Annotated in this window: 63 protein-coding genes (2 of these 63 running past the window's edge); 35 read left to right on the top strand and 28 right to left on the bottom strand. The window is 69.6% G+C overall.

The genetic code is table 11. The features are described 5' to 3' along the window. Positions 1 to 27, bottom strand: partial view of a GTP-binding protein EngB gene (gene engB / locus NKG96_RS04210; RefSeq protein WP_254537217.1) — the 5' portion only. The gene continues 591 nt to the left of window position 1, outside the view; only the first 27 of its 618 coding nucleotides appear in the window; its start codon is at positions 25 to 27; its stop codon lies beyond the left edge, outside the window. A 130-nt stretch (positions 28 to 157) separates the two neighbouring features. Between engB and NKG96_RS04205 the strand changes: the two genes are divergently transcribed. The 5 genes from NKG96_RS04205 (at position 158) to NKG96_RS04185 (ending at position 4,571) form a co-directional block, all read left to right on the top strand. Beyond that, positions 158 to 562 carry a DUF5518 domain-containing protein gene (locus NKG96_RS04205; protein ID WP_254537216.1) on the top strand — a complete coding sequence of 135 codons (405 nt, stop codon included), beginning with the start codon at positions 158 to 160 and terminating at the stop codon, positions 560 to 562. A gap of 59 nt (positions 563 to 621) precedes the next feature. Next, positions 622 to 1,323, top strand: a complete 702-nt coding sequence (locus NKG96_RS04200) for a 5-formyltetrahydrofolate cyclo-ligase (protein ID WP_254537215.1) — start codon at positions 622 to 624, stop codon at positions 1,321 to 1,323. A gap of 189 nt (positions 1,324 to 1,512) precedes the next feature. Then, positions 1,513 to 2,889, top strand: coding sequence for a TIGR00341 family protein (locus NKG96_RS04195; RefSeq protein WP_254537214.1), 1,377 nt, complete (start codon positions 1,513 to 1,515; stop codon positions 2,887 to 2,889). Between the two features lie 117 nt (positions 2,890 to 3,006). Next, positions 3,007 to 3,753, top strand: a complete 747-nt coding sequence (locus NKG96_RS04190; RefSeq protein WP_254537213.1) for an SIMPL domain-containing protein — start codon at positions 3,007 to 3,009, stop codon at positions 3,751 to 3,753. An 86-nt stretch (positions 3,754 to 3,839) separates the two neighbouring features. After that, a complete protein-coding gene (locus NKG96_RS04185; RefSeq protein ID WP_254537212.1) occupies positions 3,840 to 4,571 on the top strand; it encodes an SIMPL domain-containing protein in 732 nt (243 codons plus the stop codon). Between the two features lie 88 nt (positions 4,572 to 4,659). On the opposite strand, the gene NKG96_RS04180 is transcribed toward NKG96_RS04185, so the two are convergent. After that, complete coding sequence (locus NKG96_RS04180; protein WP_254537211.1) at positions 4,660 to 5,646, bottom strand: NOG1 family protein; 987 nt, start codon at positions 5,644 to 5,646, stop codon at positions 4,660 to 4,662. Positions 5,647 to 5,735: 89 nt separating this feature from the next. On the opposite strand from NKG96_RS04180, the gene NKG96_RS04175 reads away from it, so the two are divergent. From NKG96_RS04175 to NKG96_RS04165, 3 genes are all read left to right on the top strand, one after another. Next, positions 5,736 to 6,095, top strand: a complete 360-nt coding sequence (locus NKG96_RS04175) for a DUF5518 domain-containing protein (protein WP_254537209.1) — start codon at positions 5,736 to 5,738, stop codon at positions 6,093 to 6,095. A gap of 80 nt (positions 6,096 to 6,175) precedes the next feature. Further along, the gene (locus tag NKG96_RS04170; RefSeq protein ID WP_254537208.1) at positions 6,176 to 6,535 is read left to right on the top strand and encodes a DUF5518 domain-containing protein; all 360 of its coding nucleotides are present in this window, start codon (positions 6,176 to 6,178) and stop codon (positions 6,533 to 6,535) included. A 66-nt stretch (positions 6,536 to 6,601) separates the two neighbouring features. Then, entirely contained in the window at positions 6,602 to 6,919 is a 318-nt protein-coding gene (locus NKG96_RS04165) for an ASCH domain-containing protein (RefSeq protein WP_254537207.1), read from the top strand. Between the two features lie 11 nt (positions 6,920 to 6,930). On the opposite strand, the gene hisE is transcribed toward NKG96_RS04165, so the two are convergent. The 3 genes from hisE to pdxT form a co-directional block, all read right to left on the bottom strand. Next, a complete protein-coding gene (gene hisE, locus NKG96_RS04160) occupies positions 6,931 to 7,263 on the bottom strand; it encodes a phosphoribosyl-ATP diphosphatase (RefSeq protein ID WP_254537205.1) in 333 nt (110 codons plus the stop codon). Further along, positions 7,256 to 7,735 carry a bifunctional nuclease family protein gene (locus tag NKG96_RS04155; RefSeq protein WP_254537204.1) on the bottom strand — a complete coding sequence of 160 codons (480 nt, stop codon included), beginning with the start codon at positions 7,733 to 7,735 and terminating at the stop codon, positions 7,256 to 7,258. The genes hisE and NKG96_RS04155 overlap by 8 nt, the downstream gene beginning before the upstream one ends. 84 nt (positions 7,736 to 7,819) lie before the next feature. Further along, positions 7,820 to 8,467, bottom strand: a complete 648-nt coding sequence (gene pdxT, locus NKG96_RS04150; protein ID WP_254537203.1) for a pyridoxal 5'-phosphate synthase glutaminase subunit PdxT — start codon at positions 8,465 to 8,467, stop codon at positions 7,820 to 7,822. A gap of 278 nt (positions 8,468 to 8,745) precedes the next feature. Here pdxT and NKG96_RS04145 point away from each other — a divergent pair, with 278 nt between their 5' ends. Further along, positions 8,746 to 9,588, top strand: a complete 843-nt coding sequence (locus NKG96_RS04145) for a mechanosensitive ion channel family protein (protein ID WP_254537202.1) — start codon at positions 8,746 to 8,748, stop codon at positions 9,586 to 9,588. Positions 9,589 to 9,702: 114 nt separating this feature from the next. On the opposite strand, the gene NKG96_RS04140 is transcribed toward NKG96_RS04145, so the two are convergent. Continuing rightward, positions 9,703 to 9,864 carry a preprotein translocase subunit Sec61beta gene (locus tag NKG96_RS04140; RefSeq protein WP_254537200.1) on the bottom strand — a complete coding sequence of 54 codons (162 nt, stop codon included), beginning with the start codon at positions 9,862 to 9,864 and terminating at the stop codon, positions 9,703 to 9,705. A 145-nt stretch (positions 9,865 to 10,009) separates the two neighbouring features. Here NKG96_RS04140 and NKG96_RS04135 point away from each other — a divergent pair, with 145 nt between their 5' ends. Then, positions 10,010 to 10,279, top strand: a complete 270-nt coding sequence (locus tag NKG96_RS04135) for a thioredoxin family protein (RefSeq protein ID WP_254537198.1) — start codon at positions 10,010 to 10,012, stop codon at positions 10,277 to 10,279. Positions 10,280 to 10,468: 189 nt separating this feature from the next. On the opposite strand, the gene npdG is transcribed toward NKG96_RS04135, so the two are convergent. From npdG to NKG96_RS04115, 4 genes are all read right to left on the bottom strand, one after another. Further along, positions 10,469 to 11,137: an NADPH-dependent F420 reductase gene (gene npdG / locus NKG96_RS04130; protein ID WP_254537197.1), complete on the bottom strand. Its 669-nt coding sequence runs from the start codon at positions 11,135 to 11,137 to the stop codon at positions 10,469 to 10,471. Between the two features lie 47 nt (positions 11,138 to 11,184). Then, positions 11,185 to 11,394 carry a hypothetical protein gene (locus tag NKG96_RS04125; protein WP_254537196.1) on the bottom strand — a complete coding sequence of 70 codons (210 nt, stop codon included), beginning with the start codon at positions 11,392 to 11,394 and terminating at the stop codon, positions 11,185 to 11,187. A gap of 191 nt (positions 11,395 to 11,585) precedes the next feature. Next, the gene (locus tag NKG96_RS04120; protein WP_254537195.1) at positions 11,586 to 12,494 is read right to left on the bottom strand and encodes a TIGR01548 family HAD-type hydrolase; all 909 of its coding nucleotides are present in this window, start codon (positions 12,492 to 12,494) and stop codon (positions 11,586 to 11,588) included. Beyond that, positions 12,491 to 12,931, bottom strand: coding sequence for a UPF0146 family protein (locus NKG96_RS04115; protein ID WP_254537194.1), 441 nt, complete (start codon positions 12,929 to 12,931; stop codon positions 12,491 to 12,493). Before NKG96_RS04115 ends, NKG96_RS04120 begins: the two co-directional genes overlap by 4 nt. A 131-nt stretch (positions 12,932 to 13,062) precedes the next feature. On the opposite strand from NKG96_RS04115, the gene NKG96_RS04110 reads away from it, so the two are divergent. After that, entirely contained in the window at positions 13,063 to 13,584 is a 522-nt protein-coding gene (locus NKG96_RS04110) for an archaemetzincin family Zn-dependent metalloprotease (RefSeq protein ID WP_254537193.1), read from the top strand. A gap of 287 nt (positions 13,585 to 13,871) precedes the next feature. On the opposite strand, the gene NKG96_RS04105 is transcribed toward NKG96_RS04110, so the two are convergent. The 4 genes from NKG96_RS04105 to NKG96_RS04090 form a co-directional block, all read right to left on the bottom strand. Next, entirely contained in the window at positions 13,872 to 14,354 is a 483-nt protein-coding gene (locus tag NKG96_RS04105; protein ID WP_254537192.1) for a histidine kinase, read from the bottom strand. A 105-nt stretch (positions 14,355 to 14,459) separates the two neighbouring features. Continuing rightward, entirely contained in the window at positions 14,460 to 15,236 is a 777-nt protein-coding gene (locus NKG96_RS04100; protein ID WP_254537191.1) for a PHP domain-containing protein, read from the bottom strand. A 216-nt stretch (positions 15,237 to 15,452) separates the two neighbouring features. Beyond that, positions 15,453 to 17,285 (bottom strand): ribosome biogenesis/translation initiation ATPase RLI, encoded by a 1,833-nt coding sequence (locus NKG96_RS04095; RefSeq protein WP_254537190.1) that lies wholly within the window; start codon positions 17,283 to 17,285, stop codon positions 15,453 to 15,455. Next, on the bottom strand, positions 17,285 to 17,584 hold the full coding sequence (locus NKG96_RS04090; protein WP_254537189.1) for an EMC6-like membrane protein: 300 nt from the start codon (positions 17,582 to 17,584) through the stop codon (positions 17,285 to 17,287). Before NKG96_RS04090 ends, NKG96_RS04095 begins: the two co-directional genes overlap by 1 nt. Positions 17,585 to 17,699: 115 nt before the next feature. On the opposite strand from NKG96_RS04090, the gene NKG96_RS04085 reads away from it, so the two are divergent. Further along, the gene (locus NKG96_RS04085; protein ID WP_254537188.1) at positions 17,700 to 17,990 is read left to right on the top strand and encodes a MarR family transcriptional regulator; all 291 of its coding nucleotides are present in this window, start codon (positions 17,700 to 17,702) and stop codon (positions 17,988 to 17,990) included. Positions 17,991 to 18,051: 61 nt separating this feature from the next. Here the strand turns inward: NKG96_RS04085 and NKG96_RS04080 are convergent, their stop codons facing one another. Continuing rightward, positions 18,052 to 19,530: a 2-isopropylmalate synthase gene (locus NKG96_RS04080; protein ID WP_254537186.1), complete on the bottom strand. Its 1,479-nt coding sequence runs from the start codon at positions 19,528 to 19,530 to the stop codon at positions 18,052 to 18,054. A gap of 253 nt (positions 19,531 to 19,783) precedes the next feature. Further along, positions 19,784 to 20,122, bottom strand: coding sequence for a DUF192 domain-containing protein (locus tag NKG96_RS04075; RefSeq protein WP_254537185.1), 339 nt, complete (start codon positions 20,120 to 20,122; stop codon positions 19,784 to 19,786). A gap of 105 nt (positions 20,123 to 20,227) precedes the next feature. Between NKG96_RS04075 and NKG96_RS04070 the strand changes: the two genes are divergently transcribed. Further along, positions 20,228 to 20,755 (top strand): DUF7097 family protein, encoded by a 528-nt coding sequence (locus tag NKG96_RS04070; RefSeq protein WP_254537184.1) that lies wholly within the window; start codon positions 20,228 to 20,230, stop codon positions 20,753 to 20,755. A 147-nt stretch (positions 20,756 to 20,902) separates the two neighbouring features. Here the strand turns inward: NKG96_RS04070 and NKG96_RS04065 are convergent, their stop codons facing one another. Then, positions 20,903 to 21,739: a TrmB family transcriptional regulator gene (locus NKG96_RS04065; RefSeq protein WP_254537183.1), complete on the bottom strand. Its 837-nt coding sequence runs from the start codon at positions 21,737 to 21,739 to the stop codon at positions 20,903 to 20,905. A gap of 246 nt (positions 21,740 to 21,985) precedes the next feature. On the opposite strand from NKG96_RS04065, the gene NKG96_RS04060 reads away from it, so the two are divergent. The 4 genes from NKG96_RS04060 (at position 21,986) to NKG96_RS04050 (ending at position 26,702) form a co-directional block, all read left to right on the top strand. Next, positions 21,986 to 22,534, top strand: coding sequence for a GMP synthase subunit A (locus NKG96_RS04060; protein WP_254537182.1), 549 nt, complete (start codon positions 21,986 to 21,988; stop codon positions 22,532 to 22,534). A 6-nt stretch (positions 22,535 to 22,540) separates the two neighbouring features. After that, positions 22,541 to 24,403, top strand: a complete 1,863-nt coding sequence (locus NKG96_RS04055; RefSeq protein ID WP_254537181.1) for a DUF2070 family protein — start codon at positions 22,541 to 22,543, stop codon at positions 24,401 to 24,403. A gap of 181 nt (positions 24,404 to 24,584) precedes the next feature. Continuing rightward, positions 24,585 to 24,749: an HVO_0416 family zinc finger protein gene (locus NKG96_RS20965; protein WP_303651787.1), complete on the top strand. Its 165-nt coding sequence runs from the start codon at positions 24,585 to 24,587 to the stop codon at positions 24,747 to 24,749. Positions 24,750 to 24,839: 90 nt separating this feature from the next. After that, positions 24,840 to 26,702: a UvrD-helicase domain-containing protein gene (locus tag NKG96_RS04050; protein ID WP_254537180.1), complete on the top strand. Its 1,863-nt coding sequence runs from the start codon at positions 24,840 to 24,842 to the stop codon at positions 26,700 to 26,702. A gap of 8 nt (positions 26,703 to 26,710) precedes the next feature. Here the strand turns inward: NKG96_RS04050 and NKG96_RS04045 are convergent, their stop codons facing one another. Beyond that, the gene (locus tag NKG96_RS04045; protein ID WP_254537179.1) at positions 26,711 to 26,968 is read right to left on the bottom strand and encodes a DUF7533 family protein; all 258 of its coding nucleotides are present in this window, start codon (positions 26,966 to 26,968) and stop codon (positions 26,711 to 26,713) included. An 83-nt stretch (positions 26,969 to 27,051) separates the two neighbouring features. On the opposite strand from NKG96_RS04045, the gene NKG96_RS04040 reads away from it, so the two are divergent. Next, the gene (locus NKG96_RS04040; protein WP_254537178.1) at positions 27,052 to 27,729 is read left to right on the top strand and encodes a riboflavin synthase; all 678 of its coding nucleotides are present in this window, start codon (positions 27,052 to 27,054) and stop codon (positions 27,727 to 27,729) included. Here NKG96_RS04040 and NKG96_RS04035 read toward each other — a convergent pair whose 3' ends face one another. Then, positions 27,730 to 28,743, bottom strand: coding sequence for a PrsW family intramembrane metalloprotease (locus tag NKG96_RS04035; RefSeq protein WP_254537177.1), 1,014 nt, complete (start codon positions 28,741 to 28,743; stop codon positions 27,730 to 27,732). Positions 28,744 to 28,868: 125 nt separating this feature from the next. On the opposite strand from NKG96_RS04035, the gene NKG96_RS04030 reads away from it, so the two are divergent. The 3 genes from NKG96_RS04030 to NKG96_RS04020 all read left to right on the top strand — a co-directional run bounded on the left by NKG96_RS04030 (position 28,869) and on the right by NKG96_RS04020 (position 32,134). Then, positions 28,869 to 30,305 carry an amidase gene (locus NKG96_RS04030; RefSeq protein WP_254537176.1) on the top strand — a complete coding sequence of 479 codons (1,437 nt, stop codon included), beginning with the start codon at positions 28,869 to 28,871 and terminating at the stop codon, positions 30,303 to 30,305. Positions 30,306 to 30,380: 75 nt separating this feature from the next. After that, a complete protein-coding gene (locus NKG96_RS04025; protein ID WP_254537175.1) occupies positions 30,381 to 30,755 on the top strand; it encodes a DUF7532 family protein in 375 nt (124 codons plus the stop codon). Further along, positions 30,752 to 32,134 (top strand): ribonuclease FAU-1 family protein, encoded by a 1,383-nt coding sequence (locus NKG96_RS04020; protein WP_254537173.1) that lies wholly within the window; start codon positions 30,752 to 30,754, stop codon positions 32,132 to 32,134. Before NKG96_RS04025 ends, NKG96_RS04020 begins: the two co-directional genes overlap by 4 nt. Before the next feature lie 6 nt (positions 32,135 to 32,140). Here the strand turns inward: NKG96_RS04020 and NKG96_RS04015 are convergent, their stop codons facing one another. Both NKG96_RS04015 and NKG96_RS04010 read right to left on the bottom strand, forming a co-directional pair. Beyond that, entirely contained in the window at positions 32,141 to 33,619 is a 1,479-nt protein-coding gene (locus NKG96_RS04015; protein ID WP_254537172.1) for a hypothetical protein, read from the bottom strand. A gap of 65 nt (positions 33,620 to 33,684) precedes the next feature. Further along, complete coding sequence (locus NKG96_RS04010) at positions 33,685 to 34,653, bottom strand: ROK family protein (RefSeq protein ID WP_254537171.1); 969 nt, start codon at positions 34,651 to 34,653, stop codon at positions 33,685 to 33,687. 114 nt (positions 34,654 to 34,767) lie between these two features. On the opposite strand from NKG96_RS04010, the gene NKG96_RS04005 reads away from it, so the two are divergent. From NKG96_RS04005 to NKG96_RS03990, 4 genes are all read left to right on the top strand, one after another. Continuing rightward, positions 34,768 to 35,175, top strand: a complete 408-nt coding sequence (locus tag NKG96_RS04005) for a hypothetical protein (RefSeq protein ID WP_254537170.1) — start codon at positions 34,768 to 34,770, stop codon at positions 35,173 to 35,175. Positions 35,176 to 35,212: 37 nt separating this feature from the next. Continuing rightward, positions 35,213 to 35,950, top strand: coding sequence for an SDR family NAD(P)-dependent oxidoreductase (locus NKG96_RS04000; protein WP_254537169.1), 738 nt, complete (start codon positions 35,213 to 35,215; stop codon positions 35,948 to 35,950). Positions 35,951 to 36,054: 104 nt separating this feature from the next. Next, positions 36,055 to 36,708: a helix-turn-helix domain-containing protein gene (locus NKG96_RS03995; protein WP_254537168.1), complete on the top strand. Its 654-nt coding sequence runs from the start codon at positions 36,055 to 36,057 to the stop codon at positions 36,706 to 36,708. A 52-nt stretch (positions 36,709 to 36,760) separates the two neighbouring features. Beyond that, complete coding sequence (locus NKG96_RS03990; RefSeq protein ID WP_254537167.1) at positions 36,761 to 37,219, top strand: winged helix-turn-helix transcriptional regulator; 459 nt, start codon at positions 36,761 to 36,763, stop codon at positions 37,217 to 37,219. 64 nt (positions 37,220 to 37,283) lie between these two features. Here the strand turns inward: NKG96_RS03990 and NKG96_RS03985 are convergent, their stop codons facing one another. From NKG96_RS03985 to NKG96_RS03970, 4 genes are all read right to left on the bottom strand, one after another. Continuing rightward, complete coding sequence (locus NKG96_RS03985) at positions 37,284 to 38,339, bottom strand: lysylphosphatidylglycerol synthase transmembrane domain-containing protein (RefSeq protein ID WP_254537166.1); 1,056 nt, start codon at positions 38,337 to 38,339, stop codon at positions 37,284 to 37,286. Between the two features lie 79 nt (positions 38,340 to 38,418). After that, a complete protein-coding gene (locus NKG96_RS03980; protein WP_254537165.1) occupies positions 38,419 to 38,982 on the bottom strand; it encodes a metal-dependent hydrolase in 564 nt (187 codons plus the stop codon). 37 nt (positions 38,983 to 39,019) lie between these two features. Beyond that, complete coding sequence (locus NKG96_RS03975) at positions 39,020 to 39,280, bottom strand: glycine zipper domain-containing protein (RefSeq protein ID WP_254537164.1); 261 nt, start codon at positions 39,278 to 39,280, stop codon at positions 39,020 to 39,022. A 51-nt stretch (positions 39,281 to 39,331) separates the two neighbouring features. Then, entirely contained in the window at positions 39,332 to 39,907 is a 576-nt protein-coding gene (locus NKG96_RS03970; protein ID WP_254537163.1) for an LURP-one-related/scramblase family protein, read from the bottom strand. A gap of 172 nt (positions 39,908 to 40,079) precedes the next feature. Here NKG96_RS03970 and uvrA point away from each other — a divergent pair, with 172 nt between their 5' ends. From uvrA to NKG96_RS03945, 5 genes are all read left to right on the top strand, one after another. After that, positions 40,080 to 43,022, top strand: a complete 2,943-nt coding sequence (gene uvrA, locus NKG96_RS03965) for an excinuclease ABC subunit UvrA (RefSeq protein WP_254537162.1) — start codon at positions 40,080 to 40,082, stop codon at positions 43,020 to 43,022. Between the two features lie 51 nt (positions 43,023 to 43,073). Further along, complete coding sequence (locus NKG96_RS03960) at positions 43,074 to 44,096, top strand: NAD(P)-dependent alcohol dehydrogenase (protein WP_254537161.1); 1,023 nt, start codon at positions 43,074 to 43,076, stop codon at positions 44,094 to 44,096. Positions 44,097 to 44,176: 80 nt separating this feature from the next. Beyond that, entirely contained in the window at positions 44,177 to 44,524 is a 348-nt protein-coding gene (locus tag NKG96_RS03955) for a hypothetical protein (protein ID WP_254537160.1), read from the top strand. A 48-nt stretch (positions 44,525 to 44,572) separates the two neighbouring features. Beyond that, positions 44,573 to 45,565 (top strand): WD40/YVTN/BNR-like repeat-containing protein, encoded by a 993-nt coding sequence (locus NKG96_RS03950; RefSeq protein WP_254537159.1) that lies wholly within the window; start codon positions 44,573 to 44,575, stop codon positions 45,563 to 45,565. 78 nt (positions 45,566 to 45,643) lie between these two features. Continuing rightward, positions 45,644 to 46,726: a geranylgeranyl reductase family protein gene (locus NKG96_RS03945; RefSeq protein ID WP_254537158.1), complete on the top strand. Its 1,083-nt coding sequence runs from the start codon at positions 45,644 to 45,646 to the stop codon at positions 46,724 to 46,726. A 40-nt stretch (positions 46,727 to 46,766) separates the two neighbouring features. Here NKG96_RS03945 and NKG96_RS03940 read toward each other — a convergent pair whose 3' ends face one another. Then, the gene (locus NKG96_RS03940) at positions 46,767 to 47,975 is read right to left on the bottom strand and encodes a S8 family peptidase (RefSeq protein ID WP_254537156.1); all 1,209 of its coding nucleotides are present in this window, start codon (positions 47,973 to 47,975) and stop codon (positions 46,767 to 46,769) included. A gap of 129 nt (positions 47,976 to 48,104) precedes the next feature. On the opposite strand from NKG96_RS03940, the gene NKG96_RS03935 reads away from it, so the two are divergent. From NKG96_RS03935 to NKG96_RS03925, 3 genes are read left to right on the top strand one after another with little or no spacing between them, the layout of a single operon-like run. After that, positions 48,105 to 48,464 carry a cell division protein SepF gene (locus NKG96_RS03935; protein ID WP_254537155.1) on the top strand — a complete coding sequence of 120 codons (360 nt, stop codon included), beginning with the start codon at positions 48,105 to 48,107 and terminating at the stop codon, positions 48,462 to 48,464. Between the two features lie 52 nt (positions 48,465 to 48,516). Further along, positions 48,517 to 49,530 (top strand): ABC transporter ATP-binding protein, encoded by a 1,014-nt coding sequence (locus NKG96_RS03930; protein WP_254537154.1) that lies wholly within the window; start codon positions 48,517 to 48,519, stop codon positions 49,528 to 49,530. After that, on the top strand, positions 49,527 to 50,315 hold the full coding sequence (locus tag NKG96_RS03925; RefSeq protein WP_254537153.1) for an ABC transporter permease: 789 nt from the start codon (positions 49,527 to 49,529) through the stop codon (positions 50,313 to 50,315). Before NKG96_RS03930 ends, NKG96_RS03925 begins: the two co-directional genes overlap by 4 nt. A 6-nt stretch (positions 50,316 to 50,321) precedes the next feature. On the opposite strand, the gene NKG96_RS03920 is transcribed toward NKG96_RS03925, so the two are convergent. Both NKG96_RS03920 and NKG96_RS03915 read right to left on the bottom strand, forming a co-directional pair. Continuing rightward, the gene (locus NKG96_RS03920; protein WP_254537152.1) at positions 50,322 to 50,714 is read right to left on the bottom strand and encodes a DUF5611 family protein; all 393 of its coding nucleotides are present in this window, start codon (positions 50,712 to 50,714) and stop codon (positions 50,322 to 50,324) included. Positions 50,715 to 50,739: 25 nt separating this feature from the next. After that, a complete protein-coding gene (locus NKG96_RS03915; RefSeq protein WP_254537151.1) occupies positions 50,740 to 51,495 on the bottom strand; it encodes a DUF7093 family protein in 756 nt (251 codons plus the stop codon). Between the two features lie 92 nt (positions 51,496 to 51,587). Here NKG96_RS03915 and NKG96_RS03910 point away from each other — a divergent pair, with 92 nt between their 5' ends. Beyond that, positions 51,588 to 51,887 carry a DUF6432 family protein gene (locus NKG96_RS03910; protein ID WP_254537150.1) on the top strand — a complete coding sequence of 100 codons (300 nt, stop codon included), beginning with the start codon at positions 51,588 to 51,590 and terminating at the stop codon, positions 51,885 to 51,887. 62 nt (positions 51,888 to 51,949) lie between these two features. Next, positions 51,950 to 52,925: the 5' portion of a CAF17-like 4Fe-4S cluster assembly/insertion protein YgfZ gene (gene ygfZ, locus NKG96_RS03905; RefSeq protein WP_254537149.1), read on the top strand. Its footprint extends 116 nt past the window's final position; only the first 976 of its 1,092 coding nucleotides appear in the window; its start codon is at positions 51,950 to 51,952; the stop codon falls past the right edge of the window.

The following is a 52,925-nucleotide window of genomic DNA, read 5'->3' as shown; positions in this document are numbered from 1 at the left end:
GTCGCGGTCCGGACGAGAGTCGAACATACCCCGGCTACCCCGCGCCGGCGGATAAGCGCCGCGTTCTCACCGGTCGGGGGACCGACCGGAATCCCGGACCGTCCGCGGAACCGTGGTCACGTGGTTATCTCCTCACGAGTCTTCATCGGTGTTCAGTATGAGCATCAACACTCGTGCGGTTCTCTACGGCGTCGGTGCAGCCATCGTCGTCGGTATCGTCAGCGGGATGACCGTGCCGTTCAGCGACGCGACGCTCCCCTCCCTCGGGTTTGGCCTGACCGGACTCGTCGCGGGCCTCGTCGCCGGCTACGTCGCGGGCGGCACCGTCGGCAACGGGGCGCTCAACGGCGGCGTCGCCACCTCGCTCGGTGTCATCCTCGTAGTGGCCCTCCTGTCGGTGCTGGGCACCCTCGTCGGCGGCGTCCTCGGCCTCGGCGTCCTGCTGGTCGGCGCCCTGTTCGTCGTCCTCGCGGCCATCCCGGGCGTCATCGGCGGCGCACTCGGCGCGTGGGCGAAGGGGCGCCGTGTCGTCTCGCCCGCCGGCCGACCCGCGGGCCGATAACCCCGCCGGACCCGGCCGCTGAACACCGAACTTTTCTCTCGACCGTCCGACCAGAACCCATGAACAAACAGGCCGTCCGCGAGCGCATCTGGGACGCGCTGGATGCGGAGGGCATCGCCCGCTTCCCCTTCCCGCCTCACGGCCGCATCCCGAACTTCGAGGGTGCGAGCGAGGCCGCCGACCGACTGGCCGGACTCCCCGAGTGGGAGGACGCGGCGGCAATCAAGGCCAACCCGGACGCACCGCAACTCCCCGCCCGGCGACGGGCGCTCCGGGAGGGCAAGACCGTCTACATGGCCGTACCCAGACTCAGGGACGCCGACTGCTTCGTCGAACTCGATCCGGACGAACTGGACGACACCGACGCGGCGGCGACGGTCAGCGGGATGGACGAGGCGGGCGTCCGCGTCGGCCCCGACGAGATGCCACACGTGGACCTCGTCCTCTCGGGGAGCGTCGCCGTCACCGAGGACGGGGCGCGCATCGGGAAGGGCGAGGGCTACTCGGACCTCGAGTTCGCCGTCCTGACCGACCTCGACCTGGTGGACGACTCGACGCCGGTGGTCACGACGGTCCACGAGCGACAGGTCGTCGACGACGCCGTCGAGGTGGGGAGCCACGACGTGCCGATGGACGTCGTCGTGACCCCCGAGCGCGTGATTCGGACGGGCGCGACGGGCCGTCCCGCAGGCATCGACTGGGACCTGCTCTCGGAGGAACGCATCGCCGAGATTCCGGTCCTCGACCGACTGCGGGAGTGACCGGTGAGGGATCGGGACCCACCTCGCGTCGGAGCCGCCTCTTCGGGGCCGTGGCGTAGCCACACCGACCGAAGCGAACGCGATGCCGCGATGCAGGGCACTACAGCGACGTCTGGGGGACGGACGTCGGAGGCGGACGACGGCGTCGGCGACCCGCAGCTATTTTTCCCGGCGCGGAGTTGAGGCACCGTGCGACTCGTACAGGTCGGTATCCCGGAGGGGAAACGCGGCGTCGTTCAAGAGGTCCTCGACGACGCCGGTATCGACTACGTGGTCAGCGACGAGACGAGCAAACGCGAGTACGAGGCGACCGTCGCCTTCCCCGTCCCGACGAGCGCCGTCGAGGACGTCCTCGACGACCTGCGGGACGTCGGCGTCGGCGAGAACGCCTACACGGTTGTCACGGAGGCCGAGACGGTCGTCTCCGAGCGCTTTCAGGACCTCGTTGACGAGTACGCCGAGGAGACGAGCGAGGAGCGCATCGCCCGCGAAGAACTCAGAGCCAAGGCCGAGGGGTTCTCCGATTCCTTCTGGACGTACGTGACGATGACCCTCGTCAGCGCCATCGTCGGCACCGCCGGCCTGTTGCTCGACTCCCCGGCGACGGTGGTCGGGTCGATGGTCATCGCCCCGCTCATCGGCCCCGCGCTGTCGGCCGCGGTGGGCACGGTCATCGACGACCAGGAGCTATTCGTCCGCGGGGTCCAACTGCAGGCGCTCGGGGTCGCGTTGACCGTCGTCGCCGCCACCCTGTTCTCGGTGTTCGTGCGGACCGTCGGCGTGGTGCCGCCGACGCTCGACCCGACGACGCTCGGCGAGGTCAGCGAGCGACTCGCGCCGGACGTGCTCTCGCTCGCCGTCGCGCTGGGAGCGGGGGTCGCCGGCATCGTGAGCCTCACCGCGGGCGTCTCGACGGCGCTCGTCGGCGTGATGATCGCCGTCGCGCTCATCCCGCCGGCGGCGACGGTCGGCATCGCTCTCGCCTGGGGGCTGCCGGGCGCGGCGGTCGGCGCGGCGGTTCTCACGCTCGTCAACCTGCTGTCGATCAACCTCGCCGCGCTGGTGGTGCTGTGGTACCTCGGCTACCGACCCGAGCCGTTCTTCCGCTGGCGAGAGGCCCGAAGCGCGACCCTCAAGCGCCTCGCGGTGCTGGTCGTCGCCGTCGCCGTCCTCTCGCTGTTCCTCGGGGCCGTCACCTACAGCAGCTACACGACGGCGACCACCGAACAGAACATCAGAGGGGCCGTCGAGGACACCCTCGAGGGCCGCGAGGACGCGACGCTCATCGAGGTGAGCATCGAGCGGACGAACGAGTACATGCTGTTCAGCGAGCCGAGCCGCGTCGTCGTCACCGTCGGCTCGCCGCCGGGGACGTCCCCCGAGGATGTCGCCCGGTTGCTCGACGAGCGGATAGACGAGGCCGTCGGCAGCGACGTGGCGGTTCAGGTCCGGTACGTCGAGGTCCGGACCGTGTCGTCGCACGCCGACCCCGGCCGGTCGTCCGCCGGGGCGGGGTTGTCGGGACCGATGGAACCGGTCGTCGCCCGGCCCGTACGCGGGGGGTGACGTCCCTCGCGGAGGATAGCGAGACGACGGTGGAGGCGGGCGACGTCCAGCCGGACAGCGTCAAACCGCCGTTTGAGGCTCCGAGAGGTTCATTCCGTTACCGAGCCACTGTATCTCATGGACCCCGAACACCGACACCGCCGCCGACTGACCCGAGCGCTCGCGCCCCTCCTCGTGGGCGCACTGGTCGTCCTCGCCGGGTGTCTCGGCGCGGCACAGCCGACCACGACCCCGCCACAGCAGGAGGCGACGGTCAGCGTGACCGCGACCGGGAGCGCCGTCGGCACCCCCGACCAGGCGCTCGTCCACCTCTCGGTCGTCGGGCAGGCGGCGACGGCCGACGAGGCCCGCAACGCCGCCGCCGCGGACGCCGAACGGATGCGGAGCGCGCTCCGTGACGCCGGCATCGCCGACGACCGGGTGCGCACCACCGGCTTCGTCCTCCACCCCGAGTACGACTACCGGCAGGAGGGCCGCGAACTTCTCGGGTACCGCGCCGTCCACACCTACCAGATAGAACTGGACGACGTGACCCGCGCCGGCGAAGTCGTCGACACCGCCGTCGAGAACGGCGCGGACACCGTCGACTCGGTGCAGTTCACCCTCTCGGACGAGCGCCGACAGGAGGTGCGCGGTGAGGCTCTCGCGCGCGCCGTGGAGAACGGCCGCGCCGACGCCGAGACCATCGCGACGGCCGGCGACGTGACCCTCGGCGGCCTCGTCTCCGCCAGCACCGGCGACGTGAGCTACGGCCCGATGCCCTACTACGCCGAGAGTGCCGCCCGCGACGACGCGGGGACCGTCCTCGAACCCGGCGACGTGACGATCACCGCGACGGTGACCGCCGTCTACGAACTCGCCTGATCGGCCTGGGGCGGGCGTCGGGACGCTCAAATCCCCGTTTGATACTGGACCGTACTTTTCACCGAGGTGGAACGACATCGATTGTCATGCGATTACAACGACAGTTCGTCGCGGCCATCGCGGTCGCGGCGCTCCTGGTCCTCGCTGGCTGTACGGGAAGCGCCGTTTCGGGGGCAGACGCCCCCACCGGCGACCGAACGGTACAGGTCGCCGCCGACGGAAGCGTCGAGGTCGCCCCCGACCGCGCGACGGTCCGCGTGAGCGTTGTCGAGGAGGGCGACGCCGTCGGGGACGTCCGCGAGCGACTGGCCGCCAACAGTACGGAGGTGCGCGAGGCGCTCGAATCGGCCGGACACGACGTCACCAGCGCTCGCTACGATATCGACCGCAACTACCGGAGCGAACGCGACCCGACGGCCGCCGAGTTCGTCGGTCGCCACTCGTTCGTGGTCCGCGTCGACGACCCGGACGCGGCGGGTGACGCCATCGTCACCGCCGTCGAGAGTGGTGCCGCGCGCGTCGAGCAGGTCACGTTCGGCGTCAGCGAGGAGACCCGTCGGTCCCTCCGCAACGACGCGCTGACCGAGGCGATGACCAACGCCGAGACGAAAGCCGAGACGGTCGCCACGAGCGGCGACCTCAGCATCACCGGCGTCAGTTCCGTCTCGACCGTCTCGCTGAGCGCCGACCCCGTCGTCCGCGAGCGAGTCGCCTACGCGTCGGCGGACTCGGCGGGCGGCGCGCCGACGCGACTCGACGCCGGAACGGTGACCGTCACCGCGAACGTCGTCGTGACCTACAACGCTACGGCGGCCTGAACGAACCGAGGTGACGGTCACCGGACCGCACCGTTCCTCCCCGCTCGCCTTTCGAGGTTCTCGGGCTCTTCGAGCCCTCCGAACCTCGCTACCCCTCGTACGGCAGTTCTATCTCCCAGTCGACCGCTTCCACCGCCAGATCGACCAGTTCGTCGACCCCCTCGCCCGTCTCGACGCTCAGGTAGTGGTCGGCGTCGAGGTCACGCGAGCGGTCGGCCTTCGTACACACCGTCAGGACGGGGATGTCGGTGAAGCGCTCTTTCAGTTCGTCCCGGAGGTGGAGTTGCGTCTCGACGGGGTAGCCACACTCGGCGCTCGCGTCCACGAACACGAGGATGCAGTCAGCGAGGTGTTCGAGGGCGCTGACGGCCTGCTGTTCGATGCCGTTTCGCTCCTCGGCGGGCCGGTCGAGCAGCCCCGGCGTGTCGATGAGCTGGTGGCGGATGCGGTTGCGCTCGACGTGCCCGACGCGAATCTGCCGCGTCGTGAACGGGTAGGAGGCGATCTCGTTGCGCGCGTTCGTCACCGCGTTGACGAACGTGGACTTGCCGACGTTGGGGTAGCCCGCGATGACGACGGCCGGTTCGTCGGGGCGGATGTCGGGCAGTTGGCGGAGGGTGTCGCGCGCCTCCCCGAGTGCGAGCAGGTCGTCCCCGACCTCCTCGGCGACCGATGCGAGGCGGGCGAACGCCTGCTTTCGGTGCTTGCGCGCGAGGTCGACGTCCACGTTGCGGAGTTTCGGCTGGTACTCGTCGCGGATGTGACCGGCCTGCCGGCCCGCCCACATGACCTCCGAGAGGTGCTTGCGGAGGCCGTCGACGCCGCCGGGGCAGTCGCCGTGGGCCGGGACGACGGCGTCGGCCAGTTCGTAGTAGAACGGGTCGACGGTGTCGAAGTCGGGCCACGACGTGGTCACGTTCTGGAGATTGTCGGAGATGACGTTGGCCGCCGTCTGGAGCATCGACTGCTGGGCCTCGAGTCCCGTCTTGGCCCGCCCCGCCCGCGCCGCACGCGAGAACGCCTGGTCGATGAGTTCCTCCGACCGCGGTACCGTCTGGAGGTTCTCGAATGTCATACCACTCGTACCGTGCCAGCGGTGAAAAGCCCGTTCCTTGGGGTCCAGCGCGGCGGTACCGATTTGTCGACCGGGAACGTATCACACGTATGACCAACTGGCGGGCCGTCGTCCTCGGCTTTCTCGTCGCGTTCACCCTCGGACTGCTCGGTATCACCGTCCCCCTCGTCGGACAGGTCGGCGCGGGCCTCGTCGGCGGGTTCGTCGCCGGCTACCTCGGGAGTCGCTCGCTGTTCGGCGGCGCGTGGCACGGCCTGCTCGCGGGGGCGCTGGGCGGCGTCGTCTTCGCCGTCCTCCTCGTCCTCGCGGGGTCGATATTCGGCGGTCTGACCGGCTCCGTCGAGGCCGTCGTCGGGAGCGCGGGCCTCGCCGTCGTCGTCCTCGCCGTCGCCGCGCTCCTCGCCCTCCCCAGCGCCGTCGGCGGGGCGGTCGGCGGCCTCGTGCGCTGACCCGCACCCCCGCACCCTCCCGCGCGTTCGACAGTCACGCCCGGCGGCAGGGTTTTGGCGTCGAGTCGGCTACGTGACCCATGGTCAACTGGCGTGCGGTCCTCGTCGGCTTCGCGGTGGAACTGGTCCTCGGCTCCATCGGCATCCTCCTCCCGGGCGTCGGCCAACTCGGTGCGGCGGTCGTCGGCGGGTTCGTCGCGGGCATCATCGCGAAGGGGAGCATCGGCAACGGCGCGTGGCACGGCCTGCTCGCGGGGGCCATCGGCGGCGTCGCCGTCGTCCTCGTCATCGGCCTCCTCGCGACGACGGCCCTCGGCGTCGGCGGCGGCCCCGGCGGCGCCGCCTTCGGTCTCGGCCTGACGGCCTTCCTCGTCGTCGTCTGGTTCCTCATGTCACTGCCGAGTGCGGTCGGCGGCGCGCTCGGCGCGGCACTGGCCTGAGCGGGGTGAACCGGCGGGGACCGCCCCCGCTCGTACTGTTTTGTGGCTGGCGCGCGTAGGCCCGTCATGGCCGAACTCGACGCGGACACGCTCCTCCCGAACGACCACGTCAAACAGCTCGCCCTGGACGGCGACATCACGCAGATTCACCGCGGCAACCCCTACGCCGAGGTCGGCGACACCTTCGCCGTGGACGGGACCACCTTCGAGGTGACCGACGTGACCCACCGCACGCTCGGCGACCTCACCGACGAGGACGCGCGAGCGGAGGGCTCGGAGGACCTCGACGCGTACAGGAAGCGCCTCGAACACGCCCACAGCGACGGGTTCGAGTGGGACGACGACGCGGACGTGGTCCGCCACCGGTTCGAGCGGGTCGAGTAGGACGCGGGAACTCAGCGCCGGTCGGCGAGTTCCGCGAGCAGGTCGTCGAGGTCCATCCCCTTCATCGACAGCAGGACCAGCAGGTGGTAGACGAGGTCCGCGGACTCGTGGGCCAGTTCCGCGTGGTCGTCGTCCTTCGCGGCGAGGAGCACCTCCGTCGCCTCCTCTCCCAGTTTCTCCAGCACCGCGTTCTCGCCTTTCTCGTGGGTGAACAGCGAGGCGGTGTACGACCCCTCCGGGAGCGTCTCCTTTCGGTCCTCGATGACGGCGAACAGGTCGGCGAGGACCGACGGGTCGACCGCGTCGGCCCCGTCGTTCGCGCCGCCCGCTCGCTCCTCACTCATAGAACCCCTCCGACTCGCCCATGGCGACGGTCTGGACCACGTCGCGGATGTCGTCGAGTTCGGCGAAGCGCTCCGGAGCCTCCCGTCCGGCCTCGAACACCGCTTCGGCGACCGTGATGGGACAGTCCGTCCGGGCCGCGAGCGCCAGCGCGTCGCTCGGGCGGGCGTCGACGACGGTGTCCTGCCGGGGCGTGTTGAGGTGTATCTCGCCGATGTAGGTGCCGTCGTCGATGCTGGCGACGTGGACGCGGTCGACGCGGCCGCCCAGTTCCTCGATGACGTCGAGCAACAGGTCGTGGGTGAGCGGGCGACCGAGGTCCGTCGCGTCGACGCCGCGGGCGATACTGGTGGCCTCCTCGAAGCCGATGAAGATGGGAAGGATGTCCTCCTCGTCGTCGACGGCGAGGACGACGATGGGGGTGGGCCCGTTGGGCGTCCCCGCCACCCGGACCGCGTCGATAGTTGCGTCCATACCCCTCACAGGGTGGCTCCACGGAAAACGTCTAGCGATTCCTCAGCGAGCGGGCGGGTGTCGCGGGGCGCGGCCGACCCCGGTTCAGGCGAGCGCGCGCTCGAAGAACGCCAGCCGGTGGATGCGGTCGTCGTCCGTCAGTTCGGGGTGGAAGGAGGTGGCGACGACCGACCCCTGCCGGACGGCGACGGGCCGCCCCTCCCACTCGGCGAGGACCTCGACCCCGTCGCCCACCTCGTCGATGAGGGGCGCGCGGATGAACACCGCCGGGAACGGGTCGTCGAGGCCCGTGACGTCCAGCGGTGCCTCGAAACTGTCCACCTGCCGCCCGAAGGCGTTGCGGTCGACGCTCACGTCCAGCAAGTCGAGGACGCGCACCCGGTCGTCTTTGGCGTCGCGGCTGACGACGATGAGACCCGCACACGTCGCGAGCAGAGGTTTGCCGGCGGCGACGTGGTCGCGAATCTCCTCGTCGATGCCCTGACCGTGGAGGAGTCGCGAGATGGTCGTCGACTCCCCGCCGGGCAGGAGGAGGACGTCGCATTCGGGGACGACCCCCGCCGTCCTGACCTCCCGCACCTCGACACCGCCTCGCGGGTCGCCGTGCTCCCCGCTCCGCTTCGAGGCACTGTGTGCCTCGCCTGCCCCGTTGGCCTCGGCGGCCGCCTCGATGGCCGCGACGTGCTCCGAGACGTCGCCCTGGACCGCGACGACGCCGGCCGTGATGGTCATATCCAAGATAGGGCGATAGCCGAGAAAAACCCCGCGACCTGCCGGTACGCGCCCGTACCACCCCGCGATATCCCGGGGCGAACTCGCACGGACGTGTCAGGTCGGGTTACGGCCCGATTTCCCGGAGACGGGCCGTGCAACCGTTACCCCGCACCCGGGCGCGTGGGTCGACGACGCGCACACTCGACCGGCCCCCGCCACCCCCGGAGGCGGACCTGACAGGTTTCCTCACGGAACGCTGCAGATTAACTAAACCCGCTCGTGGCGCACGCTCAGCCATGGTACACACAGTCCATACGAGCAGTGTCTTCCTCCTCCAGGTCGGAGACGTGAGCACCTACCTCAACCAGTTGCTCACCAGCGTCGTGGCGTTCCTGCCCAACCTCATCGGCGCGATACTCGTCCTCCTCGTGGGCTGGGTCGTCGGCCGTATCGTGGGGCGGGCGATTCGAGAGGTGGCCGACCGGGCGGAAGTCGACCGCGCGGTCCTGAAGACCCCGCTGGGGAGAATCATGGGCGGGACGGAGAAAGCCGTCTCAAGCGCGTTCGGCGCGATAGCGCGCTACTTCGTCTACGCACTGGCGCTCGTCGCCGCGGCTGACGTCCTCGCCATAGACCTGCTCTCGGAGTGGGTGTCGACGGCGATGGCGTACCTGCCCTCGTTCGTCGCGGGCCTGCTGGTCATCGTCCTCGGGTTCGTCGTCGCCGACTTCATCGGTGACACTATCGCTCGCACGCGCGAGGCGACGAACTCCCGCGCGACGAAGTACTTCGCCTCGGGCACCAAGCTGTTCCTCTACTTCATGGCCGTCGTCATCGGTCTGGACACGATGGGTATCGACACGGCCATCCTCTACGTGTTCGCCCAGGCCGCCGCCTACGGTGCGGGTGCTGCCCTCGCAATCGGTGTCGGCGTCGCCCTCGGGTGGGGTGGCAAGGACTACGTCGCGAACAACATCTCGCGCTGGATGGGCCGGGCCGGGTCGGTGGCCGGGACCTCCGACCCGCGCGGCCCGACGATGGGCCCCGGCACCACCGACGGCGGTGTCGACGCCACGGAGGACGCCGACAGCGACCCGGAGTTCGAACGGCGCTTCGGTTCGGGGCCGCGGGGGCACTAAACAGACGGGACTGACAGTCCCGGTCCGCGAGTCGGCGTTCGCGGGCCGGTAGCCCGTCGAGTAATCGGGTGGTGAGAGAGAAGTGCAGCGTCGGTTATCGGGTTTTTCGGCGCGTCAGAAGGCGGCGTTCAGCACCTGAATCAGCAGGCCGAACAGCACGCCGAAGGCGACGACGGTCTTGGGGCTGATTTTGGGCGCGTTGTGGTCCTCGGAGTCGAAGTACCGGACGAGACCGGCACTCGACATCAGGCCGCCGGAGTTCTGTCCTTTGCTCATGCGCCCGACTCGGAAGCGGGCACTCCTAAGCGTTTCGTCTATCTCCCACGGACGGCGGGACGGCGACGCGAGGGGCGGGTTCGGCGCCACACCTGCACACAGTGGAAACCCTTATTCCGAACCGACGGTAAGCGTCGGGGTACCGATGACAGTTACGCTCAAGGACTTCTACGCAGACTGGTGTGGCCCGTGCAAGACTCAGGACCCCATCCTCGACGAACTCAAGGACGACTGGGGCGACCGCTTCGAGGTGGAGAAGGTGAACGTCGACGAGGAACAGGACGTCGCCAACGAGTACCAGGTCCGCTCCCTGCCGACGCTCATCATCGAGAACGACGACGGCGTCGTCGAGCGGTTCGTCGGTGTCACCCAGCGCGAGGACATCGAGACGGCCCTCGAATCCGCCGGCGCGTAAGACGGCACCCGGCCACGCATCTTCCCGTTTTCGCGGCAGTGAGGCACAGACACCGGTAGCCAAGCGTCCGCGCGAGTGAAACGAGCGCGGTTCTCCGGTTCCGAGCGCGAAGCGCGAGGAGCCGGTCCTTTTAGTCCAGGTTTTTCGAGGAGTGGGTCGCGGAGCGACCCCGACGAAGAAAAACGTGGGCTAGTGGAACTTCACGCCCAGATCGTGCATCCCCTCGTTGTTCATGGCAACGTTGATGAGCAGTGGCGTCAGCGCCTCCACCTCGCTGGCGTTGGCGAGGCCGCCGACGTCGAGGGCGCGGAGGCCGTCGATCTCCTCGGCGAGCATCGAGACGATGTCCTTCGCGTCGGGGTCGTCGCCGAAGACGAGGGTGTCCCAGTCGACGTCGGCGTCGAGGTTGGCGAGGCGGCCAGCAGCGAGGTTGTGGAACGCGCCGACGACGGAGACGTCGTCGGGTGCGGCCTCGGCGGCGAGGGCGGCGACGCTCCCCGCGCCGGGGGCGTTGTAGTGGAAGCCGTCGTCGTCGCGTTTCATGCCGACGGCGGGCGTGACGAGGACGTTCCCCTCGTCGAGGCTCTCCGCGACGGCCTCGACGGTGTCGACGAGGTGGTAGGCCGGGACGGCGAGGACGACGACATCCGCGCGGTCGGCGGCCATCTCGTTGGCGAAGCCCTTGACCGTCGCCTCGACGCCGCGGCTGTCGAGTTCCGTCTCGTACTCCTCGGCCTTCTCACGGGCGCGGTCGGGGTCGCGCGACCCGACGAGCACCTCGTGGTCGGTATGGTACGCCCACCGGAGCGCGAGTGCCTCGCCGATGTCGCCGGTCCCGCCGCAGAGTGCGATTCGCATACCCCGTCGTCGGAAGCGGCCGGATTAAGGGTTGTGTGACCGGCAGGTTACTCCTCGGGGCGCAGTCGTGGAAGCCGCTCGTACCCGCCGAAGTACGCGACCCACGACGCGAACGCCACCCCCACAGCGGCGGCGACGGTGTTCTCACCCCACGGGAGGACGAGTCCCACGGCCCGATTGACGACGACCACCGCGAGGAAGAGCGCGGCGAAGAACACCAGCAGGCGGTTGAACGGTACCTCTTCCGACGACTGCACCCCGAGCGTTCGCCACCCGTCGCGGTAGATCAGCCAGTAGGCGACGACGGGGGCCGAACAGGAGTCCCGGCGCGAGAAACAGGAGTCGCGAGAACGGGTCGGGCGGCGAGAGGAGACTCGACAGCCACGCGCGAGGACGACCAGTCCGGAGAGCGTCTAAGTGAAGCGACGGCGGGTCGGCCGCCCGCGGTTCATCCGAGGCGGTCGGGTAGGTCGTCGACCGTCTCCACGACGGCGTCCGCACCCGCGTCCGCGAACTTGCGGCGACCCTCCTCGCCGGAGAGCCCGCCGGTCAGCACGCCGACGCCGTAGTAGGTCCGCTCGGGGTCGGCCTCGCCCGCGTTGACCGCACAGCGCACGTCGTCCAGCGTGTCGCCCGCGAAGGCGAGGCGGGTCGCGCCGAGGCGCTCGGCGAGTTCGACCAGCGCGTCGGGGTCCGGCTTCCCCGGCAGGTCGCTGTCCATCGTGAAGCGGTGGTCCTCGGGCACCTCCAGTCCGACGCGTTCGAGGGCGATGGCGGCCTCGGCGGCCGGCCGCCCCGTGACGATGCCGACGCGGTAGCGCTCGGTCAACGTGGCGAGGGTCGCCCGGTCGACGAGCACCGTCTCGTCCTCGATGAACCCCGGTTCGTCGAGGGTGGGTTCGCCGCCCTCCAGTTCCCGGTAGCGCTCGCTCCCGAGGTACAGTTGCTGGAACGTGTCGGTGAGACGCTCGGGGTCCCACGCGGCGAGGACGCGTTCGCGCTCGTCCGGGTCGAGGGCGTCCGCGACGACGGCGTGTGCGCCGTCGAGGCCGCCGCCGCTGGCCGAGACGGCGTCGGTGAACGACTGGACGTCCCTGTCGAGGCCCTCGCGGCGGGCGAGGAGGAACAGTGCCGCGGCGTGGGTGAGGTCCCAGTCGTCGTTGAAGCCGCCGGCCTCCTTGAACGCCTGCACGCCGTCGGCGTCGATGGTCTCGCCGTAGACGCGGTCGAGGGACTCCACGACCGCCCGCCGGTAGGAGTGCTCGACGTTCACGAGGACGCCGTCGATGTCGAGGACGACGGCGTCGACGGCGAGTGTCGCGTCCGCACCGGACTCGGCGTCCGGACCGTCGGTCACGAGCGACCCCCCACTCGGTCGCCGGGTGCCGGTCGTGCGGTGAACAGCGTCTCGCCGGGGAGCGTCTCCGGGTCGGCGCGGACCGCCGCCGGGTCGCCGCCCAGTGTGGTGAACAGGAAGGCGGCGTCGTGGCGGCGGGCGAGCGCCCACGTCGGGCCGTGGAGGTCGGGCGGGAGGTTGAGCGCGTAGAGGGCGTCCGCGTCGGCGTACACCGAGTCGTCGGGGGCGGTCACGTCGTCGCGGACGAACCGGACCCCATCGGGAACCGGCCGGTCGTGGACGTCCGTGGCGGTCACCTCGGCCCCGCCGGCCGCGAGGGCGCGTGCGACGTCCGGGCGGTTGCCCACGCCCACCTCGACGAGTCGGTCGTGCCGGGCGAGGCGGGAGACGAGGGCCTCGCGGGTCGCCGGATTCACGTCGGTATCGCCGTCGGCCACCTACTTCTATCACTCGGATGGTGCCGACCCTGCCGACCCGCTCGAACGTGTCGTCCCCGAGGCGAGCCAATCGGCCCCGGGAGGGCAGTTACGACGGGAGACTTATACCGAGTCGCGCCATACCAGTCTTCATGCACGTTGACATCGTGCCGGTCGGCGACGTCCCTGCCGTCGTCAAGCGGGAAGCCTCGGCCGGATTACGCGCGGTCTACGACTGCGATGTCACTATCCACGCCACGGAGCCGATTCCCGATGGCGCGTACGACAGTAGCCGCGACCAGTACCGCGCCGAGGAGTTCATCGAACTCGCGAGTCGCATCGGCGACGGGAGCAAGAACATCGCCATCACGCCCAACGACCTCTTCTACCGCCGCCGAAACTACGTCTTCGGCCTCGCCTACCTCGACGGCAACGGGTCGGTCATCTCCACCTATCGCCTCCAGACCTCCTCCGACGGCGGCATCGCCTCGAAGCCCGCGAGCGAGGTGTTCGCCGACCGCGTGCGCAAGGAAGTCGTCCACGAGATCGGCCACACGCTCGGCCTGGAACACTGCGACAACAAGCGCTGCGTGATGAACTTCTCGCCGACCGTCCGCGAGGTCGACGTCAAAGAGCAGAACCTCTGTGGCTCCTGTTCGCGGCTCGTCCATTAGTCCCCCACCTTTTGCTGCGCTCGCGTTCGGACGACACGCCTCGCTATCGCTCGGCGGTCGTCCGTGGCTCGCTGGCAAAATCTGGACCAAAAACGCTCCTCCCTCACTTCGCCGCGCTCCGCGCGGCTCCGTTCGGTCGTCGGCCCGCTCGTTCGACGCTTCGCGTCTCACTCGCGGGAGGACTGCTGGCACGACAGCACCGCACCGTACAGCACAGCGCCGCGACTGCTCGCTGTCGCTCGGGTGTCGGTATCCTCGGAAAAATTCCGCTCGCACGTCGGGGGAGTTCAGAGCCGGGGCCGCAGGACGACGTACGCCGCCGCGAGGACGACGCCGTAGACGAGGTGGCCGACCAGACTCGCCATCCCGACGTTGGGGAACGGCGGGGCCATCGGGAAGCCGACCGCCTGCAACCAGACGGGCATGAGGAGCCACGCCAGCGCGATGGTCGTCACGACGCCGTAGACCGCCCCGAGTCCGAGCATCGCCAGGGTGCTGTCGGCGTACCGGCGGAGGCCCGTCGCGGAGACGAGGGCCGCGAAGGAGACGCCGAGGACCGCCCCGTGGAACAGGTGGATGACCCACCCGAGCGTCAGCGAGGGGCCGAGGGTGTACAGCGCGGGTATCGCCCCCGCGATGACGCCCTCCATGCCCATCACCATCTGCAGCGCACCGAAGGCGATGGTCCCGACGAGGCCGGCGATGCCCCCGACGAGCAGTCCGTTCTCGGCCGTTTCACGCGTCGTCGCCGTCGTGGTTTCCGTCGACATGGTTCCACGGAACCGCGGACCGGAAAAGTAGCTGCTCCGGTCGTGTGTCGCGTTCGCACGAAACCGATGGAAGGAACCCGATAGCTTCGTCCGTAGTACGGGCGGTCACGTCGGGACGTCGAGTTCGACGGGTTCGAGGCCCGTCTCCGAACAGAAGCGGTCGAGTTCCTCGGTACGGGGGGCGATTTCGTCGGGCCGGTGGGAGTCCGTCCCGAGCGTGAAGCCCACGTCGTACTCGCGGAAGGCCTCGAAGAAGGCGGGTGCGGGGTGGAACTCGCCGTACTCCGAGAGGACGCGCCCGGCGTTGACCTCGGGGACGGTTCGCGAGTCGGCGAACGCCCGCGCGACCCGGTCGTAGTGGTCCTCGGTGGCCAGCCCCCGGAGGTGTTCGTTTCGTTCGAGCAGGTCGGGGTGGGCCGCGACGGCGAACAGTTCGGACTCGACCATCCCTGCCAGCGTTTCGTAGTAATCGTCGACCACCGCCCGCCGGTCGTCGGGCGAGAGGTCGCGGAACGGCCCGTTGGTCTGGACGTTCCGGTCGTCGAGGGAGTGGACGCTCCCGATGGCGTAGTCGAAGCCCGCCTCGTCGAGGAAGTCCGCGATACGGTCCTCCTCGCCCGCGACGTAGTCCATCTCGACGGCGTCGTACACCCGGAGGTCGAAGCGGTCGCGGACCGCCTCGATACCCGCCCGCCTGCGGTCGTAGGTCGCATCGAGGGTGAACCCGAAGAGGAACTTCTCGCGCTGTTGTGCCTCGCGGGCCGAGACGTTGCAGTGGTCCGCGAAGCCCACGCCGTCCAGTCCGGCGTCCTCGGCGGCCGAGAGCATCCAGTAGAGGAACGACCCGTCCGAGTAGTTGGAGTGGACGTGGTAGTCGTACATAGCGGGGGTGTGCTCCGGCGTGGGAAAAATCGTGTGCCCAGTTGGAGCACTCGCTGTGCCGCCCAGCGTCTACTCCTCGCGGGTCGCTATCGCTCCCCGCTCGGTTTCCGCGGTTCTCGGGCTCTCGAATCCTCCGAACCGCGCTACTCGCGGGTCGCTATCGCTCCCCGCTCGTACTTCGGAGGTTCTCGCGTCATCCGGACGCTCTGAACCTCCCTACTCCTCGTCGTCGCTGTCCGGCGCGTAGTAGTACTCGCCCGCGTTCTTCTGCTCGCGGTCGAGTTGCGACCCGGGCTTGTTGATGCGCGGGCGACTCGTCCGCTGGTCGCGCCGGAAGGTGATGTCGAGGTTCGCGAGGAACCGGTTCATCCCCTCGCGCATCCCGACGGGGGGCGACGTCTCGCCGCGCACAGCGGGTTCGCCGTCGAACACCATCAGGCGGTCCGACAGCAGGTCGATCATGTAGATGTCGTGGTCGATGACCATCGCCGTCGCGTCGTGGTTCTCCGTGTAGCGACGGATGGCGCGGGTGGCGAGCACCCGCTGTTCGACGTCCAGATGTGCGGAGGGTTCGTCGAGCAGGTAGAGGTCGGCGTCCTTCGAGAGACAGGCCGCGATGGCGACGCGCTGGCGCTCCCCGCCCGAGAGGTCGGTGAGGTTCTGCTCCATGATGCGCTCTAGCTGGAGCGGCTGGGCGATTTCGGTCTCCCAGTACGAGGAGCCGAACTGGTCGGTGATCGATGCCAAAAAGGCGTCGACGCGCATCGGCTGGTCGATGTCGACGTACTGGGGCTTGTAGGCGATGTCGAGGTTCGTGTCGAGGTCGCCCTCCGTCGCTTCGAGCTTTCCGGTGAGCAGTTTGGCGAACGTCGACTTCCCGATACCGTTCGGCCCGACGATGCCGAGCACCTCGTTCTTGCGAATCTCGCCGGCTTCGACCTCGAGGGTGAACTCCCCCTCGCCGTAGGAGTGGACGAGGTCCGGGTACTCGACGAGCGTCTCGCCGCGACTGGCCGTCCGCGGGGCGTGGCGCTCGAACTCGATGGCCTCCGGGCGGATGCGCATGTTCTGGGCCTCGAGGTAGCCCGAGAGGTACTGGTTGATGCCCTGCCGCGTGGATTTCGGGGGCGTGATGACGCCGTACGCCCCGGGTTCACCGTACGCGAGGTGGACCGAGTCGGCGAGCAGGTCGAGGACCGCGAGGTCGTGTTCGACGACGAGCATCGAGCGGTCGCCCTCCTCGGCGAGTTCGCGGACGAGGCGCGCGGCGGTCACCCGCTGGCCGATGTCGAGGTACGGCGTCACCTCGTCGAGGAAGTAGAAGTCGGCGTCGCGGGCCAGCGTCGCGGCGAGTGCGACCCGCTGGAGTTCCCCGCCGGAGAGTGTGTCGATGGGCTGGTCGACGACCGGCCCGATGGAGAGTCGCTCGACCAACTCCTCCATCACGCCGCGTTCGTCGGTGGATTCGAGCAACTGGCGGGTGTTGCCGTCGAACCGGCTCGGTATCTTATCGACGTACTGGGGTTTGCGCGCCACCGTGACGTCGCCGGCCTGCACGTCCTCGAGGAAGTTCTGGAGTTCGGTGCCGCGGTACTCGTCGATGACGGCCTCCCAGTCGGGGGTCGCCGTGTAGTCGCCGAGGTTCGGCGTGATCTCGTCGGCGAGGATGCGGACGGCGGTGGTCTTCCCGATACCGTTCGGACCGAGGATGCCCGTCACCTGCCCCTCCTGCGGGGCGGGCAGGCCGTAGAGGGCGAAGGCGTTCTCGCCGTAGCGGTGGACGGGCGACTCGTCGAGTTCCTGCGGGAGGTTGATGATCTCGATGGCGTCGAAGGGACACTTGACGACGCAGATGCCACAGGACTCGCCGAGGCAGATGTCCTCGCTGATGCGGATCTGGTCGGGGTCGCCGTCCACGGCGTCTTCGCCACGCTGGGTGATGCACTCCTTGCCCGTCCGGTTGGGCGGGCAGAAGTTGGCGCACTCGTAGTTACAGCGGTCGGGCGAACACCTGTCGAGGTCGACGACGGCGATGCTGTCTTCTGCCATCAGAGGGAGACGTTGGCGGTGTAGAGGATGGTCAGCGAGACGAACCACAGGGCGAAGGTCATGAAGGCGACGTAGGCGTAGTCCTTCCCGGAGAACTCCCGCTTGATGCCCGTCGCCTGCAGGACGGGTATCTGGATCAGGATGGCCGCCGCGAGGACGAATACCCCCGAGGAGTCCGTCGGTCCGCTCGCGAGGACGAACGACCCGAACGAGGCGGCGATACCGAGGAGGGCGGACACTGCGGTGACGGTGATCCCCCGCAGATGGGCACGTCGGCTGTCGACCGTGTCGGTAGCCATACGCCCGAGTCGGCCGTGCGGCCGCAAAAGCCGTTCGGTCCGATTCGCGGACGTGTCCGGCTTCCGACCGCCGGGTCAAGGTTTAAGCGACGTGGGTGAGTGATTAAATACACCAATGAGCGACTCAACCGCCGAGGGGATCGCGGACCTCCCGCCGAGCGCGAAGCTCGTCTACAAGGTGCTCGAGTACAACGGGCCCCTCACCCAGAAGGGCATCGTCGAGGAGTCGATGCTCTCGGCGCGCACGGTCCGCTACGCGCTCGAACGCCTCGAGGCGATAGCGGTCGTGGACGAGGACGTCTACTTCGCGGACGCCCGCCAGAACCTCTACGAGATCGTCGACGGGCCGTCCGTGGACACGGAGTCCGACGCGGAGGAGGCGACGCCCGCCGTCGGCGACGACTGAACGATACCGACCGAGACTGCGGTTTCCTGCGTTTATCACCCGACGAGCGACGGCTCCAGGGTCAGTCGGCGCTCGCCGCCGGTCGACCCGTCACGAGCAGGCGGTCGACCGCGTCCACGATGGCGACGACGCTCGCCCGCGTGATGTCGGCGTCGCTGGCCGTCGCGCTCACCGCGCTGTCGCCGCGCGAGAGTTCCACCTCGACGGAGACGACGGCGTCCGTCCCGCCCGTGACGGCGTCGACGTGGTACGAATCGAGCGTGACGGCGGCCACGTCGCCCAGCGCGGCCCGCACCGCCTGCATCGCGGCGTCGACCGGGCCGCTCCCGGTGCCGGAGGCGACGCGCACCCCGCCGTCGAGTGCCAGTCGGACGCTCGCGGTGGGCGTGGCGTTCCCGCTCGTCGCCGTCAGGTCGAGCAGTCGGAGGCGGCGCTCGCGGCCCTGTCCGCGCACGTCCTCGGCGATTGCGAGCAGGTCGGTGTCGGTGACGCGTTTCCCCCGGTCGCCCAGTTCCTTCACGCGCTCGACGACCGTCCCGAGTGCCTCGTCGGTGAGGTGCAGGCCGTGTTCGGCGAGGGCCGCCTCGACGCCCGCCCGGCCCGCGTGCTTCCCGAGGACGAGCCTGCGGTCCCGGCCCACCGTCTCGGGCGGGTAGGGTTCGTACATCCGGTCGTCCTTCAGCGTGCCGTCGGTGTGGATGCCCGACTCGTGGGCGAAGGCGTTCTCGCCCACGACGGCCTTGTTCGGCGCGAGGGGGACGCCCGTCGCCTCGGCGACGCGTCGGGCGAGCGCGTACAGTTGGGTCGAGTCGACCGTCTCGACGCCGTAGCCGTGCTGGAGGGCGATGGCGACCTCCTCCAGAGCGACGTTGCCCGCACGCTCGCCGATGCCGTTGACGGTGGCGTGGACGAGGTCCGCACCCGCCGCGACGCTGACGAGGGCGTTCGTGACGGCGAGGCCGAGGTCGTCGTGCGTGTGGGTGCTCGTCGGGCCGAGGTCCGCGAGTCGCGAAACCACCTCGTAGGTGTGGTCGGGCGTCGCGTGCCCGACGGTGTCGCAGTAGCACACCCGGTCGGCGCCGGCGTCGAGTGCCGCGCCCATCAGGCGTTCGAGGAAGTCCACGTCGGCCCGCGAGCCGTCCTCGCCGAGCACCTCCACCCAGAGGCCGTGGTCGCGGGCGTACTCGACGAGTTCGACCGTGTCCGCGACGACGTCTTCGCGGGTGGTGCCCACCTTCGTCTCGACGTGGCGGTCGCTCGCCGGGACGACGAGGTTGACGCCGTCGACGCCGCAGTCGAGGGCGAGGTCCACGTCGTTCCGGACGCCGCGACAGAAACTCGTCACCGTCGCGTCGAGGTCCAGGTCGGTGACCCGCGAGATGGTCTCGCGCTCGCCGGGACCCGTACAGGCGCTCCCTGCCTCGACGTAGGCGACGCCCGCCCGGTCGAGCAGTCGGGCGACGTCCGCCTTCTCCTCGGGCGAGAGCGAGACACCCGGCGCTTGCTCGCCGTCGCGGAGCGTCGTGTCGAGGAACTGCACGTCGGGGGGCGAGGCGTCGGGGAACGGTGCGTCAGAAGCGGCGCGCGACGCTCGGTCGCCGAGCAGTGCGGCGAACGGTGAGGGGGCGTCGCTGGGTCGAGTAGTGGAGTGGCTAGAACCGTCGAATTTCCCGGCCAGCCGCCTCGCGGCGACTTGACCTATCCTCCATGTTGTCTGCCATGGTACCCGAACGCAGGGACGGCGGAGGGATATACGCGGCGGGTCGCGGCAGTATTGACCGCCCGAGGCCCCGTCACCCCTCGACGGTCACCCGGTCGCCCGCCTCGACGCCGTCGAGTGCGCCCGCCGGGAGTTCGACGACGGTGTCGCCCACGCCGGCGCCGTGGCCCGTCCACGCCCGCATGGTCGTCACCCGCTGGACGACGCCGTCACAGAGCCAGACGGCGTCGATGTCGAAGGGGACACAGAGCATGTGCAGCGACCGGCGCTTCTGGCTCCCGAAGCGGAAGACCAGCGCGTAGTCGTCGGGGATGGACCGACGGAACATGAGGCCGAGACCCTGCGAGAGGAGGCTGTCGGCGGTGTCGACGTTCGTGGCGAGCACCCGCCCCGACTCGTGGACGACGCGCATGGACGAGGCTCCCGACGGGCCGGAAAAAGCGGTTCGGGTACGCCTGTACCCGTCCCGACGCGAGCAAGCACGAAGGTTCAACTCCGACAGGCCCGACCCGCCCGTATGGAGAAGACGCCGGAGGGGACGTCCGTCGGCGTGGACGACCCCTACGACTACGTCGAGCGGTGTGACCACGTCACCGACGACGGACGGTGCCGGTACGCGATTGAGCGCGCCGACCCCGACTCGCGGTTCGCCCGCTCCCTCCGGGACCGCGACTACGCCTGCCCGGTTGTGTCCCGGTCTGGACCAGACTGGGAGTGGGCGGACTGCCCCCACTTCCGGTGTCGCAACCGCTCGCGGGAGTGCGTCCGCTGTGGGCTGGAGGAGGTCAGAATGGGCCACTCGGGGGAGCGACCCCTCCTCGAAGAGCACCACCTCTCCTATCGGGTGAGCGAGGGCGAGAGACTGACCCACGAGATAACCGTCTACCTCTGTCGGTGGTGTCACGCGAAGGTCCACGACTCGTGGGCGCGCGTCGACGACGACGCCGCACCCGACCCCGAGGCCATCGCCGCCCGGGAGGAACGGCGCTCGCGCGAGGGCGAGGAACTGGGCTTCGAGTCGGCGGCCGACCGCTACGGCGAGTAGGGGGAGGGGTCGTCGGCTTACACTCGCAAGTGGCCCGCCCCGTCGCCCGTTATCGGCGTGAAGGCGCCCTTCGACACGCGCGAGGCGAACGACACGGAAACGTGGACCGGGGAGAACGAGCGCTTCGACCTTCGGGAACTGTGAGGCTCAGTCGTCGCCGCCCTCGGCGGCGTCGGCCGTCTCGAACTGCGGGGTGGGCTGTTCGACGCTCGGACCGGAGTCGCGCCGGGAGCGGGACACCTCCTCGACGAGACTGGCGATGCGGGAGCCGACCGACCCCTCGCTGACGACGGCCGTCTCCTCCTGAACGGTCGGGAGGGGTTCGCCGACGGTGCTGAGGAGGACGGACTGCCCGTCGACCAGCAGGGTGCGGCCGACGCTCACCTCGTCGTCGGAGCCACGCCCCGAGACGAACACCTGCGCGCCCGGCGTTCGCGCCTCGACGTCCTCTCGCTGGGCCTCGGAGACGGCGTCGACGAACGTCGTGACGCCCTGGTCGAGCGCCTGACGGATCCACCCGAGCGAGAGGTCGGTGACCGCGTCGTTCTCGGAGAGCATGACGAACACCTCGTGCTGGGCGCTCTCGACGAGGTCGGAGCCGCGTTCGGAGACGTTCTCCTTGCCCGAGATGGTCCAGAACTCGTTGTCGCCCTGCTGGGGCGAGACCTGTATCTTCGAGAGGTTGTCGCTGGCCGTATCGAGGTGGTCGTCGAACTCGTTTTTCAGCGTCTGGATTGCCGTGTCGACCGGGACGCCGCGGTACCGCCGGGGGTTCGACTCCCGGACGTCGACGAGGCCACGATCCCGGAGCTTCTCCAGCGAGTCGTACACGCGCGAACGAGGAACGCCAGCGACCTTGCTGATCTCCTTCGCGGTCCCCTCCGAAAGCTGTGCAAGCGCGACGAAACACTTCGCCTCGTACTCTCGGAGCCCCAGCGATTCGAGGGAGTCGACGGCTCGTGTCCGGTGTTCGTTCGTGGGCATTGAGTGGTAGTGAGTCCTTCCTGCAGGAGTGGCTCGTAGCACTATGCGACGAATTGCTCTGACAACTCGGGTTACGAAGCTACACGGATAAGCATGCATCCTGCATACGCCTGCAGAATGGCTGTCAGCGCCGAATCCAGTCGTTTCGTCGGTGACCCGAGGTCCCCCGGGTGTGTGGGGCCGTCTCGAACCGGTCGCGGGACGTTCCACGGGGTTTTTATCGCGTACCTACCGTACTGTCCGGCAATGACTCGTATCGTCGTGGTGGACAACCACGGGCAGTTCACCCACCTCGAGGGGCGGGCGCTCCGCGACATCGGCGTCGAGACCGATATCGTGGACAACGAGACGCCGCCCGAGGAGGTCGACGCCGACGGCATCGTCCTCTCCGGAGGGCCCGACATGGACCGTGCCGGGCGGTCCGCGGAGTATCTGGACCTCGGCGTCCCCGTCCTCGGCATCTGTCTCGGGATGCAACTGATGGCGGACGCACTGGGCGGCGAGGTCGGCAGCGGCGACTACGGCGGCTACGCCGACGTGACCGTCGAGATTCTGGACGAGGCGGACCCGCTCGTGGGGTCGCTCGCCCCCGAGACGCGCGTCTGGGCGAGCCACGCCGACGAGGTGAAGCAGGTCCCCGACGGGTTCACGGTGACCGCCCGTTCTGACGTCTGTGGCGTCGAGGCGATGAGCGACCCCGACCGCGACCTCTACGGGGTCCAGTGGCACCCCGAGGTGGCCCACACGGAGCGGGGTGAGGAGGTCTTCGAGAACTTCCGCGCACGCTGTGAGTAGGCCGGCATGACGGCGACACAGGGCGACCTCGCCAGCCTGTCGCGGTACATCTTCCGCGCGCCCAGCTGGTACGCCAGCGTCGCCTTCTCGCTCGTCATCGCCGCCCTCGCGGGCGTCGCCGCCTTCGAGTCCCGGTTCGCGCTGGAGGACGCCTGGCAGGGGGTCTTCTTCATCGGCATCCCCACCGTCGCCGCGAGCGTCCTCACCCCGTGGGTCGACCGGCGACTCGGCGGACAGTTGACGCCGAACCGCGCCTCGCTGCTGGCGCTGTTCTGCGAACTCGTCGTCGTCGCCGTCATGACCGTCGTGGGGGTCATCGCGGTGCTCTCGACGCGACTGGGCCAGCAGTTCGTCTTCGACGCCCTCCTGTTCGCGCTGGCGAGCGTCTTCGCCATCCGTCTGCTCGTGGTGATGGCCGTCTCGCGGAAGTCACTGCTCGCGGCGTCGGTCCCCGCCAGCATCCAGACGCTCGTGGGTGCCGCCCTCCTGTTCGTCTACAGCGGGACGATGCGCTTTCTGGAGGTCGGCGGCCCCCTCACCCGTTCGTACCTCTCGCGGCCCGAACGCGCGCCCGCCGAACTCTCGGTCATCGCCCCCGGCGACTTCGTCCTGCTGGCGGGCATCTGCGTGCTGTACGCGCTTGCCGTCTGGCTCTTCGTCGTCACCATCGACCGGCCGTGGAACCGCAGTCTCGGCGTGAGCGTCCTCGACTTCTTCCGCGGGTTCATCGGCCACGTCGCCGAAGGGACCCGCGAACTGGAGGACTTCTTCGAGCAACTGGGCGAGGAGGCCGTCGTCCCCGTCACCGTCCTCTCCTTCCGGCGGGAGGACGGCGAGGAGAAGGCCCGGTTCGTCCTCCCGATGATCCACCCCGGGCCGATGGGCGAAATCGGCGGCGGGAACCTCCCCGAACGGGTCGCCGCCTCCACCGACGGACTGGGCTTCCCGCCCCACGCCACCGCCGGCCACGACTTCAACCTCGTCACCGAACGGGAGGTCGACACCATCATCGAGACGGCGGCGCGCGCCCACGACCGCATCGAGTACGCCCCGACCGCCTCGCGGAGCGTCAGGACGAGCGACGGCGAGGCCACCCTGCTGGGACAGGCGTTCGGCGACGGGGCGCTCCTCGTCTCGAGTTTCGCCCCGAACTTCGCCGACGACGTCTCCTACGCCGTCGGCCTCTCGGCGGCCGCCGAGGCGCGGACCGCCGGCCTCCGCGACGTCCTCCTCGTCGACGCCCACAACAGCAACAACGGCCTGGCGGGCGACGACCTCGGGCACGTCACGCCCGGGAGCGTCCGGTCGTTCTCGATGATTCAGGCCGCGGGCGAGGCGGGCGGGACGCTGGCGGCGGGGGAACGCGAACCCCTCCGTCTCGGCGTCGCGTGGGAGCGGACCGAGTGGACGCCCCGAGAGGGAATCGGTCCCCTCGGCGTGCGCGTCGCCGTCGTCGAGGTCGGCGACCAGCGCACCGGCTACGTCCTCGTGGACGGCAACAACATGGAACCGGGCCTGCGCGACGCCCTCCTCGAGTCCATCGCGGACCGGGTCGACGAGGCGGAGGTGATGACGACGGACACGCACATCGTCAACACCGTCGAGGCGGACAACCAGGTGGGAAGTGCCATCGACGACGGCGAACTCCGTGCCCTCATCGTCGACCTCGTGGACGCCGCACTCGCGGACCTCGAACCCGTCGAGGCGGGCATGGCCACCGAACGGGCGTCGGTGACGGTGTTCGGCAACGACCGCACCGAGACCCTCGCCAGCCACGCCAATGCGATGATAGCCATGGGCGGGGCGCTCGCTGCCGCGTTCATCCTCGGCGTCACCGCTGTCACCGTCCTCCTCTTCTTCCTCGCCTGAGCGGTCGCCGCCCCGGCCGACTCCCGCATCGGGTTCGGCCCGCACTCGGCCCGTCGATTCCGACCGTTCGACCGCGACACGTTGGACGGTCGTCACGAACCGTTCACTATTCCTGCAGGAAGTCGCGGGTCGTGTGGGGGAGCAGTAGGTTTATCACTGTGGTGTGCCATGTCATACCTGTATGGCGACGAACGGCGACATGTTCGACGAGTTCCTGTCACAGCGCGGTCACCGGACCGAAGCGCCAAGCTGGGAGCAGGAGTATAACAAGAAGCAGTGTCCCGAGTGTAGTGGCCTGCACGACATGTCGGCCACACAGTGCAGCGTGTGTGGATGGGCACCGTAGCCCACCTGTCCGTCCGGTAGCGCCCGTTTTCGGCCAGTTCCCGTCCCAGAAGCCACGTCACTTATACGGTCGGACCCCTTGCGTCCCTCAATGACGGACACGCAGGTCACCCGGCTCTTCGGCGGTCCCGGGTGTGGGAAGACCACGGCGCTGCTGGACCGCGTCGACGCGCTTCTCGAGGAGGGCATCGACATCGAGGACATCCTCGTCGTCTCGTACACCAGAGCGGCCGCCGCGGAGATTCGCGAGCGGCTCGCCGAGCGGCTCGACCGGAGCCCCCGGTCGCTGCGCTCGAACGTCTGTACGATGCACGCGAAGGCCTACGAACTGCTCAACCTCTCGCGTGGCGACGTCGTCGGCGAGAAGGACAAGAAGGAGTTCTGCGAGGACTTCGGCCTGGAGTTCGAAGACGAGTACGAGGCCTCCCGCCGCCGGTCCTCCCGATCGACGACGATGGGCAACAAGATCATCGCGACGAGCCAGTGGCTCCAGCGGACCCGCCGCGACGTGGCCGACTGGTACGACGTCCCCTTCCAGTGGAACGTCGAGGAGGTCCGCCTCCCGCCGGACATCGACCCGAACGCCCAGACGGGCAACAAGTACACCCCGACGTGGTCCTCGGACGACGACCGACTGGACGTCCCCGAGGCCATCCGGGCGTGGCGCAAGTACAAGGGCGACAACGGCCTCGTCGGCTTCGCCGACATGCTCGAACGCGTCAAACAGCGCTCGCTGCTCCCCCGCGTCGACTACCTCGTCATCGACGAGTTTCAGGACATCACGACCCTCCAGTACGACGTCTACGAGGAGTGGAAGGCCCACATGGACCGCGTCCTCATCGCGGGCGACGACGACCAGGTCGTCTACGCGTGGCAGGGCGCGGACCCGAGCCTCCTGCTCAACGAGGTGGGCGAGGACGTCATCCTCGACACCTCCTACCGACTCCCCTCGCGCATCCTCAACGTCGTCAACCGCGAGATAGCCCACGTCACCGAGCGACAGGAGAAGGACTTCCTGCCCCGGACGGAGGGCGGGCGCGTCGAGGCGGTGCGCGACCCCTCGATGTACGACCTCGTGCGCAACATCCGGGCGACCATCGAGCAGGACGAGGACGGCGACGTGATGGTGCTGTTCCGGGCGCGCTACCAGATGTTCCAGTTCATGGACGAGTTCATCGACTACGGCATCCCCTTCCAGGCGCTCACCGACCAGCGGATGTGGACCGACCGTCTGACCGACTACATCCGGGCCGTCGAACTGCTGGAGGACGAGGAACCCGTCAACGGCCTGCAGGCCCGCCGTCTCGCCGAGATGCTCGACTCCGCCGCCTTCGGCACGAGCGAGCGCGACGACCTGTTCGACGCCATCGACGAACTACAGGACGAGGAGGGTGTCGAGGACCTGACCGACATGGAGGTCGATCCCGCGTTCGTCAAGGAATACGCCCCCTTCACGCCCGACTCGGCGAGCGCCGCCGACATGGTCCGCAAAGTGACGAACTACCAGAAACGCTCCATCAAGGCGTACTTCACGGGCGACTACCAGCACGTCGACCGCTCGCAGGTCCGCGTCGGCACCATCCACTCCGCGAAGGGCCGCGAGGCCGACCACGTGTTCGTGGCGACCGACCTCACCGAGAAGGTGGTCGAGCAGATGGCCGCCACCCTCACCGCCGACCCCGGGGCCGAGGACCCCGAAGACACCACCGTCCGCGTCGGCGACGAGGACGTGGAGTTCACGAAGCACACCGACCCCATCCCGTGCCTCACGGACAACGAACGGCGGGTGTTCTACGTCGGGATGTCCCGCGCCAGAGAGCGTCTCGTCCTCATGGAGAACCTCGTCGACGGCGCGCCTACCCTGCCCATCGACGTCCTCCTGCACAACCGCCCGACGGGGCGGTCGCTCGACGACGTCATGCGCGAGGCCCAGGAACCGCTGGCCGCCCAGTAGTTCCAGAACTACTCCGACCGCTTCGACTCCTCGGGCTTCTCCTCGCCGACGACCGTGCCGGTCACCTTCTCCGCGAGCATGGCGGGGATGTCCTGTGGCGTCGTCAGGAACTCCTGGAGGAGGACCATCGCCACCGCGAGACCGAGGAACACCCCGCCCATCAGGTAGCGTTCGGAGACGAGAAACTGGACGCCGAGGAAGCCGAGTGGAACGGCGAACACGAGCGTTCCCAGCAGCCCGAGCGTCCCGAGGATGCCGCGTGCCATACCTCCCGTATCGCGGGTCGGGCAAAAAGCGTCCCGCTCTCCGGAACCGGGGGGTTTTGTGTCCCACACTGCCTACCCGGACCATGTTCACCGGCATCGTCGAGACGACGGGCGAGGTGGTCGGCGTCGAACAGTCCCCGGAGGGCAGACGCATCCGGGTCGCCGCCGACTTCGCGCCCGAACTCGCCCACGGCGAGTCCATCAGCGTCAGTGGAGCGTGTCTGACCGTAGAGGGAGTGGGTCCTTCGGACCCACAGCAAACCGGCACCGCCGGAGAGGCAGACGACGAGGCGTTCGACCTGTTCCTCTCGGAGGAGACCCTCCGCCGGACGTACCTCGACGAACTCGTCGAGGGCGACCACGTCAACCTCGAACGCGCGATGCCCGCCGACGGGCGCTTCGACGGTCACGTCGTGCAGGGGCACGTCGACGGCACCGGCGAGGTGGTGAGTATCGAGCAACTAGGAGACGACTGGACCTTCGCCTTCTCGTTGCCCGCCGAACTCCGGCGCTACGTCGTCGAGAAGGGTTCCATCACCGTCGACGGCATCTCGCTGACCGTCGCCGACCTCTCCGACGACGCGTTCGCCGTCGCAATCATCCCCGCGACCTACGAGTTGACGACGCTCTCGGAGAAGTCGGTGGGCGACCCGGTCCACCTGGAGGTGGATGTGGTGGCGAAGTACGTCGAACGACTGCTCGCGGCGGAAGGCGAGTCGGACCCGCAGGCGCGCTACGCGGAGCGACTGGCGTCGCGGTAGTCAGCCGTCGAACTCCGTCGAGTCCACGCCGACCGTCCCGCCCGAGCGCTCGGTCTCGCTCTGGACCGCCCGGTAGGTCCGGCCGTAGCGCTTGAGCTTCCGGTAGAGGATGTAGCCGAAGAACCCCTGGTAGACGACGACGAACGCGAAAAACGCGACGAGGGAACCGACGCCGAGAATCGCGCCCGCGACGCTCGGGACGAAGCTGACGAGCGTGTTGTACGTCGCGTGGATGAGGGCCGCGATGAGGATGCCCTTCGCGACGATGGGGCCGGCGTTCTCCCGGTTGAACTTGGCGAGTCCGAGGTAGTAGCCCGCGAACGCCGAGTAGATGACGTGGCCGGGGCCGGCGAGCGCCCGGAAGGCGGTGATGGAGCCGTCGGACGAACTCAACTGCTGGACGAGGAGGTCCGCCCCCGTCGCCCCCATCTGCGTGTTCTGGACGATGTAGAGGGCGTTTTCGATGGTCGCGAACCCGAGGCCGGCGATGGCCCCGTAGACGGCACCGTCGATGACGGCGTCGAAACTCGACGACCCGTAGGCGTACAGGCGGACGGCGAGCAGTTTCACCGCCTCCTCGACGGGGCCGACCACGAGGAAGAAGAAGAGGACGAACCCGGGGAGGCCGAGCGTCTGGACGAAACTCAGCGTAGTGTTGACGATGCCGGCGAACGTCGCGAAGAAGACGCTCAGAAAGAACGTGAGGACGATGGGGACGAACGGTTCCTTACTCGTCACGTCCGCCGAGTAGATGTACCACGCCAGCCCGAGAGCCGGCACCGCCGAGAGGAGCGTCAGTACGCCGACGACCGGGTCGTTCGTCCCGATGAGGAAGACGACGCCGAGGACGAACGCGAGGCTGAGAAGGATGATGACCCCCCGACCGACGGCGACCGCGCCCCGGTACAGTTTCACCGCTATCCGATCGAGACGACTCCTCGGCTCCCACGTCGCGATGTCGTAGAGGTCGCGCGAGCGGTCGGCGCGCGCCTCCACGGGGTCGCGTTGTCCCATACGGGCACGAACGGGCGAGGGGCCCCTAACTCTACGCCCTCCGGACTGCTCCGCGCGCCGTCCCGGGTCGGGACCGGCGGCCGACCGACCCGCACCTTTTTCGCCCCGTCGCCGCCCCGTGTACCATGGCACCGACCTACACGGAGATGACGGCCGCCGGCATCGCCCGGCGCGTCAGGGACGGCGAGTGCTCGCCCGTCGAAGTGGTCGAGGCGCACTTAGCGCGCATCCGCGAGCGGGGGGACCGGACCAACGCCTTCGTCACCGTCACCGACGAACTGGCCCGCGAGTCGGCGATGGAGGCGGCCACGGCCGTCGAGGCGGGCGACCCCCTCGGTCCCCTCCACGGCGTCCCCGTCGCCGTCAAGGACCTCGACGACGTGGCGGGCGTGCGGACCACCTCGGGGTCGCTCCTGTTCGAAGACCGGGTCGCCGAGACGGACTCGCCGTTCGTCGCCCGCCTCCGAGAGGCGGGGGCCATCGTCGTCGGGAAGACGAACACGCCGGAGTTCGGCCTCGGGACGACGACGGAGAACCGCGTCGCCGGGACGACGGGCACGCCCTTCGACCCCGACCGGACCGCCGGCGGGTCCTCGGGCGGGGCGGCGGCCGCCCTCGCAGACTCGCTCGTCCCCCTCGCACCCGGGTCGGACGCGGGCGGGTCCATCCGCATCCCCGCGAGTTGCTGTGGCGTCTACGGCCTCAAGCCCACCTACGGCGTCGTCCCGAACGTCGGGCGGCCCAACGCTTTCGCCAGTCACACCCCGTTCTCGCACAAGGGACCGCTGGCCCGCACGGTGGAGGACGCCGCCCGCTCGCTGGACGTGATGGCCGGCCTCCACCCCGAGGACCCCCACTCGGTCCCCGTCGATACGGACTACGCCGCCGCCGTGGACCGACCCGTCGACGACCTTCGGGTCGCCTACAGCCCCGATATGGGCGTCTTCCCGGTCGAACCCGAGGTACGGGAGGTCTGTGACGAAGCCGTCCGCGCCCTCGAACGTTCGGGGGCGACGGTGGAGGCGGTCGACCCGGACCTCGGCCACGACCACTCCGAGATACTCGAGGCCTACTACACGATGGCGAGGGTGCGCTGGCAGGGAGTGTTCGACGCCCTCGAAGCGGAGGGGTTCGACCCGCGCGGCGCCGACCGCGACCGACTGCGCCCCTACCTCGTGGACCTCGTGCTGGACGCCGAGACGCCGACCGCGCGGGCGTCCACCCGTGCTGACGTCGTCCGCTCGCGGGTGTTCGACGGCCTGCAGGAGTGCTTCGCGGAGTACGACCTGCTGGCCACGGCGACGATGGGCGTCCTCCCGTTCCCCCACGGCGAGGAACCGGGGACGGTCGACGGCGTGGACGTGGACCCGTACCGCGGCTGGGTGCTCACGCAACCGTACAACCTCTCGGGCCACCCCGCGGCGTCGGTCCCGGCGGGCCTCGTCGACGGCCTGCCCGTCGGCCTCCAGCTGGCCGGCGGGCGCTTCGACGACGACCTCGTCCTCGCGGGTAGCGCCGCCATCGAGCGCCGTCGTCCGTGGCGCGAGGACTACCCGGCCTGACTCGCCGAGGGTCGGCCATCACCGGGGAGGCCGCCGTACCGTGGCCTTTTCGCCGGCCCCCCGCCAAACGCGGCCATGCACTTCGACCAGCGGACGCAGGCGGCCCTCCGCGAGGTGGGCCTCTCCAAGGAGCAGCTCCGAGAAGCCGACGACCTCGTAAAAGAGCGGACGCGGGCCGACGCGGACGCCCTCGTCGAGTTCTTCGCCGACCGCGGGACGGTCTACTCGGACATGGACCGCGCCCACGGCGCTGGCGGCCCGCAGGAGCACACGGTCGACCACCTCGACTGCTACACCCACGCCGCCGACATCCGGGGGTACCTCAAGTTCGACTCGTGGGGCGTGCCAATCGAGGGGGGCCGTCCCCTCGAGGACGGCACCGTCGAACTCACCCTCGGCCCGACTATCGACGGTCGGGTTCGCTTCGCGGCCGACCCCGACGACCTATGAACGTCAGCGTCCGGGGCATCTACACCACGGCGCTCACCCACCTCCTGTACGAGGGCGACGACCACGCCGTCGTGCAGGCGTCCGAACCCATCCGCGAGCGCTTCGACGAGTCGTTCCCGGTCGAACCCGCCGACGTGCACGTGGCGACGACCCGCGACCGACAGGGCGTGGGCGTCGAGGGCGAGGCCGACGGCGTCTCGGCGGTCGCCGACCGACTGCGCGGACTGGGCGTCGACACGCTGGCGTGGGACGACCCGGCCCCCACGGGGAGCGTCTTCGACGCCGTCGTCACCGGGACCCGAGGTCCCGGCGCGGTCCTCGACCTCGGCGACGTGGAGGGCTACCTCCCGTTCGACCGCGTAGACGATTACCTGGAGGAGGGCGACGCCGTGCGCGTACAGGTGCGGTCGGCGGCCGCCCCGTGGGACGACGACGACCCCCTCTGTGACCCGACCATCGAGGTGGGCAACGGCCTCGCCCGTCTCGTGCGCGGCGGGAGCACCGGCGACACGAGCCTCGACCTCGCGAGCGTCCTCCCGACGGACCCCCGTGAGGGGTGGGCGGTGCGGTGGAACGACCGAGCGGACGACGCGAGCCTCGACGCCCTCGCGACGACGCTCGACGACCTGAACGACCGGGCCGAGCGCGTAGAGGAGTCGCTCCCCGACGAGGTCGAGGCCCCCCAGCGTCTCACCGAGGACCGGGCGACGACGTGGGTCTGGTTCGGCCGCGAATCACGGTTCGCGCTGGACGAGGCCCGCCGGGCAGTCACGACGACGATGACCGGCCACCACCGCTGTAAGGCCGCGACCCGCGAGGCCAGCGCCGCCGTCGACTTCGCGGAGGCGGTCTGTGGCGGGACGAGCGCCGACACGGACTTCCCGTTCGCCGCGCTCACCCGGCAGTTCGGTCCGCGCGAGGGCGACCGGGTCGCCCTCGGTCACGGGAAACCGGACGGCAGGCTCATCGTCCTCGGGAGGGGCGAGGTGGTCGAGTACGACCCCGACGGCGGCATCACCGTCGAACGAAAGATGACGCCCGGGGGGACCTACGACGCCCTCGGCGTCGAACGGCGAGCGGGCGACGTGGCCACCACGAAGTTGAAGGAGGGACGCTGGTGGTACCCGACGGTCTACCGGGGGAGCGACGGCGAGCGACGGGGGACGTACGTGAACGTCTGTACGCCGGTCGAACTGTTCCCGGAGGTGGCGCGCTACGTCGACCTGCACGTCGACGTGGTGCGACACGCCGACGGGACGGTCGAACGCGTCGACGACGACGAACTGGACGAGGCCGTCGCCGCCGGCGAGGTGCCCGAAGCGCTGGCCGAGAAGGCGAGGAACGTGGCGAGCGCCGTCGAGAACGCCCTCGGCGGGTAGTCCCGATTACTCGCGGCGGAGGGCGCGCCACGCGCCCAGTCCGAGGCCGGCGAGGCCGGCGGCGACGCCGAACCCCGGCCCGTCGCTCGAGGAGGTGTCCTCCGTGGTGTTGCCGGCGGGGGCGGTGGTGGCCGTCCCGTTCGTCGTCGGCGCGGACGTCGTCCCGGACCCGTTCGACCCGTTCGTGTCGTTCCCCGTGGTCCCGTTCGGGGCGGGCGTGTCGGTGGGCGTCGACGTCTGTGTCCGCGTCGAGCGCTCGTCGGCGGGCGCGTCGGGGAAGGTGAACAGCGCGGCCGTCTTGCCGCGGTAGTCCGTCGAACTGGCGACGAAGAACTCGCCGGGGGTGACGCTCGCCGCACCCCAGAAACTCGCCGCGTCCCGGTCGGCCCACCCCCGCAGGAGGGCCGGTGCGGACGGGTCGGAGATATCGAACACCTGCACGCCGCCCTGGTACCACGAGGCGTAGACTCTATCCTCGGCGACGTCGAGGTTGTGCGAGGTGGTCCAGACGCCGCCCTGCCGGTTGTCGTTCTCCGCGGGCGGGGGCGTGATGGTCGACAGTCTCTCGGCGTTCTCCGGGTCCGATACGTCGTAGAGGTCGATACCGCTCGGCCCGCCGCTCCCGTCGCCGTCGCGGTAGTCCCACGACTCCATGCCGATGGCGAGGAGCGAGGCGTCCTCGTTCACCGTGACGTAGTGGTCGTTGCCCGGCGGTTCGAGGACGTTCAGGCGGTTGCGACTCGCGAGTTCCTCGGGGGAGGGGCCGCGGACCTTGGCGATCCGGGAGATGTCCGTCGGGTCGCTCACGTCGACCATCCACGTCCCGGCGTCCCAGTAGGGCAGGTAGGCGACGCCGTCCTGCACGTACACGTCGTGGAGCGACCGGAAGCCGGGGTAGACGTCTAGCCACGCCTCGTCCTCGTCGGCGGGCGACCACCGGCCCAGTTCCTCGCCCGCCGCCACGTCGACGGCGACCAGCGGGTTGCCCCGCCCGTCGTTGCCGGTGAGGTACGCCGTCGTACCGTCGAGGTAGGCGTTGTGGATGGCGAAGTCCGTCTCGTAGACGGTTCGTTCGGTCGGGTCGGCGGGGTCGCTCACGTCGTAGAGTACCGCGCCGCGGAAGGCGTCCTGTACGCCGTTGGCGGGGCCGACGACGAGGAGGTTCTCGCCGCTCACCTTCACGTCGTATATCATCCGGAGCGGGCCGTCCTCGCGGTCCGCGAGGAGGTCACGCCGGTCGGCGAGGAGGGCGGGCGAGGCGGGGTCGCTCACGTCGACGGTGGCGAAGCCGCTGGTCGTCGCGAGGTAGGCGGTGTCTCCCTCGACGACGACTTCCTTGGTGCCGTCCACCTTGACCCGTCCGAGGGGGCCGTAGTCGTTCGACTGCTGTGCGGTCGCGATGCCCGAGAGGGCGGGGAGGGCGAACGCCCCGCCGGCGGACGCGAGGACGTGCCGTCGGGAGACGCCAGCACGGGGGTCGTGCATACACGCCTCTGGATGTCACTCGCCGTATCGTTTGTGGTCCCGTGGCGCGGGGAACCTCCCCGCGCTCAAGGGGCGCGCCGCCCGCCGCCGGTGATGGCGCTGGCGAGCGCGCCGAGGACGACCACGTCGTCGCCGAGGGTGGTGAGTTCCACGTCGGGGACGTTCACCATCGTGACGCGGTCGGGAAGCGACTCGACGATGGGGTCGAGTATCTGCTCGGGGTTGTTGAGCGCCACGGCCCCGCCGAGGTAGACGACGAGGGGGGCGTAGGCGTGAGCGACGTTGGCGATGGCGACGGTGTTCCACTCCCCGACTCGCTCGACGACGCGTTCCGCGAGGGGGTCGCCCGCGCTCGCCGCGTCGAACACGGCCGGCGCGCCGAAGTCGGGCGCCTCGAGGTCGAGGTCCGTCTCGTAGTCGCCCGTCTCGTGGATGTAGCGGGCGTAGTTCGGGATGTTGTTGCCCGAGCAGTACGCCTCCCAGTGGCCCGCGCCGCCACACCCGCAGGTCAGCCGACCGTCGGGGTCGACGGTCATGTGGCCCACCTCGCCGGCGTTGCCGTCCCACCCCTGCAGGAGGTGGCCGTCGACGGCGACGCCCGCGCCGACGCCCGAGGACATCGTGACGTACACCATGTCGTCGGGGTTGCGGTCGCTGAAGAAGCGCTGGCCGAGACAGCCGGCGTTGGTGTCGTTGTGCAGGTACACCCGGTCGGACTCGACGAGGTTCCCGACGGGGCCGGTCAGGGGGATGCGACCGACCGCGTCCGGGAGGTTGGCGGGACCGTCGACGGTTCCCTCCGTCAGGTCGAGCGGGCCGATGGAGCCGATACCGGCGGCGGTCACGCGGTGCGGGGAGACGTCGGCGGCCTCGCAGGCCTCGCGCAGGACCGCGAGGACCGCCTCGGTGACGGCGATGCCGGTCGGTCCCTGCGGGGTCGACTGGCTCGCCTGCCCGAGGATGGTGCCGTCCCCGTCCCCGACGACCGCCCGGACGTTCGTCGCGCCGAGGTCGACGCCCGCGTAGTAGGGCATTGTCAGACGAAGCGTCCCCCGCACACTTAAGTATCAACACATTACCTCGGGTTCGCGTAAATCCTTACAGGGAGCGACGACATCGCTATCCCCTGCCGTGCGTTATCGTGCACCATGAGTGACACGGACCTGGACCTCTCGGCGGCCGAACGGGAGGCCCTCCACCGCGCCGAACTGAGCGTGGAGTGGCTCCGGCGCGCCCACGGCCACCTCGTCTCGTTCCACCACAACACCGGCCACGCGATGGACCACCTCGCCGCCGCCGAGGAACTGTTCCGCGAGGCGGGCCACGAGGGGCTGGCGGACGCCCTCCGCGACGACCTGCTCCCGCGCGGGGTCGTCGCCGAGCGATCCGAGGGCGGCGAGCACTGGAGCTACGACGTACTGGAGGACTTCGAGGCGGGCTTCCTCCCGAGCGTGGTCGAGTTCGAGGCGACGGCGCGCGACCGACTCGCCGACGGCAGGCGACACATCACCGAACGCGAACAGGAACGCGAGTGGAGGCGGCGGGCGCGCCGCTGACCCCGAGGGCTAAGCACGTCGGGCGCGACGACCAGCCATGCTCGAACCCGACCTCGACGGGCGCGTCGCACTCGTCACCGGGAGCGCGAAGGGCGTCGGTCGCGAACTCCTGCGTTCGCTCGCCGACCACGGCGCGAGCGTCGCCGTCCACTACAACACGAGCGACGGGGCCGCAGACGACGTGGCCGAGACGGTCCGCGAGGACGGTGGGACGGCGATGACCGTCGGGGCGGACGTCACCGACCCCGAGGACGTCGACGGGATGTTCGACACCGTCGAGGCCGAACTCGGGGACGTCGACGTCCTCGTCAACAACGTCGGGAACTTCGCGCCCGCCCACTGGACCGACATCGACTGGGAGACGTGGCAGAACGTCATGCGGACGAACTTCGACGCCACCTGCATCTGTTCGAAGCGGGCGCTCGACCCCATGCGCGAGTCGGAGTGGGGCCGCATCGTCAACGTCGGCTACGCCTCCGCCGAGAAGGGCCTCGTCTCGCCGAAGAACTTCCCCTACTTCGTCGCCAAGACGGGCGTGTTGATGTTCACGCGGATGCTGGCCGCCGACACGCAGGACGACGGCATCACGGTCAACGCCGTCTCGCCGTACGTCGTCGAGAACTCCGAGGAGTTCCCCGAGGACCTGCCCCGGGGCCGCCCCGCGCGGTTCGAGGACCTCCAGCAGGCGATGCTCTTCTTCGTCGACGAGGACAGCGACTACGTCAGCGGCGAGAACGTCGAAGTCGACGGCGGGTGGCTCCCCGAGAAGGTGTAGCCTCCGAGTGCCGGACGGGGCCACAGCCATACCGATTCCGTTCGCCGCGCGACACGACGCGAAAGCGGCAAGCGGCTCGGTACGTTATGTAACTTTGTTCACACATGGTGGTCATCACCGACATCGCCGTCCCGGCGGACCAGTTCGCGCTCGGGACCCTCTTCGAGACGTACCCGGACATCAGGGTCGAACTCGAGCGAATCGTCCCGCTTCAGACGGGAGTGATTCCCCTGTTCTGGGTGGAAGGTGGCGATCGCGCGGCCATCGAGGAGACGCTCGGTACCGACACACTCGTCGAGGAGGTGACCTGCCTCACCCGGACCGACGGCCGATACCTCTTCGAGATTCGCTGGTCCCCGGACATCGACTCGCTCGTCCGACCGCTGATCACGTCGCGCGCCGACGTCCTCCGGGCGGCGGGCGGAGCCGACGAGTGGGAGTTCCGCCTCCAGTTCGCCGACCGGGACGACCTCGGGATCTTTCGCGACCAGTGCGTCGAGCACGACGTGCAGATCGAACTGCGCCGCATCTACAACCCGAGCGTCCCTCGCGACGAGACGACCGTCACCGACGAGCAGTACGACATCATCTCGACGGCCCACGCGAACGGATACTGGGACATCCCGCGGGGTATCACCCTCGGTGACCTGGCGGCACTGGTCGGCATCAGCGACAACGCCGCGTCCCAGCGCCTGCGGCGCGGTATCACCTCCATCGTCGACGAGTTCCTCGCCAGCAACGAGAACGGGCCGAAGTGAGCCGGTAGTGTCGAGAGTCGGGTTCTTCCGTGTACGGGAGAGAGTATCCCACATGGTGCTCAATGGCTCCGGCGAGGGTCGTACCGACGAGTCCCGGGACGACCTCGGCGACATCGGGAACCTCCTGGGTCGCAAGTGGTACCTCCCCGTCATCGACCAGATACAAGAGAGCGGTTCGATGGGCTTCAACGAACTCAAGCGGGAACTGGCCGACATCTCCAGTAAGGTCCTCTCGGAGACGCTCAAACAACTGGAGGAGCGGGCGCTGGTCGAACGGGAGATGGTCAGCGACAAGCCGTTCCGGGTCGAGTACTCGCTGACGGAGCGGGGGGACTCGTTGGAGGGCGTCATCGGCGTGATACACGACTGGTACGCCGACGGGAGAGCGATAGCCGTCTGCGACGGGTGCGGCGACACCCTCGTCGACGACCGGACCTGCTCGTACTGCTCCGACTCGTACTGTCCGGCCCACAGGCTGCCCGAGAGCCACGACTGTCCCGGTATCGAGTGACGGACGAAGCGTCTCGTCGCCCTCGCCCCGGTCGGTCACGCCATGTGGCCCCCACCGGAGACCCCTATCCCCGCACCAGCGAGATGACGTCCCGCCCGCCGAAGGCGGCGGCGACCACGCCACACACCGGGAGCGGCGCCCAGAACGTCGCCACCCGGTAGAGGATGACCGCCGCGGAGGCCAGCGGGAGCGCCATCCCCGCGAGCGACACCAGCAGACCGACGAGCGCCGCCTCGACGCCAGCGGTGCCTCCCGGCGAGGGGACGAGCGTCCCGACGCTCGCCAGCGGGAGGACGCCGAGGAGGAGGGGGAAGGCGACGGGCGAGCCGACCGCATCGAGGGCCACCCACAGACAGGTCGCGGTCAGCACCTGCCCGCAGGCGGCGAACCCGACCGCGAGGGCGACGCGGCGCGGCGCGCGGGCGATCTCCTCGACCGCGACGAACAGGCCGTCGACGCGGGCCGCGACGGCCTCGCGGGTCGGCGGGTCCACGCGGGGGTGGACGGGAGCGACGACCCGGGCGAGGGGAGTGAGGACGGCCGCGAGGAGGACGGCGACCCGGCGGCGGCGACGCCACCCCGCGACGACGAGCGCGCCGAGACCCACGACGAGGGGTGCGCTCGCAGCCACGCGGGCGGTCGTCGACCCCCCCAGTCCGCCACCGCCGAGGGCGACGATTCCGAGAGCGACGCCGGTCGCGCTCGTGAGAGTACTGACGGTGACGACGGCGGTGAGCGCGCGTTCGAGTTCGAGGTCGGTCGCCGAGGCGACGAGGAGGCCGCTGACCGGCGCGCCGGCGGCCTGCCCGAACGGCGCGACGTTCGCGACGAACTTGGTGGCCAGCGAGAGGCCCACGGAGCGGACGGGGCCGACGCCCGCGCCGAGCGTCACGAGCACGACGTGCAGCGAGAGCCCCCAGCAGGCCAGCGCGACGAACGCGAGGGCGAGCAGTCCCGCGAGCGTCCGCCCGTCGACGCCGTCCGGGAGCGAGTGGGTGCCCGAGAAGAGGGCGGCGGCGAGGGCGACGACGACCCCTCCCACGACGGCGGTCGTGACGAGACGGCGGACCCCCCGCCACTCCCGTCCGTCGACCGACCCGTCGTGCGTGGGTGTGTTCATGGTTCCCGTATCCCTCGACCGACCTAAGTTATCGTGTGAATACCTATCGAAAGGGCCGTTATTCACTGTCTGGAGACACTCACCGGCCCGTGTTCGCGAACTCCACCAGCGCCGGGACCCGCTTTCGGACGAGCGTGTAGCCCGCGCCGAGGGCGACGAGCGCGAGACATCCCGCCCCGACGGACCCGCCGAACGCGAGGAGCGGGGGGACCGCGAAGACCGCAGTGAGGAGGAGGTCCTCGGGGGACCCGTCGTACCGGACGAGTCGCCGGGCGGTGAGCCACCGACGACAGAGGTGACAGTACACCGCCCGGTCCGTCGTCCGTTCCCACGGCCTGAGTTCCCGTCCGCCCTCCAGTACGTCCGACAGCGAGTGCACCGCCGCCGCGAGGAGGAAGCAGGCGGCGGCGGCCGTCGCCGGACCGGGCGCGAGGACGGCGATGGCGACTGCCGGCAGGGCGACGACCCACCCCAACGCGGGGAAGTGCAGCGTCTTCCGGTGGGTGCCGACGACGGTGTCGACGTCGGGGGCGGTGCCGCCCACGCCGCCCGCGAGGGCGAGAAGCGAGGCGGATTCGGGAGCGAGGGGGACGAACGCCGCCGCGAGCGTCACGCCGACCAGGGCGTGGGTGGTGGCCATCATGGCCGGCGCTCGCCGGGCCGCCGGGCGCGGCGGGTCGTCACTCGGCCTCCCCGGCGTCGCCGTACTCCGCGTCGAGACCAGCGCCGATGGCGGCCCCCATCGCGACGCCGATGGCGACGCCGACCCCCATCCAGAGGCCGAGGTCGTCGGTGGCGACGCCGACGGCCGCACCGATGGCCAGACCGAGCGCGATGCCGAGACCCATCCCCGCGCCCATCGCGCTTCCCGCGTCCGTCTCGCCCCGCCCGTCCCCGCGTTCTCCGGGCGGGGCGGCGGGGTCGTCGGCACCGATTGTCATGTCCCGGATAGCGCGTGCGGGAATATCAGCGTCCCGGCGAGGGGGACCCGTTCAGTCCTCTTCGAGGGCGTCGATGGTGATGGCGGCGGCGACGATGGCCTCGCGGGGGGCGTCGCCGGTGTCGCCGACGTGCACGTCGAAGATGTCGCGCAGCGAGAGACGCTCGCTGATGGACCCGATGTGCTCGCCGTCCGGGCCGGTGATGGAGTACGAGTGGGGCAGGATGCTCACGATATCGGAGAACGACTTCAGGGCCATCACGACGGCGCTCTCGGACTCGATGCGCGCGAGCATCCGCCCGTCGGGGTCGCGGATGTTGTAGACGTGCTTGAACAGGGTGTACTCCTTCTCGATGACGGCGAACGGCTCGCCCGACTCCTCGTCGACGAGTTCGTAGTTGCCCGCCACGTCGAGGATGTTCCGCGCCTTGATGCGGAAGACCACGTCGCCCTGCGGGTTCGTGAAGGGGAACTCCTCCTTGATCTTGAAGCGCTTCTTCTTGCCCTTCAGGACGGGGTTCCCGTCGCCGTCGGTCACCGCGTACTTGCTCCGGACGAGGCTCTGTTTGATGACGTAGTCGTCGGCCGAGAGGTCGAGGCCACCGATGACGTCCTGGGTTCCGCTCATAGGGGGCAGTTGTCACGTCACCACTAATAAACCTCGCCCCGCGAACCGGCCCGAGAGCCGAACCGCTCGTCGCCCTCGACAGGGCTTCTGAAGCTCCAAAACGGCGTTGCTGGCGTCGGCAAGTCGGAGAGGAACCGACAGGAATGTAGGCCGTCGCCCCCTGGCCCACACGATGAAGGAGTACATCGAGGTCCGAGGGGCCGAAGAACACAACCTCAAGGACATCGACGTGACGATACCCCGCGAGGAGTTCACCGTCGTCACCGGCCTCTCCGGGTCGGGGAAGTCCTCGCTCGCGTTCGAGACGGTGTACGCCGAGGGCCAACGGCGCTACATCGAGTCCCTCAGCGCCTACGCCCGCAACTTCCTCGGCCAGATGGACAAGCCGCAGGTCGAGTCCGTCGACGGTCTCTCCCCCGCCATCTCCATCGACCAGAAGAACGCCGCCAACAACCCCCGTTCGACCGTCGGGACGGTCACGGAACTCCACGACTACCTCCGTCTCCTCTACGCCCGCGTCGGCACACCCCACTGCCCCGAGTGCGGCCGCGAGGTGGGCGAACAGAGCGCCCAGAACATGGTCCGGCGCCTCCTCGAACTCCCCGAGGGGACGAAGGCGAAACTCGCCGCGCCCGTCGTCCGCGACCAGAAGGGCGCGTTCGCGGACCACTTCGACGAACTCCTCGCCGACGGCTACGCCCGCGTCGAGGTCGACGGCGAGGAGTACGACCTCGCGACGGGGAAACCCGACCTCGACGAGAACTACTTCCACACCATCGACGTCATCGTAGACCGGGTGAAGGTGAGCGAGGAGGCACGCTCCCGCATCACCGACAGCGTCGAGACGGCCCTCGAAGAGGCAGAGGGGACGCTGAAGGTCATCCTGCCGGACCCGCCAGAGGACGTGAACCTCGGGTCTCGGACCCGCTCGACCGGCGATTTGGCGGGAGAGGACGACGACCGACTCGTCGTCACCTTCTCCGAGGAACTGGCCTGCACGCACTGTGGCATCGACCTCCCCGAGATAGAGACGCGGTCGTTCTCGTTCAACTCCCCGCACGGGGCCTGTCCCGCCTGCGAGGGTATCGGCGAGACGAAGGAGGTGGACGAGGACCTCGTCGTGCGCGACGCCTCCAAACCGCTGAAGGAGGTGTTCGAGCCGTGGAGCTACTCCCGGTCGTACTACCGCACGCGCCTCGACGCCGTCGCGAAGCACTTCGGCGTCTCGCTGTCGACGCCGTTCGAGGAACTCGACGAGTCGGTCCGGCAGGCGTTCCTCTACGGCACCAGCGAGAAGGTGACCTTCGAGCGGAGCACGAAGAACGGCGTCCGGCGCAAGGAGAAGCGCTTCGAGGGCGTCATCCCCAACCTCGACCGCCGGTACGTCGAGACGGAGAGCAAGGGCACGCGCGAACACATCGAGGACTACATGGCGACGACGACGTGTCCCGCCTGCGACGGCACGCGTCTGAAACCCGAGTCCCGGGCAGTCCTCGTCGAGGGCACCGCCATCACCGAGGTCAACCGCATGAGCATCGGCGACGCCCTCGAACACTTCGAGGGGATGGAGGAGGGGATGTCCGAGCGCGACCGGACCATCGCCGAGGAGATTTTCAAGGAGATTCGCGCGCGCCTCGGATTCATGGAGGAGGTCGGTCTCGAATACCTCACGCTCGACCGCGAGGCCTCTACCCTCTCGGGCGGGGAGTCCCAGCGCATCCGCCTCGCCACGCAGGTCGGGTCGGGCCTCGTCGGGGTGCTGTACGTCCTCGACGAACCCTCAATCGGCCTCCACCAGCGAGACAACGACCGCCTGCTCGACACCCTCTGTGGCCTGCGCGACCTCGGGAACACGCTGGTCGTCGTCGAACACGACGAGGAGACGATGTGGCGGGCGGACAACGTCATCGACATGGGTCCCGGCCCCGGCAAGCGCGGGGGCGAGGTCGTCGTGAACGGCGACGTGGAGGACGTGATGGCCTGCGAGGCGTCCATCACCGGCGACTACCTCGCCGGGCGGAAGGCCATCCCCGTCCCGGACGGGCGGCGCGACCCGACGGGCCACCTCACCGTCCGGGGGGCACGCCAGCACAACCTCCGTGACCTCGACGTGGACATCCCGCTCGGCAACTTCACGGCCATCACGGGCGTCTCCGGGTCCGGGAAGTCCACCCTGCTCCACGAGATTCTGTACAAGGGCCTCGTCAAGCGCATGAACGGGACGGACGTCTACCCCGGCGACCACGACGACATCGAGGGCACCGACCAGATAGAGACGGTGCGCCTCATCGACCAGTCGCCCATCGGCCGGACCCCGCGGTCGAACCCGGCGACGTACACCGGCGTCTTCGACCACATCCGCGAACTGTTCGCCCAGACCAAACTGTCGAAACGGCGCGGCTACGAGAAGGGCCGCTTCTCGTTCAACGTCAAGGGCGGGCGCTGTGAGGCCTGCGGGGGGCAGGGCACCGTCAAGATCGAGATGAACTTCCTCTCGGACGTGTACGTCCCCTGCGAGGAGTGCGACGGGGCGCGCTACAACGACGAGACCCTCGACGTGACCTACAAGGGCGCGACCATCTCGGACGTCCTCGACATGAGCGTCGAGGAGGCCTACGACTTCTTCGAGGCCAACTCCCAGATAGAGCGCCGCCTCCAGTTGCTGAAGGACGTCGGGCTGGACTACATGCGCCTCGGCCAGCCCTCGACGACCCTCTCGGGTGGGGAGGCCCAGCGCATCAAACTCGCCGAGGAACTCGGCAAGAAGGACACCGGCGAGACGCTCTACCTGCTGGACGAACCGACGACGGGACTGCACAGCGCCGACGAACGCCGACTCATCGACGTGCTCCAGCGGTTGACCGACCGCGGGAACACCATCGTCGTGGTCGAACACGAACTGGACCTCGTGAAGAATGCCGACCACGTCGTCGACCTCGGCCCCGAGGGCGGCGAGAACGGCGGCGACCTCGTGGCCGCGGGCACTCCCGAGGAGGTGGCGACGGTCGAGGCGTCACACACGGGACGCTATCTGCGTGACCTCCTGCCGGACGTGGACCTCGACGGCCCGCGGGCGGACGAGAAGCGCGTGAAGGCCGCCGCGGGCGACGACTAGTCGGGACCCCCGGCGACGAACCGTTTTGCCTCCGCGAGGAGTAGACGAGGTATGCAGGTCGCTGTCCTCACCGAACCCGGCACTCTCGAACTCGAAGAGCGGGAGCGACCCGACCCCGCGCCCGGCGAGGTCCTCGTCCGCGTCGGCGAGGTGGGCATCTGCGGGTCGGACCTCCACTACTACGACCACGGGCGCATCGGCGACTACGTCGTCGAGTCGCCCCTGATTCTCGGCCACGAGGCCGCCGGCGAGGTGGTCGGCGCGGGCGACGGCGTGACCGCCCTCCAGTCGGGCGACCGGGTCGCAATCGAACCGGGCGTCCCCTGCAGGGAGTGCGAGTGGTGCAAGCGCGGCGAGTACCACCTCTGTCCCGACGTGCGCTTCATGGCGACGCCGCCCCACGACGGCGCACTCGCGGAGTACGTCGCGTGGCCCGCCGACCTCTGTCACCCCCTCCCGCGGAACGTGAGCACGCGCGCGGGAGCGCTCTGTGAACCCCTCTCCGTGGGTATCCACGTCTGTCGCCGCGGCGACGTGGGCGTGGGCGACACCGTCCTGATAACCGGCGCGGGGCCCATCGGCCTGCTGACGATGGACGCGGCGCGGGCGGCGGGCGCGACGGAGGTACTCGTCGCGGACGTGGTCCCGGCGAAACTCGACCGCGCACGAGAACGGGGAGCCGACGCGGTCGTCGACGCGACGGGTGACCTCGCGGGCGCCGTCGACGACTACACCAGCGGTCGGGGCGTGGACGTGGTCGTCGAAGCCTCCGGCGCGCGCCCGGCCATCGAGGCGGCCCCCGCCTGCGCCCGGCGGGGCGGCGTCGTCGTGCAGGTGGGCCTCGCGGCGCAGGCCGAAGCGGAGTACGACGTGCTCTCGCTGGTGGACGACGAACTCGACGTGCGGGGGTCCTTCCGCTACAGCAACACCTACCCGGCGGCGGTGTCCCTGCTGGCCGACGGGCGCGTCGACGTGGCGGGTATCGTGGACTTCACCGCTCCCCTCGCGGACGTGGGCGAGGCGTTCGAGCGGGCACGCGACCCCGCGGTCGTCAAGGGGTGTCTCACGCTGTGAGCGCGACGGGCGAAACGGTCATCCCCTCGGGGGCGAACACGTCCACCATGCACGCGAACGACGTCCGGGGTGAGCGCTGAGTGGCGCGCTACGAAGTCGAACGGACGGTGAAGACGGTCGTGACGGTCAGCGACTCGACGGAGGGGACCGCACGGAGTAGCGCGCGGCGGAAACTGCGCGAACGACTGCGCGGGACCGAACCGGACGGCGGGTCGTTCGCCGTCGACCACGCGGCCGTCTACGAGCAACCCGCGGGTCCCTTCGAGCCGTACCGGATGGTGGTGACGCTGACCCTCGCGGTCGGCGTCGCGGGCGACGACGAGGCGAGCGCCCGCGAGGAGGGCGTCGAGGCCATCGAGTCGTGGCTGGCCGCGAGCGACCTCGATGGCTACGAGTACGAGAGCGACCCCGCCGTCGCGAGCGCCTGAGCGGTGGAGAGCGGTCGGTTCTTTGGCGACCGACGCCGACCGACGGGTATGACGCGCATCTACGCCGCCCTCCGCGACGCACTCGTCGTCCTCGAGGGGACCGACGAGGAGTGGACGCTCCGTGAGCGGTTCGCCGACCACGACCTGGAGTGCGTCGCCGCCTCGCCCGACGTCCCCGACCGGGTGTTCTGTGGCACGTTCGACGCCGGCCTCCGCCGGAGCACCGACGGCGGCGAGACGTGGGACCGCGTGGGCGGTGACGTCGTCGGCGAGTCCGTCACCGCCGTCACCGTCAGCCCGCACGACCCGGACGAGGTGTGGGTCGGGACCGAACCCTCCCGGGTCTATCACTCGACGGACGCCGGCGAGACGTGGGCGGAGCGACCGGGGCTGACCGACCTCCCTTCCAGCGAGGAGTGGTACTTCCCGCCCCGTCCGGAGACTCACCACGTCCGCTGGATCTCGCAGTCGCCACACGACCCCGACCGCCTCGCGGTGAGCATCGAGGCGGGGGCCCTCGTCACCAGCGACGACGGCGGGGAGACGTGGACCGACCGCGTCCCCACGGCACGTCGGGACAACCACACCCTCGCCACGCACCCCGACGCCCCGGGGCGACTGTACGCCGCCGCGGGCGACGGCTACGCCGAGACGACCGACGGCGGCGAGACGTGGGACCACTCGCAGGCCGGCCTCGACCACCGCTACTGCTGGAGCGTCGCCGTCGACCCCGGCGACCCGGACACCGTCGTCGTCTCGAGTGCCTCCAGCGCGTGGACGGCCCACACCCCCTCGGAGGCCGAGTCCTACGTCTACCGGAGCGAGGACGGGGAGTGGAAGCGGACGATGGACGGCCTCCCGGACCCGGATGGACTGCTCCGGGCGGTCCTCGCCCCGGGCGGGGACGGCGAGTTCTTCGCGCTGACGAACCACGGGCCGTATCGCTCGACGGACGCCGGCCGCTCCTGGCGGCCGCTTGACGTGGACTGGCACGACGGCTACCGGGGGCAGGCCCCGCGCGGGATGGCAGTCGTCCCGTAGTCGACGCGGGGGACGACCGACCGGGGGCAACGAGTGAAGACAGAAGATATTCGACCGGCGCCGTTCGATGGACGGTCGATGCACGATTTCATCGTCGTGGGTGCCGGACCCGCGGGGTCCCGGTTCGCCCGGCGGAGCGCCGAGGCGGGCCACGACGTCCTCGTCTTCGAACAGGGCGAGGTGGGGAAGCCCCTCGCGTGTTCGGGCCACGTCAGCCTCGACCTCTGGGAGTACGTCCCCGAGGGCGCCCGCGAGGACCTCTTCCAGAACGAGATTCGCGGCGCGCGCTTCCACGTCGGCGGCCCCGACACCGCCGGCGAACCGTTCTACAAGCGCGAGGCCATCTCCAACGCCATCGACCGCGTCGGCCTCGACAAGGTCCTCGCGCGGGCGGCCGGCGAGGCGGGCGCGGACGTGCGCGACGGCCACACCGTCACCGGCGTCACCGAGACGCGCGAGGGCGTCGAGGTGGTCGTGACCGGGCCGGACGGCGTCGAGAGACACGAGGCGCGGATGGTCGTCGGCGCGGACGGCCCGCGCTCGCGGGTCCGGGCGGCCTGCGGTCTCCCCGACCCCGGCGAGTTCCTCCACGGCGTCCTCGGGTTCGACGCCGAACCGGACCATCAGGGGTTCGTCGACGTCCACCTCACCGTCCCGCGCTTCTTCGCGTGGCGCATCCCGCGCGGCGACGGAGGCGTCGAGTACGGTCTCGCGGCCCGCCCCGGCGACGACGTGTCGGGCCGGTTCGACGACCTGTGTACCGAGTACGGCGTCGAACTCGACCACCGCTGTTCCGGCCTCATCCCCATCGGCCCGCCCAAGCGGGTGACGGGCCGGCGGAGCCTCCTGCTGGGTGACGCCGCCGGGCAGACCAAGCCGTTCACCGGCGGCGGCATCCTCTACGGGATGCGCGCGGCCGACCACGCCGCCCGCGAGGTCGATCCGTCGAGACCGGGGACGCTCGGCGACTACGAACGCGCGTGGCGCGACGACCTGCGGACCGAGATTCGACTGGGCCACGCGGTGCGACTGGCGTACTCGCTCCCGCGGCCCGTCCAGCGCGCGGGACTGAAGGCGCTCTCCGGGGAGATAGCAGTCCACATGGACGAACCGTCGACGCTGTTCTCGCGCGAGCAGTTGCGGGCCTGGGTCGGGCGCTGAGCGAGGGACGAAACAGGACGAAACGGGACGAATCGCGACCTCAGTCGTCGCTCGACGGCAGGCCGAGTGCGGCGGCCACGTCGAGGAGGCCCGCGCCGGACTCGTTGGCCGAGAGGCCGATGTCCTCGGCGGTGCTCCCCAACTGGGAGCGTGCGGTGGTGTTGGAGTCGCCGTTCGCCATCAGTAGCCCGGCCGCCCCCGCGACGTGGGGACAGGCCATCGAGGTGCCCGAGAAGGTGTCGTAGCCGCCCGGAACCGTCGAGTAGATGTCCGTCCCGGGAGCGGCGAGTTCGACTTCGGGACCCGTCGAGGAGAACCCCGACAGCGAGTCGCCCGGCGCGGTGGAGGAGACGGCGACCACCGTCGAGTACTTCGCGGGATAGCCCACACAGTCGCTGCAGGGACCGCTGTTGCCCGCCGCCGCGACGAGGAACACGCCCCGGTCGACGGCGTACTGGCAGGCGTCCTTCAGCGTCTGGGACCCCGAGGACGCGCCGAGGCTCATCGACCCGACGTCCCACCCCTGGTCGGCAACGTACTGGACGCCGGCGGCGATGTCGGAGAACGACCCCGACCCGCGCTTGTCGAGGACCTTCACGGCGTGGAGCGTCGCCGCCGTCGAGACGCCAACGACGCCCTCTCCGTTGTCGATACCGTCGGCGATACCCGCACAGTGCGTACCGTGGTCGTTGTCGTCGTCCCACTTCTCGGCGTACTTCCCGCGGGCCTTGACGAACGCCTTGCCCGCGCCGAGGTTCCCCTGCAGGTCGGGGTGGTCGGAGTCGATACCCGTATCGAGGACGGCGACGTCGGCGCTGGCACCCGTCGCGCCGTTCGCGTGGGCCACCTCCGCGTCGACCCGGTCGACGCCCCACCCGAGGGTCTGGGCGGCCGTCGTCCCGACGTCGCCCCCGCCGCCGTTCCTCGGGCCACGCGCCCCCGCGTCGCCGTGGATGGCGTGCATCGTCCCGTCCTCCTCGACGTAGCGGACGTCCCGACGACGGCGCAACTGCTCGACCGCCTTGTCCGAGAACCGCCCGGCGACTGCCATGCCGATGTCGTCGAAGTCGAGCGTCCGACCGACCGACTCGGCCCTGTCGCGCGCCTCCTCGGCCGCCTCCGGCGTGCTCGTCCCGACGATGCGCTTCGGCGCGCCACCCGCCGCCGCCGTTCCCGCGAAGAGCGTCCCCACCAGTCCAACCGCAGTCCCACCGAGGAATTGTCGACGAGTCGTGCTGTCGTGTGACATACGAACTACCCGTCCCGGGGACTTGCGTAATAGTATTTCGATTTATTTCTCGTAATTTTAATATCCTCTACGAATGTGTCGAACTGGTGTGACGTAAGAACTATGCCCGCAACGGTCCCGTCACGTCCTATGGGTCTCATGGACAAGCTCCTGGGGGGCGGCCGTGGCACGCGCAGCACCGACGAGTACGTCGAACTCGACCTCGACGATTTCGAGACCGAGTCCACCGCCTCGCAGACGGAGGTACACATCGCCAAGATCGCCGACAAGCAGGACATCATCGCCATCAAGGACGCCGTCTACGACGGCGACATCGTCGTCGCGGACATCACGCGTCACACGACCTCCGACCGGACGATGGAGCACATCTCGGACGAACTGAAGCAGGTCGCCCGCGAGGTGGGCGGCGACATCGTCCAGAAGGACGACGACCAGCTCATCATCACTCCCTCGGGTGTGAGCGTCTCCCGCGAGAAGCTCTCTCGCTGAAGGTCCCGCCGGTTTCAGCACCCTTAACCGACGCGACGGCCGACCGTGTGCAATGTCACAGGCCATCCGCGTCCGCGACCTCCGCAAGGAGTACGGGGACGTGCGAGCGCTCGACGGCCTCTCTCTCGACGTCGAGCGCGGCGAGTTCTTCGGACTGCTCGGTCCCAACGGCGCGGGCAAGACCACGTTCATCAACATCCTCGTCGGACTCGCACGGAAGAGCGGCGGCACCGCCGAGGTGTTCGGCTTCGACGTCGAGTCGGAGTACCGCGAGGCACGCGACCGCATCGGCCTCGCGCCACAGGAGTTCAACGTCGACCGCTTCTTCCCCATCCGCGAGGTCCTCGAACACAAGGCGGGCTACCACGGCGTCCCGCCCGAGGAGGCGAGCGAGCGCGCGGACGAGGCACTCAGGACGGTCGGCATCTACGACAAGCGCGACACCCGCTTCGACTGGCTCTCCGGCGGGATGAAACGCCGGTTCATGATAGCGCGGGCACTCGTCTCCGACCCCGACCTGCTCATCCTCGACGAACCCACGGCGGGCGTGGACGTCGAACTCCGCCGCGACCTCTGGGACCTCGTCCAGCGACTCAACGACGAGGGGACGACCATCCTGCTGACCACCCACTACATCGAGGAGGCCGAACGCCTCTGCGACCGGGTCGCCATCGTCGACAGCGGCCGCCGGGTCGAGGTCGCCGACCCCGACGACCTGCGGGCGCGCGCCACCGACGAACTCGCCCTGACGCTGGCGGACGCCCCCGACACGCTCCCCGACTTCGGGAGCGACGACGTGACCGGCGTCGAACGCGACGGTGACCTCCTCCGCGTGCGGGCCGTCGGCGCGGGGCAGGTCGCCCCGTCCGTCCTCCGGACCCTCGACGAGGCGGGCGTCGCGGTCCACGACATGGAGATTCGCCGGGCCTCCCTGGAGGAGGTGTTCGTCGACATGACCCGCCGCGAGGACGACGGTGGAGACGGTGACGACGGCGCGGACGACGACGCGAGAGACGCGGACGAGGAACGCACGAATGGTCGCCGCGAGGAGGAGGTGTCAGCGTGAGCGTCCTCTCGTCGGGGTCGGCGCGGGCCACGGGCTTTCTCACCCTCCTCCGCCGCGAGATACTCCGGTTCGTCCGGCGGCCGCGGAACACGTTCCTCCCGCCCGCTATCACGAACCTGCTGTACTTCGCCGTCTTCGGCGTCGTCCTCGGGTCGCGCCTCTCGGGAGTCAGCGGCGACTACTCGTATCTGGAGTTCGTCCTGCCCGGCCTCGTCGTCCTCGGGGCGGTGTCGAACGCCTTCGAGAACGCCTCCTTCTCCATCTTCCACGGTCGCTGGAACGACTACATTCACGAGGTACTCACTTCCCCGCTCTCGCACACCGCGATGGTGTTCGCGTACATCCTCTCCAGTGCGCTCCGGGGCCTGCTCGTGGGGGGTATCGTCGTCGCCGTCGGCCTGCTGTTCACGCCCGTTCGGGTGGCACAGCCGTTCTACCTGCTGGCGTTCGCGCTCGTCATTCCGACACTGTTCGCCTCGCTCGGCGTCGTGGGCGGCCTGTGGGCAGAGGACTTCGACTACCTCACCGTGCTGACGCAGTTCCTGCTCCGCCCGCTGGTGTTCTTCGGCGGCGTGTTCTACTCGCTGTCCGTCCTCCCCGAACCGTACTACACCGTCTCGCTGTTCAACCCGATGGTGTACATGGTCGACGGCGTGCGCTACGGCTTCCTCGGCTACACGGAACTGGGGCCGAACGTCTCGCTGGGCGTCCTCTCGGCGCTGACGCTGGCCGTGATACTGGTCGACGTCTACCTCTTCAAGAAGGGGTACGGACTGGTCGAGTAGTCCGAATCAGACGTTGTCCGGCGTCTCGGCATCGTCCTCGACGGAGCGCTTGAGCGACTCGCGGCGGCTCTTTGCGTCGCGGCCCGTGGCCTCCAGCAGGAACTCGTTCTTGGCGCTGACCGCGTCCTCGGCGGCCTCCATGTCCCCCTCGGCGATGAGTTCCTCGGCGGGGCGCTCGATGAAGTCCACGGCGAGTTTGTCCTTCTTGCCGGAGTACTTCACCGCGCCGACGATGATCTTCTCGAAGACCGGGTTCTTCGGCTCGCCGACGACGAAGAGGTCGCTCCCCTTGAACTCCTCGGTGCCCGTGATGGGCCCGAAGTAGTCCTCGACGGTCGCTTTCATGTCCGGGATTCGGTCCTCGAGATGCTCGCCCCGTCGCATCTTGTACTCGCGCATGGATGCCTCGTAGAACAGCGCGGGTTTATGGATTCCGTTCGGTCGCAGTGAGGTACCCCTCCCGGCAGGACGGACAGCTATCGCCCGGCCGGTACGAGGAGTTCTCGGCCTCGGCGGCGAACCCGCAGACCGTACAGTGGTAGTCGCCGTCGGGGACCGACGAGGGCCCCGCGGCGGGGTCGACCCGCTCGCCGTCGGCCTCGATGACCTCCGCGCCGACGTCCCCGTCGTCCTCGCCGTCGCCTGCCACCCGCACGTCGTCCTCCTCGCCGAGCATCTCCGCGACCGTCGGCCCGTCGTCCTCCTCGTCCTCGTGGACGAGGGTGTCGGGGTCCCACGGGCGGTAGTCCTGTCCGGGTTCCGAAGGCCAGTCGCCGTAGTCACGCTGGTCGGGGTCGTCCGTGAGGATGACCGCGTCGTCGTCCTCGGGGTCGTAGTCCTCGAGGGCGTCGTCCTCGCCCGTGTCCGGGGACGCGGATGCCGACTCGGGGTCGGACGCCGACGCGGACGCGGACGCGGACGCCGGCCCGGCCCCAGCCCCGGACGTCGCGGTCCCCTCCCGATTCGCGGGCGCGTCGGCGGTCACGTCCACCGGCGCGTCCTCGGGGGCGACGATGCTCGTCACCTCGGTGTTCTCCGAGAGGACACGCTCGGCGCCACAGCGCCGGCAGACCGTGACCTCCCGGATGGAGGTGACCACCTCGCTGCCGCGCTCCTCGCGTTCGCGTTCGACCTCGGTCTCGCCGAAGTCGTGTCCGAGGAGGGAACAAGTGATGGCCATTGGCGGATTCTACCACGTCCGACACATAAGCCTACTCCTCGGCGGTCGGCGGGACGGCACACGTTAAGACCGCGGGCGTGTTACCCCCGGACATGCGAGCCAAGCGGGAGTACCGGAGCCGTGACGACACGGAGGTCGCGGTGCTCGACGCGCTCGTCGAACGCGGCGAGGAGGGGATGACGGTCCTCGAACTCCGCACCCGCGTCGACGCCGAGATAGACACCCTGGAGAGCGCACTCGCCTCGCTGAAGGAGGAACACCTCATCGGCACGCGACGCGAGGACGGCCGCCTCGTCATCACCCCCGCCGACCGGGTCGTCCCCGACCCCGAGGACGCGAGCGAGGACGACGTCTCCCTGTTCGACCGGCTTCGCGAGCGCTTCCCCTTCTAATCGACCACGCCCGACCCGCGAGAACCGTAGCGGTCATCCGTCGGCGCGGTCAACTCCGTACGATGACCGTCATCGAGGACGTCCACGCCGACCACGGGGCGACGTTCACGGACCACGGCGGACGGCGCGTCGTCGCGAACTACGGCCGCCACGAGCGGACGCACCGTGCAGTCCGCAACGCCGTCGGCGTCGTCGAGATGGGCTACGGCGTCGTCGAGGTGGGCGACGACGACCGGGTCGAGTTCGTCGACAACGCCGTCTCGAACCACGTCCCCACCGACGACGGGACGGGTGCCTACTGCCTCCTGCTCGACCCGCAGGGGGGCATCGAGACCGACCTCTACGTCTTCAATGCCGGCGAGCGACTCCTCTGTTTCACCCACCCCGACCGGGCCGGACCGCTGGTCGACGACTGGTCGGGCAAGGTGTTCATTCAGGACGTCGAGATTCGCGAGGCGACCGACGACTTCGGCGTCTTCGGCGTCCACGGGCGGACGGCGACCGAGAAGATAGCGAGCGTTCTCAACCACGCGGGCGCGCCAGAACCCGCCCTCTCGTTCGTCCGCGGGTCGATGGGCGACGAGGGCGTCACCGTCGTCGCGGGCGACGGCCTCGCGGGCGAGGAGGGCTACGACGTCATCTGCGCCGCGGACGACGCCCCGGCGGTGTTCGACACCCTCGTCAACCACGGCCTGAACGCCGCCCCGTTCGGCTACGACACGTGGAACACGCTCACCCTCGAAGCTGGCACCCCCCTGTTCGAGACGGAACTGGTGGGGCGCATCCCGAACGTCGCGGGCGTCAGGAACGCGCTGGACTTCGAGAAGGGCTGTTACGTCGGGCAGGAGGTCGTCTCGCGCGTCGAGAACCGGGGGCGGCCCTCGAAGCGACTGGTCGGCCTCGCACCCGAGGCCGTCCCCGAGTCGGGCGCGGCCGTCTTCGACGGCGACGCGGCCGTCGGCGAGGTGACCCGCGGCGCGTTCGGCCCGAGTTACGACGCCCCCGTCGCCCTCGCGTACGTCGACTTCGGCTTCGACG

It is taken from the genome of Halomarina litorea (genome assembly GCF_024227715.1).
GTDB classification, from domain to species: Archaea; Halobacteriota; Halobacteria; order Halobacteriales; family Haloarculaceae; genus Halomarina; species Halomarina litorea.
The sequence above is the reverse complement of the archived record's forward strand: the minus strand, read 5'-3'. Positions and strand labels throughout refer to the sequence as shown.

Excerpts from the sequence above, each read along its gene's own strand:
- NKG96_RS04135 (WP_254537198.1), top strand. The coding sequence starts at position 10,010 with ATGACAGTTACGCTCAAGGACTTCTACGCAGACTGGTGTGGCCCGTGC.
- hisE (WP_254537205.1), bottom strand. The coding sequence starts at position 7,263 with ATGAGTGAGGAGCGAGCGGGCGGCGCGAACGACGGGGCCGACGCGGTC.
- NKG96_RS03980 (WP_254537165.1), bottom strand. The coding sequence starts at position 38,982 with ATGATGGCCACCACCCACGCCCTGGTCGGCGTGACGCTCGCGGCGGCG.
- NKG96_RS04005 (WP_254537170.1), top strand. The coding sequence starts at position 34,768 with ATGAGTGACACGGACCTGGACCTCTCGGCGGCCGAACGGGAGGCCCTC.
- NKG96_RS04100 (WP_254537191.1), bottom strand. The coding sequence starts at position 15,236 with ATGTACGACTACCACGTCCACTCCAACTACTCGGACGGGTCGTTCCTC.
- NKG96_RS03950 (WP_254537159.1), top strand. The coding sequence starts at position 44,573 with ATGACGCGCATCTACGCCGCCCTCCGCGACGCACTCGTCGTCCTCGAG.
- NKG96_RS04180 (WP_254537211.1), bottom strand. The coding sequence starts at position 5,646 with ATGACATTCGAGAACCTCCAGACGGTACCGCGGTCGGAGGAACTCATC.
- NKG96_RS04035 (WP_254537177.1), bottom strand. The coding sequence starts at position 28,743 with ATGGGACAACGCGACCCCGTGGAGGCGCGCGCCGACCGCTCGCGCGAC.
- NKG96_RS03930 (WP_254537154.1), top strand. The coding sequence starts at position 48,517 with ATGTCACAGGCCATCCGCGTCCGCGACCTCCGCAAGGAGTACGGGGAC.
- NKG96_RS04090 (WP_254537189.1), bottom strand. The coding sequence starts at position 17,584 with ATGGCTACCGACACGGTCGACAGCCGACGTGCCCATCTGCGGGGGATC.
- NKG96_RS03995 (WP_254537168.1), top strand. The coding sequence starts at position 36,055 with ATGGTGGTCATCACCGACATCGCCGTCCCGGCGGACCAGTTCGCGCTC.
- NKG96_RS03945 (WP_254537158.1), top strand. The coding sequence starts at position 45,644 with ATGCACGATTTCATCGTCGTGGGTGCCGGACCCGCGGGGTCCCGGTTC.
- NKG96_RS04050 (WP_254537180.1), top strand. The coding sequence starts at position 24,840 with ATGACGGACACGCAGGTCACCCGGCTCTTCGGCGGTCCCGGGTGTGGG.
- NKG96_RS04205 (WP_254537216.1), top strand. The coding sequence starts at position 158 with ATGAGCATCAACACTCGTGCGGTTCTCTACGGCGTCGGTGCAGCCATC.
- NKG96_RS03910 (WP_254537150.1), top strand. The coding sequence starts at position 51,588 with ATGCGAGCCAAGCGGGAGTACCGGAGCCGTGACGACACGGAGGTCGCG.
- NKG96_RS04200 (WP_254537215.1), top strand. The coding sequence starts at position 622 with ATGAACAAACAGGCCGTCCGCGAGCGCATCTGGGACGCGCTGGATGCG.
- NKG96_RS04110 (WP_254537193.1), top strand. The coding sequence starts at position 13,063 with ATGCACGTTGACATCGTGCCGGTCGGCGACGTCCCTGCCGTCGTCAAG.
- NKG96_RS04010 (WP_254537171.1), bottom strand. The coding sequence starts at position 34,653 with ATGCCCTACTACGCGGGCGTCGACCTCGGCGCGACGAACGTCCGGGCG.
- NKG96_RS04170 (WP_254537208.1), top strand. The coding sequence starts at position 6,176 with ATGGTCAACTGGCGTGCGGTCCTCGTCGGCTTCGCGGTGGAACTGGTC.
- NKG96_RS03940 (WP_254537156.1), bottom strand. The coding sequence starts at position 47,975 with ATGTCACACGACAGCACGACTCGTCGACAATTCCTCGGTGGGACTGCG.
- uvrA (WP_254537162.1), top strand. The coding sequence starts at position 40,080 with ATGAAGGAGTACATCGAGGTCCGAGGGGCCGAAGAACACAACCTCAAG.
- NKG96_RS03990 (WP_254537167.1), top strand. The coding sequence starts at position 36,761 with ATGGTGCTCAATGGCTCCGGCGAGGGTCGTACCGACGAGTCCCGGGAC.
- NKG96_RS04075 (WP_254537185.1), bottom strand. The coding sequence starts at position 20,122 with ATGCGCGTCGTCCACGAGTCGGGGCGGGTGCTCGCCACGAACGTCGAC.
- NKG96_RS04065 (WP_254537183.1), bottom strand. The coding sequence starts at position 21,739 with ATGCCCACGAACGAACACCGGACACGAGCCGTCGACTCCCTCGAATCG.
- NKG96_RS03915 (WP_254537151.1), bottom strand. The coding sequence starts at position 51,495 with ATGGCCATCACTTGTTCCCTCCTCGGACACGACTTCGGCGAGACCGAG.
- NKG96_RS04155 (WP_254537204.1), bottom strand. The coding sequence starts at position 7,735 with ATGGACGCAACTATCGACGCGGTCCGGGTGGCGGGGACGCCCAACGGG.
- NKG96_RS04060 (WP_254537182.1), top strand. The coding sequence starts at position 21,986 with ATGACTCGTATCGTCGTGGTGGACAACCACGGGCAGTTCACCCACCTC.
- npdG (WP_254537197.1), bottom strand. The coding sequence starts at position 11,137 with ATGCGAATCGCACTCTGCGGCGGGACCGGCGACATCGGCGAGGCACTC.
- NKG96_RS03935 (WP_254537155.1), top strand. The coding sequence starts at position 48,105 with ATGGGTCTCATGGACAAGCTCCTGGGGGGCGGCCGTGGCACGCGCAGC.
- pdxT (WP_254537203.1), bottom strand. The coding sequence starts at position 8,467 with ATGACCATCACGGCCGGCGTCGTCGCGGTCCAGGGCGACGTCTCGGAG.
- NKG96_RS04185 (WP_254537212.1), top strand. The coding sequence starts at position 3,840 with ATGCGATTACAACGACAGTTCGTCGCGGCCATCGCGGTCGCGGCGCTC.
- NKG96_RS03960 (WP_254537161.1), top strand. The coding sequence starts at position 43,074 with ATGCAGGTCGCTGTCCTCACCGAACCCGGCACTCTCGAACTCGAAGAG.
- NKG96_RS04095 (WP_254537190.1), bottom strand. The coding sequence starts at position 17,285 with ATGGCAGAAGACAGCATCGCCGTCGTCGACCTCGACAGGTGTTCGCCC.
- NKG96_RS04000 (WP_254537169.1), top strand. The coding sequence starts at position 35,213 with ATGCTCGAACCCGACCTCGACGGGCGCGTCGCACTCGTCACCGGGAGC.
- NKG96_RS03975 (WP_254537164.1), bottom strand. The coding sequence starts at position 39,280 with ATGACAATCGGTGCCGACGACCCCGCCGCCCCGCCCGGAGAACGCGGG.
- NKG96_RS04085 (WP_254537188.1), top strand. The coding sequence starts at position 17,700 with ATGAGCGACTCAACCGCCGAGGGGATCGCGGACCTCCCGCCGAGCGCG.
- NKG96_RS04070 (WP_254537184.1), top strand. The coding sequence starts at position 20,228 with ATGGAGAAGACGCCGGAGGGGACGTCCGTCGGCGTGGACGACCCCTAC.
- NKG96_RS04015 (WP_254537172.1), bottom strand. The coding sequence starts at position 33,619 with ATGCACGACCCCCGTGCTGGCGTCTCCCGACGGCACGTCCTCGCGTCC.
- NKG96_RS20965 (WP_303651787.1), top strand. The coding sequence starts at position 24,585 with ATGGCGACGAACGGCGACATGTTCGACGAGTTCCTGTCACAGCGCGGT.
- NKG96_RS04105 (WP_254537192.1), bottom strand. The coding sequence starts at position 14,354 with ATGTCGACGGAAACCACGACGGCGACGACGCGTGAAACGGCCGAGAAC.
- NKG96_RS04145 (WP_254537202.1), top strand. The coding sequence starts at position 8,746 with ATGGTACACACAGTCCATACGAGCAGTGTCTTCCTCCTCCAGGTCGGA.
- NKG96_RS04025 (WP_254537175.1), top strand. The coding sequence starts at position 30,381 with ATGCACTTCGACCAGCGGACGCAGGCGGCCCTCCGCGAGGTGGGCCTC.
- NKG96_RS04040 (WP_254537178.1), top strand. The coding sequence starts at position 27,052 with ATGTTCACCGGCATCGTCGAGACGACGGGCGAGGTGGTCGGCGTCGAA.
- NKG96_RS04190 (WP_254537213.1), top strand. The coding sequence starts at position 3,007 with ATGGACCCCGAACACCGACACCGCCGCCGACTGACCCGAGCGCTCGCG.
- NKG96_RS04175 (WP_254537209.1), top strand. The coding sequence starts at position 5,736 with ATGACCAACTGGCGGGCCGTCGTCCTCGGCTTTCTCGTCGCGTTCACC.
- NKG96_RS04165 (WP_254537207.1), top strand. The coding sequence starts at position 6,602 with ATGGCCGAACTCGACGCGGACACGCTCCTCCCGAACGACCACGTCAAA.
- NKG96_RS04045 (WP_254537179.1), bottom strand. The coding sequence starts at position 26,968 with ATGGCACGCGGCATCCTCGGGACGCTCGGGCTGCTGGGAACGCTCGTG.
- NKG96_RS04030 (WP_254537176.1), top strand. The coding sequence starts at position 28,869 with ATGGCACCGACCTACACGGAGATGACGGCCGCCGGCATCGCCCGGCGC.
- NKG96_RS03985 (WP_254537166.1), bottom strand. The coding sequence starts at position 38,339 with ATGAACACACCCACGCACGACGGGTCGGTCGACGGACGGGAGTGGCGG.
- NKG96_RS04140 (WP_254537200.1), bottom strand. The coding sequence starts at position 9,864 with ATGAGCAAAGGACAGAACTCCGGCGGCCTGATGTCGAGTGCCGGTCTC.
- NKG96_RS03970 (WP_254537163.1), bottom strand. The coding sequence starts at position 39,907 with ATGAGCGGAACCCAGGACGTCATCGGTGGCCTCGACCTCTCGGCCGAC.
- NKG96_RS03920 (WP_254537152.1), bottom strand. The coding sequence starts at position 50,714 with ATGCGCGAGTACAAGATGCGACGGGGCGAGCATCTCGAGGACCGAATC.
- NKG96_RS04020 (WP_254537173.1), top strand. The coding sequence starts at position 30,752 with ATGAACGTCAGCGTCCGGGGCATCTACACCACGGCGCTCACCCACCTC.
- NKG96_RS04055 (WP_254537181.1), top strand. The coding sequence starts at position 22,541 with ATGACGGCGACACAGGGCGACCTCGCCAGCCTGTCGCGGTACATCTTC.